Origin of the sequence: Streptomyces cynarae (assembly GCF_025642135.1) — a bacterium.
In the GTDB taxonomy this organism is placed as follows: Bacteria; Actinomycetota; Actinomycetes; order Streptomycetales; family Streptomycetaceae; genus Streptomyces; species Streptomyces cynarae.
In genome coordinates this window covers 5329946-5386492 of sequence record NZ_CP106793.1, presented here as the reverse complement: position 1 = coordinate 5386492, position 56547 = coordinate 5329946, and the positions used below count along the sequence as shown (strand labels likewise).

Annotated in this window: 50 protein-coding genes, 4 pseudogenes and 1 riboswitch (1 of these 55 running past the window's edge); of the genes and pseudogenes, 19 read left to right on the top strand and 35 right to left on the bottom strand. The window is 70.8% G+C overall.

Going from position 1 to position 56547, the window contains the following annotated elements:
- The first annotated feature begins 50 nt into the window (after positions 1–50).
- Together N8I84_RS24755 and N8I84_RS24750 are read left to right on the top strand one after the other, a co-directional pair.
- A complete protein-coding gene (locus tag N8I84_RS24755; RefSeq protein ID WP_263231587.1) occupies positions 51–1349 on the top strand; it encodes a phage major capsid protein in 1299 nt (432 codons plus the stop codon).
- Between the two features lie 231 nt (positions 1350–1580).
- Positions 1581–1988: an HNH endonuclease signature motif containing protein gene (locus N8I84_RS24750; protein WP_263231585.1), complete on the top strand. Its 408-nt coding sequence runs from the start codon at positions 1581–1583 to the stop codon at positions 1986–1988.
- A 1411-nt stretch (positions 1989–3399) separates the two neighbouring features.
- Here N8I84_RS24750 and leuE read toward each other — a convergent pair.
- A complete protein-coding gene (gene leuE / locus N8I84_RS24745; RefSeq protein WP_263231584.1) occupies positions 3400–4053 on the bottom strand; it encodes a leucine efflux protein LeuE in 654 nt (217 codons plus the stop codon).
- 51 nt (positions 4054–4104) lie between these two features.
- Positions 4105–5685, bottom strand: coding sequence for an acyl-CoA mutase large subunit family protein (locus N8I84_RS24740; protein WP_263231583.1), 1581 nt, complete (start codon positions 5683–5685; stop codon positions 4105–4107).
- A gap of 240 nt (positions 5686–5925) precedes the next feature.
- On the opposite strand from N8I84_RS24740, the gene N8I84_RS24735 reads away from it, so the two are divergent.
- The gene (locus N8I84_RS24735; RefSeq protein ID WP_263231582.1) at positions 5926–6774 is read left to right on the top strand and encodes a L,D-transpeptidase family protein; all 849 of its coding nucleotides are present in this window, start codon (positions 5926–5928) and stop codon (positions 6772–6774) included.
- Positions 6775–6994: 220 nt separating this feature from the next.
- Here the strand turns inward: N8I84_RS24735 and N8I84_RS24730 are convergent, their stop codons facing one another.
- From N8I84_RS24730 to N8I84_RS24715, 4 genes are all read right to left on the bottom strand, one after another.
- Positions 6995–8092, bottom strand: coding sequence for a hypothetical protein (locus tag N8I84_RS24730; protein ID WP_263231581.1), 1098 nt, complete (start codon positions 8090–8092; stop codon positions 6995–6997).
- Positions 8092–8766, bottom strand: a complete 675-nt coding sequence (locus N8I84_RS24725; protein ID WP_263231580.1) for an RNA polymerase sigma factor — start codon at positions 8764–8766, stop codon at positions 8092–8094. The genes N8I84_RS24730 and N8I84_RS24725 overlap by 1 nt, the downstream gene beginning before the upstream one ends.
- A gap of 415 nt (positions 8767–9181) precedes the next feature.
- Positions 9182–9946, bottom strand: coding sequence for a hypothetical protein (locus N8I84_RS24720; protein WP_263231579.1), 765 nt, complete (start codon positions 9944–9946; stop codon positions 9182–9184).
- 59 nt (positions 9947–10005) lie between these two features.
- A complete protein-coding gene (locus N8I84_RS24715; protein ID WP_263231578.1) occupies positions 10006–10638 on the bottom strand; it encodes an RNA polymerase sigma factor in 633 nt (210 codons plus the stop codon).
- Between the two features lie 296 nt (positions 10639–10934).
- On the opposite strand from N8I84_RS24715, the gene N8I84_RS24710 reads away from it, so the two are divergent.
- Entirely contained in the window at positions 10935–11819 is an 885-nt protein-coding gene (locus tag N8I84_RS24710; protein WP_263231577.1) for a hypothetical protein, read from the top strand.
- A 34-nt stretch (positions 11820–11853) separates the two neighbouring features.
- Here N8I84_RS24710 and N8I84_RS24705 read toward each other — a convergent pair whose 3' ends face one another.
- From N8I84_RS24705 to N8I84_RS24695, 3 genes are all read right to left on the bottom strand, one after another.
- Entirely contained in the window at positions 11854–12168 is a 315-nt protein-coding gene (locus tag N8I84_RS24705) for a hypothetical protein (protein WP_263234876.1), read from the bottom strand.
- A 220-nt stretch (positions 12169–12388) separates the two neighbouring features.
- Positions 12389–12958 carry a hypothetical protein gene (locus tag N8I84_RS24700; RefSeq protein ID WP_263231576.1) on the bottom strand — a complete coding sequence of 190 codons (570 nt, stop codon included), beginning with the start codon at positions 12956–12958 and terminating at the stop codon, positions 12389–12391.
- A 162-nt stretch (positions 12959–13120) separates the two neighbouring features.
- Complete coding sequence (locus N8I84_RS24695; RefSeq protein WP_263231575.1) at positions 13121–14749, bottom strand: beta-N-acetylhexosaminidase; 1629 nt, start codon at positions 14747–14749, stop codon at positions 13121–13123.
- Positions 14750–15032: 283 nt separating this feature from the next.
- Here N8I84_RS24695 and N8I84_RS24690 point away from each other — a divergent pair, with 283 nt between their 5' ends.
- The 6 genes from N8I84_RS24690 to N8I84_RS24665 all read left to right on the top strand — a co-directional run bounded on the left by N8I84_RS24690 (position 15033) and on the right by N8I84_RS24665 (position 20085).
- On the top strand, positions 15033–15635 hold the full coding sequence (locus tag N8I84_RS24690) for a 2-oxo-4-hydroxy-4-carboxy-5-ureidoimidazoline decarboxylase (RefSeq protein WP_263231573.1): 603 nt from the start codon (positions 15033–15035) through the stop codon (positions 15633–15635).
- Between the two features lie 281 nt (positions 15636–15916).
- A complete protein-coding gene (gene sdhC, locus N8I84_RS24685) occupies positions 15917–16297 on the top strand; it encodes a succinate dehydrogenase, cytochrome b556 subunit (RefSeq protein ID WP_103837432.1) in 381 nt (126 codons plus the stop codon).
- Positions 16298–16305: 8 nt separating this feature from the next.
- On the top strand, positions 16306–16800 hold the full coding sequence (locus tag N8I84_RS24680) for a succinate dehydrogenase hydrophobic membrane anchor subunit (RefSeq protein WP_263231571.1): 495 nt from the start codon (positions 16306–16308) through the stop codon (positions 16798–16800).
- A gap of 19 nt (positions 16801–16819) precedes the next feature.
- Complete coding sequence (sdhA, locus tag N8I84_RS24675) at positions 16820–18574, top strand: succinate dehydrogenase flavoprotein subunit (RefSeq protein WP_263231570.1); 1755 nt, start codon at positions 16820–16822, stop codon at positions 18572–18574.
- Positions 18574–19344 (top strand): succinate dehydrogenase iron-sulfur subunit, encoded by a 771-nt coding sequence (locus N8I84_RS24670; protein WP_263231569.1) that lies wholly within the window; start codon positions 18574–18576, stop codon positions 19342–19344. Before sdhA ends, N8I84_RS24670 begins: the two co-directional genes overlap by 1 nt.
- 153 nt (positions 19345–19497) lie before the next feature.
- A complete protein-coding gene (locus N8I84_RS24665; RefSeq protein ID WP_263231567.1) occupies positions 19498–20085 on the top strand; it encodes a Uma2 family endonuclease in 588 nt (195 codons plus the stop codon).
- 21 nt (positions 20086–20106) lie between these two features.
- Here N8I84_RS24665 and N8I84_RS24660 read toward each other — a convergent pair whose 3' ends face one another.
- From N8I84_RS24660 to N8I84_RS24635, 6 genes are all read right to left on the bottom strand, one after another.
- Positions 20107–20370 carry a TM2 domain-containing protein gene (locus tag N8I84_RS24660; protein ID WP_103837437.1) on the bottom strand — a complete coding sequence of 88 codons (264 nt, stop codon included), beginning with the start codon at positions 20368–20370 and terminating at the stop codon, positions 20107–20109.
- A gap of 270 nt (positions 20371–20640) precedes the next feature.
- Positions 20641–21033 (bottom strand): DUF2752 domain-containing protein, encoded by a 393-nt coding sequence (locus tag N8I84_RS24655; protein WP_263231566.1) that lies wholly within the window; start codon positions 21031–21033, stop codon positions 20641–20643.
- 7 nt (positions 21034–21040) lie between these two features.
- Positions 21041–21427 carry a TM2 domain-containing protein gene (locus N8I84_RS24650; RefSeq protein ID WP_263231565.1) on the bottom strand — a complete coding sequence of 129 codons (387 nt, stop codon included), beginning with the start codon at positions 21425–21427 and terminating at the stop codon, positions 21041–21043.
- A gap of 156 nt (positions 21428–21583) precedes the next feature.
- Positions 21584–23140, bottom strand: a complete 1557-nt coding sequence (locus tag N8I84_RS24645) for an ABC transporter substrate-binding protein (RefSeq protein WP_263231564.1) — start codon at positions 23138–23140, stop codon at positions 21584–21586.
- 148 nt (positions 23141–23288) lie between these two features.
- Positions 23289–24530 carry a metallophosphoesterase gene (locus N8I84_RS24640; protein WP_263231562.1) on the bottom strand — a complete coding sequence of 414 codons (1242 nt, stop codon included), beginning with the start codon at positions 24528–24530 and terminating at the stop codon, positions 23289–23291.
- A gap of 18 nt (positions 24531–24548) precedes the next feature.
- A complete protein-coding gene (locus tag N8I84_RS24635) occupies positions 24549–24791 on the bottom strand; it encodes an SCO4848 family membrane protein (protein ID WP_263231560.1) in 243 nt (80 codons plus the stop codon).
- Here N8I84_RS24635 and N8I84_RS24630 point away from each other — a divergent pair.
- Positions 24730–26161 (top strand): annotated as a pseudogene (locus N8I84_RS24630) (D-alanyl-D-alanine carboxypeptidase). The gene N8I84_RS24635 and the pseudogene N8I84_RS24630 sit on opposite strands and share 62 nt — an antisense overlap.
- On the opposite strand, the gene N8I84_RS24625 reads toward N8I84_RS24630, so the two are convergent.
- The 3 genes from N8I84_RS24625 to trpS all read right to left on the bottom strand — a co-directional run bounded on the left by N8I84_RS24625 (position 26064) and on the right by trpS (position 28937).
- Positions 26064–27026: a YihY/virulence factor BrkB family protein gene (locus N8I84_RS24625; protein ID WP_263231559.1), complete on the bottom strand. Its 963-nt coding sequence runs from the start codon at positions 27024–27026 to the stop codon at positions 26064–26066. The pseudogene N8I84_RS24630 and the gene N8I84_RS24625 sit on opposite strands and share 98 nt — an antisense overlap.
- A 151-nt stretch (positions 27027–27177) precedes the next feature.
- Complete coding sequence (locus N8I84_RS24620) at positions 27178–27759, bottom strand: 2'-5' RNA ligase family protein (RefSeq protein WP_263231558.1); 582 nt, start codon at positions 27757–27759, stop codon at positions 27178–27180.
- 164 nt (positions 27760–27923) lie between these two features.
- Positions 27924–28937, bottom strand: a complete 1014-nt coding sequence (gene trpS / locus N8I84_RS24615) for a tryptophan--tRNA ligase (RefSeq protein ID WP_263231556.1) — start codon at positions 28935–28937, stop codon at positions 27924–27926.
- Positions 28938–29047: 110 nt separating this feature from the next.
- Between trpS and N8I84_RS24610 the strand changes: the two genes are divergently transcribed.
- Positions 29048–29722 (top strand): hypothetical protein, encoded by a 675-nt coding sequence (locus tag N8I84_RS24610; protein WP_263231555.1) that lies wholly within the window; start codon positions 29048–29050, stop codon positions 29720–29722.
- Positions 29723–29732: 10 nt separating this feature from the next.
- On the opposite strand, the gene N8I84_RS24605 is transcribed toward N8I84_RS24610, so the two are convergent.
- From N8I84_RS24605 to N8I84_RS24595, 3 genes are all read right to left on the bottom strand, one after another.
- Positions 29733–31184, bottom strand: coding sequence for a glycine hydroxymethyltransferase (locus tag N8I84_RS24605; RefSeq protein ID WP_263231554.1), 1452 nt, complete (start codon positions 31182–31184; stop codon positions 29733–29735).
- Between the two features lie 40 nt (positions 31185–31224).
- A riboswitch (ZMP/ZTP riboswitch) is annotated at positions 31225–31314 on the bottom strand.
- 138 nt (positions 31315–31452) lie between these two features.
- Positions 31453–32637, bottom strand: coding sequence for a glutathionylspermidine synthase family protein (locus tag N8I84_RS24600; RefSeq protein ID WP_263231553.1), 1185 nt, complete (start codon positions 32635–32637; stop codon positions 31453–31455).
- Positions 32638–32643: 6 nt separating this feature from the next.
- Positions 32644–32985, bottom strand: a complete 342-nt coding sequence (locus N8I84_RS24595) for a hypothetical protein (protein WP_263231552.1) — start codon at positions 32983–32985, stop codon at positions 32644–32646.
- 141 nt (positions 32986–33126) lie between these two features.
- On the opposite strand from N8I84_RS24595, the gene N8I84_RS24590 reads away from it, so the two are divergent.
- On the top strand, positions 33127–33957 hold the full coding sequence (locus N8I84_RS24590; protein WP_263234875.1) for a DMT family protein: 831 nt from the start codon (positions 33127–33129) through the stop codon (positions 33955–33957).
- Positions 33958–33971: 14 nt separating this feature from the next.
- Here N8I84_RS24590 and pdxR read toward each other — a convergent pair whose 3' ends face one another.
- Complete coding sequence (gene pdxR, locus N8I84_RS24585) at positions 33972–35363, bottom strand: MocR-like pyridoxine biosynthesis transcription factor PdxR (protein ID WP_263231551.1); 1392 nt, start codon at positions 35361–35363, stop codon at positions 33972–33974.
- Between the two features lie 47 nt (positions 35364–35410).
- On the opposite strand from pdxR, the gene N8I84_RS24580 reads away from it, so the two are divergent.
- From N8I84_RS24580 to N8I84_RS24570, 3 genes are read left to right on the top strand one after another with little or no spacing between them, the layout of a single operon-like run.
- Positions 35411–35917, top strand: coding sequence for a carboxymuconolactone decarboxylase family protein (locus N8I84_RS24580; RefSeq protein ID WP_263231550.1), 507 nt, complete (start codon positions 35411–35413; stop codon positions 35915–35917).
- Positions 35914–36360 carry a carboxymuconolactone decarboxylase family protein gene (locus tag N8I84_RS24575; RefSeq protein ID WP_263231549.1) on the top strand — a complete coding sequence of 149 codons (447 nt, stop codon included), beginning with the start codon at positions 35914–35916 and terminating at the stop codon, positions 36358–36360. Before N8I84_RS24580 ends, N8I84_RS24575 begins: the two co-directional genes overlap by 4 nt.
- The gene (locus N8I84_RS24570; protein ID WP_263231548.1) at positions 36357–37073 is read left to right on the top strand and encodes an isocitrate lyase/PEP mutase family protein; all 717 of its coding nucleotides are present in this window, start codon (positions 36357–36359) and stop codon (positions 37071–37073) included. The genes N8I84_RS24575 and N8I84_RS24570 overlap by 4 nt, the downstream gene beginning before the upstream one ends.
- Before the next feature lie 15 nt (positions 37074–37088).
- Here the strand turns inward: N8I84_RS24570 and N8I84_RS24565 are convergent, their stop codons facing one another.
- The 5 genes and pseudogenes from N8I84_RS24565 to N8I84_RS24545 all read right to left on the bottom strand — a co-directional run bounded on the left by N8I84_RS24565 (position 37089) and on the right by N8I84_RS24545 (position 44424).
- Positions 37089–38051: an ABC transporter substrate-binding protein gene (locus N8I84_RS24565; protein WP_263231546.1), complete on the bottom strand. Its 963-nt coding sequence runs from the start codon at positions 38049–38051 to the stop codon at positions 37089–37091.
- Position 38052: 1 nt separating this feature from the next.
- Positions 38053–39995, bottom strand: a pseudogene (locus tag N8I84_RS24560) (ABC transporter permease).
- Positions 39995–41272 carry a quaternary amine ABC transporter ATP-binding protein gene (locus tag N8I84_RS24555; RefSeq protein ID WP_263231545.1) on the bottom strand — a complete coding sequence of 426 codons (1278 nt, stop codon included), beginning with the start codon at positions 41270–41272 and terminating at the stop codon, positions 39995–39997. Before N8I84_RS24555 ends, N8I84_RS24560 begins: the two are co-directional and overlap by 1 nt.
- Positions 41272–42801, bottom strand: a complete 1530-nt coding sequence (locus N8I84_RS24550; RefSeq protein ID WP_263231543.1) for a GMC family oxidoreductase — start codon at positions 42799–42801, stop codon at positions 41272–41274. Before N8I84_RS24550 ends, N8I84_RS24555 begins: the two co-directional genes overlap by 1 nt.
- 102 nt (positions 42802–42903) lie before the next feature.
- Positions 42904–44424, bottom strand: coding sequence for an aldehyde dehydrogenase family protein (locus N8I84_RS24545; RefSeq protein WP_263231541.1), 1521 nt, complete (start codon positions 44422–44424; stop codon positions 42904–42906).
- Between the two features lie 183 nt (positions 44425–44607).
- Here N8I84_RS24545 and N8I84_RS24540 point away from each other — a divergent pair, with 183 nt between their 5' ends.
- A complete protein-coding gene (locus tag N8I84_RS24540; protein ID WP_263231540.1) occupies positions 44608–45384 on the top strand; it encodes a hypothetical protein in 777 nt (258 codons plus the stop codon).
- Positions 45385–45472: 88 nt separating this feature from the next.
- Here the strand turns inward: N8I84_RS24540 and N8I84_RS24535 are convergent, their stop codons facing one another.
- The 5 genes and pseudogenes from N8I84_RS24535 to N8I84_RS24515 all read right to left on the bottom strand — a co-directional run bounded on the left by N8I84_RS24535 (position 45473) and on the right by N8I84_RS24515 (position 50989).
- The gene (locus N8I84_RS24535) at positions 45473–46462 is read right to left on the bottom strand and encodes a malate dehydrogenase (RefSeq protein WP_263231538.1); all 990 of its coding nucleotides are present in this window, start codon (positions 46460–46462) and stop codon (positions 45473–45475) included.
- Between the two features lie 431 nt (positions 46463–46893).
- Positions 46894–48119 (bottom strand): annotated as a pseudogene (locus N8I84_RS24530) (DUF2690 domain-containing protein).
- A gap of 676 nt (positions 48120–48795) precedes the next feature.
- Positions 48796–49158 carry a helix-turn-helix domain-containing protein gene (locus N8I84_RS24525; RefSeq protein ID WP_390898941.1) on the bottom strand — a complete coding sequence of 121 codons (363 nt, stop codon included), beginning with the start codon at positions 49156–49158 and terminating at the stop codon, positions 48796–48798.
- 474 nt (positions 49159–49632) lie between these two features.
- Positions 49633–50145: a DUF3017 domain-containing protein gene (locus tag N8I84_RS24520; protein WP_263231537.1), complete on the bottom strand. Its 513-nt coding sequence runs from the start codon at positions 50143–50145 to the stop codon at positions 49633–49635.
- Positions 50135–50989 (bottom strand): bifunctional methylenetetrahydrofolate dehydrogenase/methenyltetrahydrofolate cyclohydrolase, encoded by an 855-nt coding sequence (locus tag N8I84_RS24515; protein WP_263231536.1) that lies wholly within the window; start codon positions 50987–50989, stop codon positions 50135–50137. Before N8I84_RS24515 ends, N8I84_RS24520 begins: the two co-directional genes overlap by 11 nt.
- A gap of 269 nt (positions 50990–51258) precedes the next feature.
- On the opposite strand from N8I84_RS24515, the gene N8I84_RS24510 reads away from it, so the two are divergent.
- Positions 51259–51942: an RDD family protein gene (locus tag N8I84_RS24510; protein WP_263231535.1), complete on the top strand. Its 684-nt coding sequence runs from the start codon at positions 51259–51261 to the stop codon at positions 51940–51942.
- A 155-nt stretch (positions 51943–52097) separates the two neighbouring features.
- On the opposite strand, the gene purH is transcribed toward N8I84_RS24510, so the two are convergent.
- Together purH and purN are read right to left on the bottom strand one after the other, a co-directional pair.
- Positions 52098–53660 (bottom strand): bifunctional phosphoribosylaminoimidazolecarboxamide formyltransferase/IMP cyclohydrolase, encoded by a 1563-nt coding sequence (gene purH / locus N8I84_RS24505; protein WP_200418905.1) that lies wholly within the window; start codon positions 53658–53660, stop codon positions 52098–52100.
- Positions 53657–54307, bottom strand: a complete 651-nt coding sequence (purN, locus tag N8I84_RS24500; protein ID WP_263231534.1) for a phosphoribosylglycinamide formyltransferase — start codon at positions 54305–54307, stop codon at positions 53657–53659. The genes purH and purN overlap by 4 nt, the downstream gene beginning before the upstream one ends.
- Positions 54308–54672: 365 nt before the next feature.
- On the opposite strand from purN, the pseudogene N8I84_RS24495 reads away from it, so the two are divergent.
- A pseudogene (locus N8I84_RS24495) lies at positions 54673–55448 on the top strand (hypothetical protein).
- A 130-nt stretch (positions 55449–55578) separates the two neighbouring features.
- Here N8I84_RS24495 and N8I84_RS24490 read toward each other — a convergent pair.
- Positions 55579–56547 carry the 3' portion of a cell division protein PerM gene (locus tag N8I84_RS24490; protein WP_263231533.1) on the bottom strand. The gene runs 630 nt beyond the window's last position, so only the last 969 of its 1599 coding nucleotides appear in the window; the start codon falls outside the window, past its right edge; its stop codon occupies positions 55579–55581.

The following is a 56547-nucleotide window of genomic DNA, read 5'->3' as shown; positions in this document are numbered from 1 at the left end:
CGGTTACTTAGACCGCCCTGAATTCCAGGCGCCCCACCCATATCCGGGTGATGGGCGCCTTTTTCATGCCCGCTTACCTGGGCCCTACCGAAGAGGAACAGACATTGAAGCCTGAGCTTCGAAAGATTTTTGATGCTGCCGAGGCCGAGGACCGCGGGCTTACTGCGCGGGAGGTCGCGGCGGTGATTAACTCGATTCCGGCCGAAGAGCGCATGGCGCGTACTGAGATTCTGGCCGCCGTTAACAGTGAGGGCGGGGCGGACTCTCCGGAGACTCGCGACGCAATCGCCGAGACGCTGAAGTACATGGAGATGCGGGCCGTCGACGCTGCCGAGGAACGGGCTAAGGCCGAACGTGATGCTGAAGTTCGCGCCCTGGTTGCCCGAATGGGGCCTGCGGCTTCTGTGGTCACCCCTGGTAGCACCCCCGAGGGCCGCTCTGGCGAGTCTGGCGAGTGGCGCTCTCTCCTGCCGTCCGCCAGTGAATACCGCGCCCTGGTGGCCGAGGGCACCCCCGGTGCCGGTGGCTACGCGGTTCCGACCGTAGTTGCGGATAGGGCCGTTGAATTCCTTCGCGCACAGTCCGTCTTTATGCGTGTTCCGGGTATCAACATTCACCGCTTCGAGGGCGGCTCGTTTGTTCTGCCGAGCCTCAACAGCACCACGACCCCGGGTGTGGTCGCGGAAGGTGCCGCGATTACGGAGGCTACTCCCGTTTTCGGGGGCACGACCTTTACCCCTATCAAGTACGCGGATCTTTACAGGGCGTCGAATGAGATTCTGGAAGACGCCGCTTTCTCGCTGCGTGACCTGATCGCTGGTGTGATGCTTCGGAACATCGCTACGCAGGTTGATAAGGACGCCTTCCAAGGAACTGGAACGGCTTCCCTTTCCGGCCTGACGAAGGCCGGCATGGGCACTGCCGTAAACCTGACTACGGGCAACACCGTGATTAAGTGGGACCACATCATCGACGCCTTCTCGGACATTGAGGCGGCTGGTGCGACCCCGGCTGTCATCTGGGCTTCGCCTGACATGGGTAAGGCTCTCCGTAAGGAACGCGAGAACGGCACGAATGGCGGATACCTGGCTGGCCAGGTTACCGATCCGGTGATTCAGAAGGGCCTCGGCCTTCCGATCTACGTTTCGGCGAACCTTCCCGCTAAGACGGTGATTGTCGCTGACCCAACGCGCATTCACCTTGGCCTGCGCTCGGATGTCCGGTTTGCCATGTCCGAGGACTACGCGTTTAACCAGGACGTTACGGGTTTCCGTACGACTTACCGAATCGCTGGTCTTGCGGTTGACGCTTCTGCGGCCGTGCAGGTTATCAAGGCTTCCGCTAACTAGTAGCTGAGCGCCGGGCTTCTTTCTTGTCTGGCGTCTTTCACTTCCTCCGGCCTGAGCCACCGAGGGTTGGCAGTCTCTACGGAGGCTGTGTCGAACAGGTTCGGGGACAGGGTTTTGACGGGCCCTGTCCCCGGCCCTTTTTCGCCTTCTTCAATGTCGCGGAAAGTGACCAAAACTCTTCCGCGTTACCGCCTTAAGCCTCAAGCCCTGCACTTAACCGAAGGAAAGCCGATGAAACCCATTCTCGATATGGTCGACAAGGCCGCCGTTCTCGCGTATCTCCGTTCCCGTTCCCTGATCTGGCCCGATTCTGAAGGTGGTTGCTGGACCTGGGAACAGTACCGAACCCCGGACGGTTACGGCCGTTTCACTGCCCAAGGGAAGCAGTATTACGCTCACCGTGAAGGCTTCATCGCTTCCGGTGGCTATATACCGTTCGGTTGGACAGTTGATCACGTAGTCTGCGGCAATCGGGCGTGCTGGAATCCCGACCACCTGGAAGCAGTCTCCAATGAGGAGAACGTTCGAAGGGCGCGAAACAAACGTTGGGCTCGCTTCCTGAAAGAGCACCGCGCTGCTTTGAACGTTTCCAAGAAGTTGAACGGTTCCGTTATCGAGCCTGCCGGGGCGAACCAGTGAAGGTGAACGCGCCTGTTTCCTGGTTCGCCAGGAAACGTTTCGAAACGGAACGGAAGAACGCCGAAAGGGCCTGGCTTAAGGCCGAGGGCTTGAAGGCGCGGGCCGAACGTCTAGCGGCCGAGAAGAGCGATGCTCCGATAGTGGTGAAGCTGTGACCGACGAAGAATTTCGACGTTTCCTGATCGAGGACATGTGCCGTCTTGACGAGGGAACGGGCTGTTGGGTTTGGGACGGAAGCTTGGGACGCAGCGGCTATCCGACATGGATCGCGCGCGGCCGGGGGGCGCTCAACGTACGACAGTGTCTTTGGGCACCGTTCGAAACCGATCGGCCTGAGCCGATACCTGCGGCCGAGGGCGGAACACTGGAGCCGTACCCGGTCTACTTCAATACCCGCGATTGCGGGGATTGGAAGCGTTGCGTGAACCGTGATCACTTGCGTGTTCACCGCTGGGGCCGAAAGCACGTCGCGCAGTAGCCAGAAGAAAGGGGGCCCCGGTTCGGGGCCCTCGGGGCTTACTCGTCTTGCTCGGCCTCTTTCCGCCAGGGCGCGCACTCTCCGGTGCGTTGCTCCCAACGGCAATCCTGACAGTTCCCTGCGTGTCCGCCTTTGCGGCGCGGGTCTTTCCGGAACATCGATACGGGCAATGTCCGCTTGCAGCGCGGGCATACGCGCGTCTCGACTTCCTCGGGCACTGTCTGTCTCTCCAAAAGCGAAAGGGGCCGACCGGAGTACCCGACCGACCCCCGCGCCCCCGCAGGGGGCGTCTGGGAACGCTCTTTCGCCTACTCCTCCGGGTAGGGCCAGAGAAGGCACAGAACGTCACACAGGGTGAAAGCGTTCAGGACGTGTAGTTCCGTCCATCCCGCATCATCGGCGGCTTTCCTGAGCGTTCCAGGGGCGTAGCCCAATCCTTCTTCCGCCTCGGCGAAAGTCAGGGTCGGGCCGGTGTTCTGTTCGGGGGCATCCGCCGGTACTCGCGCAGTCATGCCACCCTCCCTTCGCATCGGTCGGGTACTACGGGCCAGGGTAGCGAGCGGGGCGGGGCCCCGGCAGGCCGTCAGGACAGCTCAGGGGGAGCGCAACGCCCCCGCCAACCGAGGGGCCGACGGGGGCGCGAGAGCGGCAGGGGCAAGCGGTCAGGCCAGGCCGGGGCCTAGGGGGTTGGCAAAGTCCCTGAGGACCTCAGGACGTCTCAGGGCTACTCACAGCCTTCACAGTGAGTGGCTGCCGCTTCCGCCTGCTGGGTGTGCTGACAAGGGCAGAGAACGGGGTGACCTTGGAGGGCTCCTGGGACTCTTTCGGGAGCCTCTTGGGCAAGCCGAGGGCTCCTAGTGCCACCTGCTGCTCCTGGAGGCTCATGCGGGCGAACAGGGCCGCAGCATCGTCAAGGTGAGACATGCCAGCCCCCTACACGCTTGCCAGAGACAGCTTGACGGCGAACCCCAGGAAGAGCACCCCGGCGGCCGAGGTGGCCCCTGCGCTGAGCGTCCTCCGACGACGGAACGCAGCAGCTAGACGAGCCCCGCCGAAGATGAGCGCAGACAGGTACAACACGCTTGCCAACTGGGCGAGTACGCCTAGGGTCACGAACCCCATGACCGGGTTGGACTCTGACACGAACTGCACGAAGAAGGCGACGAAGAACAGGATCGCCTTCGGGTTGAACAGGCTGATGACGAGGGCGCGGCGGTAGGGCCGCTCCTCGGCGGGGGCGGCGGGGACGGCGGCCGGCGTGGCCTCGACGGCCTTCTCCCGCCGCGCACGCCACATCCCGACGGCGGCGCGCAGCATGCCGACCGCCAGCCAGCTGAGATATCCGGCGCCGGCGTACTTCACGATTCCGAACAGCACGGCGTTCGCCTGGAGCAGCGAGGCGACCCCCGCGGCCGACAGCGTCATCAGCACGGTGTCCCCGCACCACACGCCCGCCGCGGCGGTGTACCCGGCGCGCACCCCGCGCCGGGCGGCGACGGACAGCACGTACAGGGAGTTGGGCCCGGGCAGCAGGACGATGAGGACGAGCCCTGCCAGGTAGGTGGGGAGATCGATGACGCCGAACATGGCAAGGAGTGTCGCACGGGGGTACGACACTCCACCCTGCCGGTACGACGCTCAGAAGACGTCCGACGGCACGTACGTCCCCCACACCTCCCGCAGCGCGTTGCACACCTCGCCCACCGTCGCTCGGGCCTTCAGGGCGTCCTTCATCGGGTACAGGACGTTGTCCGTGCCCTCGGCCGCCTTCTTCAGCTCCTTCAGGGCCGCGTCCACCGCCGGCTGGTCGCGTTCCGCGCGGAGCTTGGCGAGGCGTTCGGCCTGCTGGGCCTCGATCGCGGGGTCGACGCGCAGCGGCTCGTACGGCTCCTCCTCGTCGAGCTGGAAGCGGTTGACGCCGACCACGACCCGCTCGGCGGAGTCGGTCTCCTGGGCGATGCGGTAGGCGTTGCGCTCGATCTCGTTCTTCTGGAAGCCCCGTTCGATCGCCGCGACGGCGCCGCCGAGGTCCTCGACCTTCTCCATCAGCTCCAGTGCCGCCGTCTCGACCTCGTCGGTCATCTTCTCGATGACGTACGAGCCCGCGAAGGGGTCGACCGTCGCCGTCACGTCCGTCTCGTAGGCCAGCACCTGCTGGGTGCGCAGTGCCAGACGCGCGCTCTTGTCCGTCGGCAGGGCGATCGCCTCGTCGAAGGAGTTGGTGTGCAGCGACTGGGTGCCGCCGAGCACGGCCGCGAGGCCCTGGACGGCGACCCGGACGAGGTTCACCTCGGGCTGCTGGGCCGTCAGCTGCACGCCCGCCGTCTGGGTGTGGAAGCGCAGCATCATCGACTTCGGGTTCTTCGCGCCGAACTCGTCCTTCATCACCCGCGCCCAGATCCGGCGGGCCGCGCGGAACTTGGCTACCTCCTCCAGGATCGTCGTCCGCGCCACGAAGAAGAACGACAGGCGCGGCGCGAAGTCGTCCACGTCCATCCCGGCCGCGACGGCCGTGCGCACGTACTCGATGCCGTCGGCGAGCGTGAACGCGATCTCCTGGGCGGGAGACGCGCCCGCCTCCGCCATGTGGTAGCCGGAGATCGAGATCGTGTTCCACTTGGGGATCTCGGCCTTGCAGTACTTGAAGATGTCCGCGATCAGCCGCAGGGACGGCTTCGGCGGGAAGATGTACGTCCCGCGGGCGATGTACTCCTTCAGGACGTCGTTCTGGATCGTGCCCGTCAGCTGGTCGGCGGACACGCCCTGCTCCTCCGCCACCAGCTGGTACAGGAGCAGCAGCAGCGCGGCCGGGGCGTTGATCGTCATCGACGTGGACACCTTGTCCAGCGGGATCCCGCCGAACAGCACCCGCATGTCGTCGACCGAGTCGATCGCCACGCCCACCTTGCCGACCTCGCCGTGCGCGATCGGGGCGTCGGAGTCGTGGCCCATCTGGGTGGGCAGGTCGAACGCGACCGACAGGCCCATGGTGCCGTTCGCGATCAGCTGCTTGTACCGGGCGTTCGACTCGGTCGCCGTGCCGAAGCCCGCGTACTGGCGCATCGTCCACGGACGGCCGGTGTACATCGTCGGGTACACGCCGCGCGTGAAGGGGTACGCCCCCGGCTCGCCCAGCTTCTCCGCCGGATCCCAGCCCTCGAGGGCGCCCGGCCCGTACACCGGCTCGATGGGCAGTCCGGACTCCGACTCGCGCGCCATGGTGTGTGCCTCCGCGTTGCTTCGTTGCTTCGTACTCGGCTTGGTGGCCTGGCTTCGTTACTCGCCAGTACAGACGACCCTCGCGACGGACTGTAGCGGCGGCCCTGCGCGCGGTGGAATCGCCGCACGCTGGGACCTTGCTCACAACCATGCCCCCTGGTTCGCCGTCGGTCACGCGCGGGGAACATCTGAGGAGATGCGATCGGACAGAGGCGTCCGGTGAGACGGCGGGGGGTCGGTATGCGTACCAGGGGCATGGGGAAGTCGCTCGTCGCCGGGGCCGCCGTGCTCCTCGCGGCCGCCGGCTGCACGGCGCAGCCGAGGGACGCGGGCGGCGGGGACGGCGGGAACCGCCCACCGGTGCACATCGAGGTCCCGCGCACCCCGTCCGGCGCCGGGGGCACAGCGTCCGGGGACGGCGCGCCGAGCACCGCCGCCCCCGCCCCGAAGCCCTCGCCCGCCGCCCTGTGGCGGCGCGGCGACTCGGGTCGAGGGGTGCGCGAGCTCCAGGCCCGGCTGCGCCAGGTCGACTGGCTGTTCGACGGCCCGACGGGGACGTACGACGACCTGACCGAGAACGCCGTCAGGGGTTTTCAGGGCAAGCGCGGTTTGCCCCGAACGGGTGAGGTCGACTCGGCCACCTGGCAGCGGTTGCTGGCCATGACGCACGAGCCCGGCACATGGGAGCTGTACCTGATGGGCGGGCAGCCGGCCGGGGCCCCGGACCGGCGCTGTATGACGGGCCGGGTGCTGTGCGTCGACAAGACGAGCCGCACGTTGCGCTGGATGGTGGACGGACGGACGCTCTCGACGATGGCGGTGCGCTTCGGCACGGAGTACACCCCCACCCGCGAGGGTGTGTTCCGCGTCTACTGGAAGTCACGCGACCACGTGTCCACGCTGTACCACTCGCCGATGCCGTACGCGATGTTCTTCAGCGGCGGTCAGGCGGTGCACTACTCGTACGACTTCGCGGCGCGCGGCTATGCCGGGGGCTCGCACGGATGCGTGAACGTACGGGACGAGTCGGCGATCGCGGCGCTGTTCGCCCAGGTGCGGGTCGGCGACAAGCTCGTCGTCCACTGGTAGGCGCCGGAAGGAGGATGTGGGGCGCGGGCGGGACCGGGGAACGTGTCCCGCCCGCGCCGGTGCACGAGCCGTGGGTACGGGGGGAACCCCGGCTCCGTGCGACGGCCGATGACCAGTCGGCTCACTCAGTACTGCGCCACGGCGGCCGAAAGTGTCACACCTCCGGCGAAGAATTTTTCAGGAGAAGCGAAAGCGCAGGTCGGCGCGGCACGGCGACGGCTCAGTAGTTCTCGGCGGAGCCCAGCGCGCTGTACGTCGGGCTCGGGGCCGCCGTGTGCGTCGGGACGGGCCCGACCAGGCCGCGGGGTGCGGTCGGCGCAGGGGCGACCGGCGCTATGTGGCCTTCGCCGTCACCGCTGTTGCCGCCCTGGTCGCCGTCGCCGCCGGTGTTCCCGTTCCCTTTCCCGTCACCGCTGCCGTTCCCGCCGCCGCTGCCGTTTCCGTCGCGGCCCTTGCCGCTCCCGTCGCGGCCGGAACCCTCGTCGCCGCCGCCGAGGACGCCCTTGCAGTACGCCTTCACCCGGCCGCTGCCGCCCGCCGCGTCCGCCAGGTCGCGCAGCCGCTCGGGGCCGAGGAGCTTGCCGCCGGCCATGTCACGGCAGGACGAGCGCACCTCGGTCCACCGGTCACCGGTCCGGCCCGCGGCGCGGTTGCCGGCGTCGCCGAGCCGCCCGGTAGCGGTGGAGCCGTCGAGTGCCTCGTCGCTCGGGGAGCCGTCCCGTCCGGGCGCACCGGTCGTGCCGCCCGGCGTCGCGGACGAGAGGCCTCCGGTTCCTGTCGCGCCAGGCGTCCCAGTCGCCGAGGGATGAGGGGACGTCAGGGCGGGCGACACGGACGCGGCGGGTCCCGGATCGTCGCGGAACGGTGTCGGCAGCACTCCCGTTCCCGCCGCCACCGCGACCCCGCCGATCATCCCGGCGGCCACCGTGGCGGCAAGTCCGAAGCGGACCGTGCGCCACCGGCGGGCCCGCCGCCCGCCCGCCTCGGGACGGCCGAGACGGACGAGTCCGGCGTCGGCGGTGGGGGTCCCCCCGACCCGAGCGAAGTCGAGAGCCTGGGGCAGGGCCGCCGGCTGCGGCTGGAGCACCGTCCCGTTGTCGTTCCGGGCCGCGCGGACGGCCCGGAACGCGGCCACCGCGGCCTCCTCGCCCGGCAGTTCCTCGCTGGTCGAAGAGGGTGTGGCGGTCAGAGCGGCGAGTGCTTCGGCGAGCCGTTCGGCGCGGGCACGCGCATCGGCGTCGACGGGGGCCGGGGGCTCTCCGCGCAGCAGACGCTCCGCCGCGTCCCTGTCCAGCCACCTGTCCTGCTCGTCGGCCATCACATGTCCTTCTGCGTCCGCGAACGCGTATGCGTCACACCGGCGGACGACACCGCACGTCTGTGCGCGTCTCGCTGGGGAGGCATGGCGCCGAGCGCGCCAGCCGATTCCGGATCCGTGTCAGGGTTCACATCGAGCAGCTCCGCGAGCCGCTTCAGACCGCGGTGTGCCGCCGTGCGGACGGCTCCCGGGCGCTTGCCGAGGGTCTCGGCGGCGGTCTTGGCGTCGAGACCCACGACCACCCGCAGCACCACGGCCTCCGCCTGGTCCTGCGGAAGCTGGGCGATGAGGGACAGTGTGCGGTCGGTCGCCAGGGCCTCGATGGCCTCCCCGGCCGTGTCCGACTCGGCGGGCTTGCCGGTCAGTTCCGTCTCGTCGCCGCCGATCGCGGGGCGGCGGCCGCGCATCCGTATGTGGTCGAGGGCGCGGTTGCGGGCGATACGGGCCGCCCAGCCGCGGAACCGGTCGGCGTCGCCGCTGAACCGGTCCAGGTCACGGGCGATCTGCAGCCACGCCTCGGACGTGACGTCCTCCGCGTCCGGGTCTCCGACCAGCGTGCGCACATAGCCGAGCAGCCGCGGATGCACCGCGCGGTACACGGTACGGAAAGCGGTCTCGTCCCCCTCCTGTGCCGCAAGTACCGCGGCCGTCAGCTCCGCGTCGTCCCCCAGCACCCGAACTGCCCCTCTGTGCGCCTGATCCGGCACCGCTCGCGCGCGCCGGGCTCTCGCCGTCGTGATTCCTCGTCCTGCCTGTGGTCTTCAGGCCGCTCGTGGTCTGCGGCGGTTGCATCACCCGTTATTGCTGATCGTCGCGGTCGGCGCGAAAGGCACGTTACGGCGTGAAACCGCTCTTCGTCCACGTCCGCACAACGCGCAACCAACCCGTGACGCGGTGAGGTGTGACAGAAAACGCATCCACGGCGCTGTAGAGAGTGACGGGCCGCCGCGCGGCCCGTACCGCGCGACGGCCGGGGCCTCTCCTGTGGGGGGTGGCGGCCCCGGCCGTTGCTTCGCGGCTCCGCCCGCCGCCCGGGCAACGCGCGCAGGGGCCACCGGAGCGCCGGGGAGCCGAGGTGGGGACGCCTGACTACTTGGTCTTCCCGCGGCCCTTGTCGGCCTTTTCGGTCTGTTCCCCAGGCTCGGGAGTGCGGGAAGCCGCAGGAGCCCTGCCCGCCTTCTCCGCCTTGCCGGATTGATCTGACTTGCCCGAATTTCCGTCGTCCTGTGCCAACTGCTCGGCGCAGTAGACGGCGACGTTCTGCTCACCGCCGGCGGCCTCGACGAGCCGCTGCCATGCCGTCGAGCCGATGGCGTTGCCACGGTTCTTCACCTGCTCGTAGGCGCGGCAATGGGCCTCGGTGTCCTGGGCGGTGTCCGGGCGGTCCGGGGAGACGGAGGCGTTCGGCACATGGGACGTCGCCGAATCCGGCGCCCCGCTCCACCGGTCCGAAGCGCCCGGCGACGGCTGTCGCCGCCCGTGACCGCCACTGTCCCCGCCGCCGAAGGAGCCGCCCGGGCCGATCGCCGCGAACGCGACTCCGCTCAGGGTCAGTCCGGCGAGAAACAGGCAGACCGTGGCCTTCACCGACGACCGCACACGCCGGTGCCCGAGCGGCCGCCAGTCGTCACGGCGCCGGGTCCGCGCCTGGGGCGCGCCGGCGTCCCGGACGGCTCGGAACGCGGCCACCGCCCGTTGTTCGGCCTCGGCGTCAAGGGCGCCCTCGCGCAGCGCGGCGGCGAGCAGAGCCTCCAGCGCTGCGCTCCCGGCGGCGTCCGCGGGGACGGACGCGGTACCGCGGGGGTGCACGCGCCGACGGCCGAAGACCTGGCCGTCGTTGTGCCGTTCACCCATGTCCGCACCCATCTCTGCCCGGCGGCCGGCCCGGTCGTCGTGTCCGCCGCCGCTACCGCTCACTTCGACTCACCCAGCGTCCCGGGGCCGTCATCCGTCACACCCCGGTCTCCCGCGCCTTCGACGCGAAGCCTGCGGGCCAGACGCTTCAACCCCCGATGGGCCGCGGTACGCACCGCACCGGGCCGCTTGCCGAGGACGCGGGCGGCGGCGGGGCCGTCCAGGCCGACGACCACACGCAACAGCACGGCCTCGGCCTGGTCGCGCGGCAGCCCGCGGACGAGTTCCAGGGCGTGCTCGGTGGAGATGGACTCCAACGCCTGGTCATGGGTGCTGTGGGCGCCCGGCAGTTCGAGTGCCTCCTCTTCCAGCCCCGACGATCGGGGCCGTACCCGCCGGCGGCGCAGGTGGTCGAGCGCGCGGTGCCGGGCGATGGTCGCCGTCCAGCCGCGGAAGCCCGCCCCGTCGCCCTTGAACCGGCCCAGGTCCCGGGCGATCTCCAGCCAGGCGTCGGACGCCACGTCCTCCGCCTCGTCCGCGACGAGACCACGCAGATACCCGACCAGCCCCGGCTGCACGATCCGGTACGCCACCGCGAAGGCGGCTTCGTCCCCCTGCTGAGCCCGCACGACCGCAGCGCCCAGCTCCGCGTCGTACGGGTGTACGCGGCGCGGTTCCCCTCCCTGACCCAAGACTGTCCTCGCCCCATGCCGAGTTCGCGGCGGGTTTGTGTGTAACACCCACGATCATCAGCGTCAGGGCTCACAGAAGTGTCACAGCCCGTCAGACGGCAGCCGACCGCCGGATCCGCCCGTGCGGCGTCAGCCGGCGCGTACAACATCTTCCCGTTCCACGCAGCCATGCCGTGCCGAACGCCGAACTCCCGCACGCGCCCGGCGCGACCTTTGTCCCGCTTGTCCGTGCGGTGGCGTCGACGGTCCCACCTCCTGTACAACCGGGCGCCTTCCGATCCTGAAGGAGTGCGCGCGTGAGACCCCGTTCCGCCGTTGCCGCGCTGACGGTTCCCGCTGTGTCCCTGCTCTCGTTGTCCCTGGCCGGGTGCGCCGAGAGCGGCGGAACCGGAGCCCCGGCGGAGTCGCCCGCCGCAAACGTCGGCGCCAGGCCGAAGGCGGCACCCGCCGCACCACGGACACCCGAGGAGTTCCTCGCCCGGGCGAGGGAAGCGATGTCCGGGCAGAAGGGCTGGACGTTCGCCGTGAAGGGGAACGAGGGCCTGGCGTCGCAGGGACAGCAGAGCACGGCCACGTACACGGCCACGCTGCGGCGCACACAGAGCCCCGTGGCGCTGCACTCCACGGGAACGACGTACGCCAAGGGCCTCGCCAAGCCGGAAGAGGTCTACGTCGTCGACGGGACGGGGTACGTCAGGAAGGGCGCGGCCGGGGCACCGTGGAAGAGCGGCCCCCTGTCGGATCCGAAGATCGCGAACGTGGTGGAGGACCCGGTCGCCGCGCTCACGGCGTTCGGGAGCTACGCCCGGGAGGAGTCGGGCGGCGGCGTCTCGGTCGTGAAGTCGGGCGGTGCGGTCGAACTGCGGGCCGAGGTGTCGTCGGTGAAACTCCCCGCCGTACGGGACCGGGGCGTCGTGAAGCAGGCGGTACGCGAACTCACGCCGACCCTTGAACAGGTGCGCGCGGCCGGCGTCAGCGCGCCCGAGAGTCAGATCCTGGTGGAGCGTGTCGAGGAGGTGCTCTCCCTCGACTCCGCCACGTACCGCATCAGGTCCCACCGTTTCCGGTGCACCTTCCTCATCCCCTACGGCGGACGGACGATGCGTTACAGCCAGGACGTGACCGAGCGCACGGAAGGCGTGTTCACGCGGACCATCACCCTCCCGACGGGCCTCGGGTGAAACCTCGGCCGGCCGTGGCGGCCGCGGCGAACCCTCAAGCCGTCCCGCTCGTCGCGTCCCGGCACAGCAGTCGTAGCGAGCCGTCGCCGTGGTAGCAGCGGCGGGCCTCGTCGATGGGGTCCCAAAGGCTGCCGTCGGGTGTGCGCACCCAGTGGTCGCCGCCGGACGACCACCACTCCCCGCCGGTCAGCCGGACCACCACCTCGCCCGCGTACGCCCCGAACCCGCGCAGCGCGGTCTCCACGGCGGCGTACGGCGCACCCTGACGGCTTATCTCCTCGATCGTCCGGTCAACCCGCCACAGGCTCTGCGCCGAGTAGTCGAGTCGCATCCGGGCGCCCTCGCGCATGGCCGAGACGGCGTCGGCGGCCCAGCGGACGGGCTTCGTGGCGGCGTGGGGCCTGGTCACCTCAGTTGCGTTCACACCCGGAAGAGCGCCCTTGACCGCCGTGGCGTCACGCCGTCCGGAGGGGGTCCCCGACACCGGCGCAGGACCGCCCCACCGCACCACAGGACGGTCACAGGATCCTTGCAGCGGAAGGGGTTTACGGGGGTGTGCTCCTCTGGGGCTACGAGCGGCCCCGTGCACGCCGGGACACCACGGCACGCAGCACCCGGCGCCCCTCGGTCGACACGTCGAGGGCCCGGCGCAGTCCGCCCGCCCCGTGGTCCGTGACCAGCTCCAGCACGGTGACCTGGCGCCGAAGTTCGGCGGCGACGAGCGGCGGCATGCGGTCCGTACGGCCCTCGCGGCAGGCCGCGACCGGGGCGTCGCCGTCGGCGGGGTCCAGCAAGCGGTGGATCTGCAGCGCGGCCACCGAGCAGGCGTCGGCCCACCGGCGCAGGGCGTCGGCGGACGGCTCGGCGGGGACCGCCTCGAGCATGCGGCGGGCGAGCCGTGCGGCCTCGGTCTCGGAGGCGCAGTCGGCGTCCGCCGCGGAGTCCTGCCCGGCCGCCAGCTCTGAGCGCGCCTTGGTCAGTCGCTGCTCCCAGTCGTGCCCCTCGACGAGGCTCGCCCACAGCGGCCGCAGGACCTCGTCGTCGCCTCCGAGGAGCGGCACACACCGGTCCAAACAAGCCAGTCCGCTCGCCGCGAGTGCCCGCTCGTCGGCCTGCGCGATCAGGTCCACCAGGCTCATCAAGCCTCCTCGAAACGCCTCGTGGGGGCGCCTCTTCCGTACGGAGCCCGCATCTTCCCTTACTGCGTGCGACGGACCGGGAGTGTCACAGTCACACCTGGGGAGCTGTCGAGGCGTTCGAGGAGGGTATTTTCGGCCATCGAACCTGCCCGAGGGGGCGTTTCAGCCCAGCCGGCCCGCCAGCGCCTTGAACTGCGTCCAGGACAGCGACGGGGTCCGCGAGTCCCACAGCTTCTGCGCCGTCGCCCGCAGCGGCATCCGGATCCCGGCCGCCACCTGGTCCTGCGTCTGGGCGGTCGGGCGGTCGCTCCAGACGGCGAAGACGCCGCCGAGGATCTGCCCGTCGTAGCGCGCGGGCACCGCCGTCGTGCCCCGCAGCACGCGCGGGGTCCACTGTTCGTAGATCCGCTGCCCGGTGGGGTAGACGAAGGTCTGCGGCTGACCGAGCACGTAGTAGAGGTACTCGTCGTTGTAGTTGATCACCTTGCGGCCCGCGCCCAGGTAGTCGGTCGGCGGCCGGGCGCCCAGCTCCTTGCCGGTCCAGTACGCGGCCTCGAGATCCCCGGCCGGCTGCACGGAACTCGCCCGGTAGAAGCCGTCGTTCCAGGCCCGCATGGTCCTGCCGTGCCCGCGCATCACGTTCGCGCGGTCGTTCAGCCAGCCCGTCGCGAGGTCGGCGACGCCCGCCTTCGGCCCGAACCGGGCCCGCGCGGCGGCGGCGAGCTGCGGGTAGGAGGCGGCCGGGTTGCGCGCCATCAGCGCCAGGTACTCGTCGCCGCCGAGATGCCAGTACGCGCCGGGAAACACGCCCGAGAACTCGTTGAGCAGATCGTCGACGATCTTCGCCGCCGCGGGCTTGGAGATGTCGACCGCCCCGCGCGTGGCGACGCCGGAGGCGTTGCGCAGCTGGATGTCGGGGTGGGCGGCGATGACGGCGCCCAGGTGGCCGGGCGAGTCGATCTCGGGCACCACGGTGATGTGCCGACTCGCCGCGAGATCGACGATCCTCTTCACATCGGCCTTGCTGAGGTGCTGCTTGGAGACGATCTCCGGGTGCGAGGAGGACTCGATGCGGAAGCCCTGGTCGTCGGAGAAGTGCAGACCCAGTTCGTTGTACTTCAGGTCGCCCAGCTCACGTATGCGGTCCTCGATCCAGCCGGCCGTGTAGTACTTGCGGGCGATGTCGAGCATGAACCCGCGCCGCGGCTTGGCGGGCGCGTCGTTCACGACGCCCTCGGGCGCGGTGCCGCCGCCGTGCACTTCCTGCTTCAGGGTGCGGGTGCCGTAGAAGACGCCGGCCTCGCCGGGCCCAGTGATCTTCACCCGCCCGTTCGTGACGGTCAGCGTGTACGACTCCTGGTTGCCGCTGCCCGTCAGGCCCAGCTCCACGTCGCCGGCGCCGGCACGGGTCCGCCCGCCGTACGCCATGCCCAGCTCCCCGGCCAGCAGCCGCCCCTCGTCGGCGAGCTGAGCGTTGTCGACCACCACCCGGTGCCCGGAGGCGGGCCGCCAGCCCGGTCCCCGCGCCGCGGTGAACCGGCTGACGGCGGGGATGGTGCGGGGCGGTTGCGACACGGGGTAGGAGCGGGACGGGACGGAGCGGGCGGAGCCCGTGGACGCCGCCGACGTGCCCACGGAGGCCCCGGCCCCGTTCGGCGAGCCGCCACCGGAGGGCCACAGCGTCACGGCCGCCGCCACACCGCCCGCCACCACGATCCCGGTGGTCGCCAAGAGCAACCTGGTGCGCCGTACGTGCGTCTTCCCCTCGGGGACCTGCCTGCGGCCGGTCACCAGGTCACATCCGTTTCGACTCCGGGGCACGGCCGCACCGTGTTCCTCTGCATGCATATGCGTTTTGGTATTCGCCCGACCTTGGACCGCACGCGACTCACCTCCACACTCTGCCCCCCTGTCGTTCCTCTCCGAAGCTACGACCCCCGTCCGGCCGACGTGTCCACGAGAGGCCCCGAAACTCTCCCATCCGGGTGAAATCCGGGCAGCGACTGGACGCCGACCCGACCGCCGTCGCTAACGTGGCGGCGCATTTCTCACACGATCCCCTGCCGACCCGCACGTGACGCGCACGAGCCGTCACGCCAGCCGCCGAGGACCCACGCTGCCCGCGCACCGTCTCCCGCACCTCCCCGGCCACACCGCCCTCCCGGCGCAACACCGCACCGAGGCCGCGACGGGCCTGGAGCGGTTCAACCGCGCACCCGCCGACGACGTCCGGCGCGCCCTGCTCACCTGCTGCCGCAGCCTGCGCTGGGCCCACCGGGTCGCCGAGCACCGCCCCTACCCGGACCTCGACTCCCTGCTCGCCGCGGCCGACGAGGCGACGTACGACCTCACCCCCGCGGACCTCGCCGAGGCCCTGGCCGGGGAATCCCTCGCCCCGCTCCCCGACGGCACGTACTCCGCCGCCCACACCGCGCTGAGCGCGGCACACGCGGCATACGAGAGCAAATTCGGACACGTGTTCATCATCTGCCTGGACGAGGTGGCGCCGGACGAGCTGCTGGACCAGCTCCTCGCGGCCATCCGATCACGATTGGCCAACGATCCCGAGGAGGAGCGGGTCCTGGCGACAGAGGAACTGCGCCGCTTGGCGAGGGGGAGGCTGACGCGCCTGGCACGGGACTTCTCCGAGCGAACTGCGGTGGAACGCGCCGTTTAGGGGCGCGGGGCTGTGACACGGGCGGCTCCGCCGCGTGGTCGCAAGCACCCGCAAACCACCCGCACCCGGCAGAAAAACAACAGCCCTCACCCCGGTAGCCGCCCGGTCGATGAGCCATCCGTGCTCGTTTGAGTGCCTGATTGATCACACCGGCAGGCCCCCCGTAAGCGCCGCAGGCAAGCGTCGCTACCATGCTGGGGGCCGGTGGACCGTACCCGGCCGGGCCCGACCGACACAGAAAGCCGGCGCGGCCCTAGTCCCCGCTCCCGGAGGGTTCTTCCGTGCCGGCTGGAACGCTGTACCGCGGCCGGGAAGGAATGTGGTCCTGGGTGGCTCACCGAGTCACCGGCGTCCTCATCTTCTTCTTCCTGTTCGTACACGTGCTGGACACCGCTCTCGTCCGTGTCTCCCCCGAGGCCTACGACAAGGTCGTGGCCACGTACAAGACACCGATCGTCGCGATTCTCGAGTACGGCCTCGTCGCCGCCATCCTCTTCCACGCGCTCAACGGCCTCCGCGTCATCGCGGTCGACTTCTGGTCGAAGGGCCCGCGCTACCAGAAGCAGATGCTCTGGACCGTCGTCGGAGTCTGGGTCGTGCTGATGCTCGGGGCGATCTACCCCGTCCTCGGCCACGCCGCTCGTGAACTCTTCGGGAGCTGAGGCGCACGATGTCGAACAACACAGTCACCACTGAAACCACCACCTCCGGCATCGGCCCCGTCGAGGGTGCCTCGCTGTACGACGTCGACAACCCGGCGCCGGTCATCGAGCCGCCCCGCAAGCGGACGAGGAAGACCCCGAAGTCGACCCGCGGCAACTTCGAGATGTACGGCTGGCTGTTCATGCGCCTGTCCGGCATCGTGCTGGTCGTCCTGGTCATCGGCCACCTGCTGATCCAGCTCGTGCTGGACGGCGGTGTCTCCAAGATCGGCTTCGCCTTCGTGGCCGGCCGCTGGGCCTCCCCGTGGTGGCAGGTCTGGGACCTGACCATGCTGTGGCTCGCGATGCTGCACGGCGCCAACGGCCTGCGCACGGTCATCAACGACTACGCCGAGCGGACGAACACGCGGCTGTGGCTGAAGGGCCTGCTGTACACCGCCACGGTGTTCACCATCCTGCTGGGCACGCTGGTGATCTTCACCTTCGACCCGAACATCCGCTAGGCACGGGGCTGCGAGAATCATGAAGATCCACAAGTACGACACCGTCATCGTCGGCGCCGGTGGCGCCGGTATGCGCGCCGCCATCGAGTCGACGAAGCGCAGCCGCACCGCCGTGCTGACCAAGCTCTACCCCACCCGCTCCCACACGGGCGCCGCGCAGGGCGGTATGGCCGCCGCGCTCGCGAACGTGGAGGAGGACAACTGGGAGTGGCACACCTTCGACACGGTCAAGGGCGGTGACTACCTGGTCGACCAGGACGCCGCCGAGATCCTGGCGAAGGAGGCCATCGACTCCGTCCTCGACCTGGAGAAGATGGGCCTGCCGTTCAACCGGACGCCCAACGGGACGATCGACCAGCGCCGTTTCGGCGGTCACTCCCGCAACCACGGTGAGGCCCCGGTCCGGCGCTCCTGCTACGCGGCCGACCGCACCGGCCACATGATCCTCCAGACGCTGTACCAGAACTGCGTGAAGGAGGGCGTGGAGTTCTTCAACGAGTTCTACGTCCTCGACCAGCTGATCACCGAGGTCGACGGCGTCAAGCGCTCGGCCGGTGTCGTGGCGTACGAGCTGGCGACCGGTGAGATCCACATCTTCCAGGCGAAGGCCGTGATCTACGCCTCCGGCGGCTGCGGCAAGTTCTTCAAGGTGACGTCGAACGCGCACACGCTGACCGGTGACGGCCAGGCGGCGGTGTACCGGCGGGGCATCCCGCTGGAGGACATGGAGTTCTTCCAGTTCCACCCGACCGGCATCTGGCGCATGGGCATCCTCCTGACCGAGGGTGCGCGCGGTGAGGGCGGCATCCTCCGCAACAAGGACGGCGAGCGCTTCATGGAGAAGTACGCGCCGGTCATGAAGGACCTCGCCTCCCGTGACGTCGTCTCCCGCTCGATCTACACGGAGATCCGCGAGGGCCGCGGCTGCGGTCCCGAGGGCGACCACGTCTACCTGGACCTCACCCACCTACCGCCGGAGCAGCTGGACGCCAAGCTGCCCGACATCACCGAGTTCGCCCGTACGTACCTCGGCATCGAGCCCTACACGGACCCGATCCCGATCCAGCCGACCGCGCACTACGCGATGGGCGGCATCCCGACGAACGTCCAGGGCGAGGTCCTCGCGGACAACACCACGGTCGTCCCCGGCCTGTACGCGGCCGGCGAGGTCGCCTGCGTGTCCGTGCACGGCGCCAACCGCCTCGGCACCAACTCGCTGCTGGACATCAACGTGTTCGGCCGCCGTGCGGGCATCGCCGCCGCCGAGTACTCCCAGACGGCGGACTTCGTCGAGCTGCCGGAGAACCCGGAGGAGCTCGTCGTCGGGCAGATCGAGCAGCTGCGCAACTCCACGGGCAACGAGCGCGTGGCGGAGCTGCGTCGTGAGCTGCAGGAGACCATGGACGCGAACGTCATGGTGTTCCGCACCGAGCAGACGATCAAGACGGCGGTCGAGAAGATCGCCGAGCTCAGGGAGCGCTACAAGAACGTGGCGATCCAGGACAAGGGCAAGCGGTTCAACACGGACCTGCTGGAGGCCGTCGAGCTGGGCAACCTGCTCGACCTCGCCGAGGTGATGGCGGTCTCCGCGCTGGCCCGCAAGGAGTCCCGCGGCGGTCACTACCGCGAGGACTACCCGAACCGCGACGACGTCAACTTCATGCGCCACACCATGGCGTACCGCGAGGTGGGCGACGACGGCACCGAGTCCATCCGTCTCGACTACAAGCCGGTCGTCCAGACCCGCTACCAGCCGATGGAGCGTAAGTACTGATGGCTACCCCTGTTCTGGACAAGGCCGAGGCGAGCGCTTCGGGCTCGGCAGCGTCCCCCTACATCACGGTCACCTTCCGCGTCCGCCGCTTCAACCCCGAGGTCTCGGCCGAGGCGGCCTGGGAAGACTTCCAGCTGGAGATCGACCCCAAGGAGCGCGTCCTCGACGGTCTGCACAAGATCAAGTGGGACCTGGACGGGTCGCTGACCTTCCGCCGCTCCTGCGCGCACGGCATCTGCGGCTCGGACGCCATGCGGATCAACGGCAAGAACCGCCTCGCGTGCAAGACGCTGATCAAGGACATCAACCCCGAGAAGCCGATCACGATCGAACCCATAAAGGGCCTGACGGTCCTGAAGGACCTGGTCGTGGACATGGATCCGTTCTTCCAGGCGTACCGGGACGTGATGCCGTTCCTGATCACCAAGGAGACGAACGAGCCGACGCGCGAGCGTCTGCAGTCGGCCGAGGACCGGGAGCGCTTCGACGACACGACGAAGTGCATCCTGTGCGCGGCCTGCACGACCTCCTGCCCGGTGTTCTGGAACGACGGCCAGTACTTCGGCCCGGCGGCCATCGTCAACGCGCACCGCTTCATCTTCGACTCGCGTGACGAGGCCGGCGAGCAGCGGCTGGAGATCCTGAACGACAAGGACGGCGTGTGGCGCTGCCGTACGACGTTCAACTGCACGGACGCGTGCCCGCGCGGCATCGAGGTCACGAAGGCGATCCAGGAGGTGAAGCGGGCACTGATCACCCGCCGCCTCTGAGGTTCGTCCCGCACGACGCCTGAGGGCCCCGTCCGCTGGGAACGGGGCCCTCAGGCGTGTGGGGACACGATCGAGTGAACGTGATCATCAGGGACGTGCGGGCACGTTCCGGCCTACGATGATGCTCTCGACACAGCCCACGGGAGGCACCTGATGTCCGCAGCAGCCGTCGAGCGGCCACACGAGGAACGGCCGCTGATCGCCGAAGCGAATCTCATCATGGAGAGTCTTCCGGGTCGCCGCGTCGAGATCATCGGAGGACAGCTTCTCTTGAGTCCGGCACCAGACGGCCCGCACTCCGAGGCCCTCATGCTCTTCGCGGCACCGTTCCTGCAGTTGGGCTTGGTGCGAGCGCTACCGAACATCGGCCTCTGGCTGCCGACCGGGGCGGAGGACTACGTGATCCCCGACCTGTCGGTGGTCGACGACGACTATCGCGATCACCTGGTCGAGAACAGCTGCTACGACCCGACTTGCTTCCGCCTCGTCATGGAAGTCACGTCCAGCAACTGGAAGACCGATCTGCGTACCAAGGTCGCCTACTACGCCGAGGCGAAGATCCCGGTCTACGTCATCATCGACCGCCAGCACCAACGCCTCCACGTCCTCACCGATCCGGTCCGCGGTAACTACGCCACGCACCACATTCACATCGCCGGCGAGCTGGTCACACTCCCCGACTCTATCGGCGGAAAGGTCACCCTGGACGTCACCAAGCTCCTCATGGCCGGGCAGCGGTAACCCCGGTAAGGCCCCGCCGCCTCAGCCCCGCAGTACGCGCCCCTGCTTGTCCGTGCGGTCGTTGCTCGTCAGGAACAGGATGCCGTCGATCAGCGCCCAGATGCCGAGGCCGCCGCAGGTGAACAGCTGGGCGATGCCCACGCCGACCGAGCCGACGTAGAAGCGGCCGATGCCGAGGCTGCCCAGGAAGATCTGGAGGATGCCCGCGACGATCTTGGACTTGTCGGAGTACGGACGGCCCTGCGGGTCGACGCCGTAGGGAGCCTCGGGGGTGGGGACGGTCATGGAACTACTCCTGGAAGTGCCGTAGCGGATCACGGAGAACCGGAATGGTTGACTCCGGAATGAGGCGAGGAGGGATCCCGCCACGAAGATGGAATGAGAGTTCCGACCGGGATCCGGCCGGAGATCTTCTGTCGTCGTCCCCCTGCGAGCTGGGAGCTTAGGTAAAGGAAGCGCAAGGGCGGGAGAGGGTGTGAATGATTGTTCCTGTTCCGTGATCAAGTCCGGACAGGCGGCGTTCACATCAAGGCGACATCGCTCAACTCTCGCCCGCTAGAAGGCGTTACGGACCACCGTCCACGCCACCGCCAGCGCCAGGACCAGCACCTGTGCCCGCGTGCTCAGTTGTGGCTGCCAGCGACGGCCACGCAGCCCTTCGACCGCCCAACGGCCCAGAAGGGCGAGGGCGTACGGCGAGGCGAGCAGCAGCGCCCTGTTGTCCAGCCACGCCTCGGTGAAGTGACCGTGCATCAGGTCGTACACCATGCGGGTGCCGCCGCAGGCGGGGCAGAGCAGGCCCGTCAGGAGCCGGAACGGGCACTGGGGCAGCACGTGCCCGGGTTCGTGCGGATCGGTGACGTACAGATAGCCGGCCCCGGCCGCCCCGGCGGCGAGTACCGCCAGGGGAGCCGCCGCCGGATGCCGCAGTACGGACTGGGGGGACACCGGTTCCTCAGCCGCGCAGGACGCGGCCCTGGGAGTCGGTCTGGTTGCTGCCCGTCAGCAGGATGATGCCGTCGATCAGCGCCCAGATGCCGAGGCCACCGCAGGTGAACAGCTGGGCCAGGCCCAGCCCGACGTTGCCGATGTAGAAGCGTCCGACGCCGAAGGTGCCGAGGACGAACTGCAGCACACCGGCGACGATCTTCGACTTGTCGGAGTAGGGGCGGCCGTAGGGGTCGTAGCCGTACGGCGCGTTGGGGTCGCCGGTGTACATCCCTGGCGGCACGGCGCCGGGCGCGTACCCGTACTGCGGATACCCGTACCCCGGCGGCGGGCCCGGGGGCTGGTTCGGGTACCCGTAACCGTAGGGACCGGGCTGCTGCGGCTGTTCGCTCAAGGACTGCTCCTGGGACCGGTTGCGGGGAGCCCCGCGAAGATACGACAAGACGAAAAATGAGCCCGGTCATCATGCCCGAGACGCCCCCGAGCGCAGAAGCCGGGGGCGTCTCGGGCGATCACATGTGATGGCAGGAAGTTCACATGTGGCGGTGGCTCAGATCCAGTTCAGCCGCCAGAGGCGGAAGACGCCCGTGCCGTCCGACAGGTACTGGCCGCCGCCGACGTCCTCGCTGCTCACCACGTACTCCTTGCGCTGCCACAGCGGGATCAGCGGGACGTCCTGCGCCACGATCTGCTGGATGCGCTGGAAGTCGTCGGCGGTCCGGCTGCGGTCGGAGTAGCGCTGGCTGTCCAGGATCAGACCGTCGACCTGCTTGTTGCTGTAGCCGTTCTTCATGCTGTTGCCGGTGCCGACGAGCGGCGCGGTGAAGTTGTCAGGGTCGGGGAAGTCGGCGACCCAGCCGACGGCCCACGCGTCGAGCTTGCCGCTCGCGTACCGCTTCTGGAAGTCGGTCCACTCGTAGCCCTTGACGTCCACCGTGAACAGTCCGGTCGCCTCCAGTTGCCGCTTGAGGTCGGCGGCCTCCTCGGCGGCGGCGCCGCTGCCCTGCGCGTAGCCGTAGGTGAAGTGGACGGGCGCGCTCACACCGGCGGCGGTGAGCAGGGCGCGGGCCTTCTTGGCGTCGGGCTTGGGGTAGGCGTCGAAGAACGACGTGGTGTGCCCCGTGATACCCGCCGGAATCAGCGAGTACAGCGGGTCCGTCGTGCCCTCGTAGACGGTGCTGACCAGTTCCTCGCGGTTGATGACCGAGGCGATGGCCTGGCGGACACGGCGGTCGTGCAACGGTGAGCCGGCGGAGGTGTTCAGGACGATGTTGCGGATCTCCGCGCTGTCGGCCTCGGCGACGCGCTGGCCGGGGTCGCTCGGCGAGAGGTTGGCCAGCACGGAGGGCGGCAGCTGGCGGGTGGCGACATCGACGTCCTTCGCCTTCCACGCCTTCTCCAGGGCGGCGGGGTCGGCGTAGTACCACAGCTCGATGGGCCGGCCGGTTTCCTTGATGTCGCCCTTGTAGTGCTTGTTCGGGGCGAGGTGGGCCGTCTTGTCCTTCGTGTACGACGTCAGGGTGTACGGCCCGGTCCCGTCGACACCGTTGTCGGTGCGCAGCTTGTCCTGCGGGTACTCGGTGCGGTCGACGATGGAGCCGGCGCCGGTGGCCACCTTGAACGGGAAGGTCGCGTCCGGCGTGGACAGATGGAAGGTCACGGTCAGCCCGCTCGCGTCCACCGAGTGCAAGGTGTCGAGCAGGGTCGCGGGACCGACGTCGGAGTTGATGCGCTTGACCCGGTCGAAGGAGTACTTGACGTCTTCGGCTGTCATGGCGCGCCCGCTGGGGAACGTGACGTCCTTGCGCAGCGTGCAGCGGTAGGTCTTCAGGTCCGTGCCCACGAATGCGCAGCTCTGGGCGGCGTCCGGCACCGGTTCCACGCCGTCGGGTTCGAAGGTCAGCAGTGACTGGAAAACGCTGCTGAACAAGGCCCACGATCCGGCGTCATAGGCCCCCGCCGGATCGAGCGAGGTGACGGCGTCCGTCGTCCCGACCGTGATGGTCCTGTTGGTGTTCTCCTTGGCCGGCAGCAACTGCCACCCACCCACTCCCGCGCCTGCCAACACCAGCACAGCCGCGAGAATCCGTATGCGAACCGATCGCATCGGCGCCCCTCCCCAGGCCCTCAGCGCATACCACTCCCCTGTGGCGATGATCACCCAATCACAGTGTTTCAAGTGGAGGAAGAGGCATTAGTTGAAGATGAGAGAGAACTTACCCAGAGGATGTTTCCGTCAGGTTTCGGCCAAGGCATCAGGCCTGGCGGGAGGCCAGTTCGATGACCGTGATGTCCGACGGGGCACCCACCCGCGTCGGCGGTCCCCACGCTCCCGCTCCGCGGGACACGTACAGCTGGGTGTCGCCGTAGCGGTCCAGGCCGGCGACCGTGGGGTTGGCGGCGGCCGCGACGAAGTTGCCCGGCCAGAGCTGGCCGCCGTGGGTGTGGCCGGAGAGCTGGAGGTCCACGTGGTGCCTGACCGCTTCGTGGATCTGCAGCGGCTGGTGGGCCAGGAGGACCACCGTGCGTGAGGTGTCGCGGTCGCCGAGCGCCTTGGTGAAGTCGGGGCCCTCGCCCTCGCTCTCGCCCGCCAGGTCGTTGACGCCGGCCAGGTCGAACGCGGGCAGTTCCGTGCGGGCGTTCTCCAGGGGGTGCAGGCCCAGTCGGCGTACCTCCTCCACCCACTGGTCCGCGCCCGAGAAGTACTCGTGGTTGCCCGTGACGAAGTAGCTGCCGTGACGGGCTTTCAGCCGGGACAGCGGGGCCGCCGCCGGGCCCAGGTCCTTGACGCTGCCGTCGACCAGGTCGCCGACGACCGCGATCAGGTCGGGCTGGGTCGAGTTGATCGTGTCCACGACCTTCTGCGCGAAGCCCCTGCCCAGCACGGGACCCAGGTGGATGTCGCTCACCACCGCGATCCGGAAGCCGTGCGCCGCGCGCGGGAGTTTGGCCAGCGGCACCGTGACCCGCTTCACGGCGGGGCCGCGCAGGACTCCGTAGGTGCCGTAGCCCACCGTGCCGACCGCGGCCGCGGCCACCGCGCCGCCGACGACCCGGGAGACGAACAGCCGCCGGGACGGGGCGGACTGCACCTGTGACGGCGCGGGCTCCGGGTCCGCGGGTGCCGGTCCCACCGGCACCGTTGCCGGCAGCGGTGCCCTCTCCTCCGCTCGCGCCCCGCGCTCCACCAGGCGCCGCACCAGCGGTCGTACCAACTCCCCCGCCACCAGCGCCAGCAGCAGGTACAGCGTCAGCGCCATCCACAGGAAACCGGGCCAGCCGAGGACGCGTTGCAGCCAGAACGGGGCGCCGGCGCGCTCGGCGACCAGGGCCGCGACCATCAGCACCGGCCCGGCGACGAGCACCGCCGTGCCGGTGCGGCGGGCGAGGCCCGGACCGCGGGTCGTGTCGCGGACCAGCCGGCGCCACGCGTACCAGTGCAGGGCGACGAGCGCCGCGAGGACGGCGAGGGCGACCAGCACGAAGACGACGACCACGGTGTTGTCCCCGTCCCGCTATGACGTTCGCCGCAGTGCGCGCAGTCCGCGCAACCCGATGACCCCGATGACAGTCCCAAGGACAAAGGAGACGACGGCGAGCGTCAGGTGCACCCAGAAGTACGCCGTCGGATTCCCCGCGTGGTCGAACGCGAGTCCGCTGCCGTCCTTCCAGAGGTTCTTGACGAAAGTGATCCAGATGACCCAGCTCCACACCCCGAAGGCGAGCAGGAACCAGGAGACGGGGCGGCTGAGCTTCATACCTTCAGTATCGCGGGTCGCGGGCGGCCACTCGCCCGGGGGTGCGCGGCAACGGCCGGGACGGGTCGGGACTTCACCGTCGGCGCCCGGTACCTTCGCGGTCGTGTCCGCCTTGAAGAAGATCGTCGGGCGCCGCCTGCCGGTCGCCTCCGCCGTCGTGCTGTCCCTCTCGCTCGCCGCACCCGCGACCGCGTTCGCGGCCCCGAAGACCCCGGCAGCGTCGCCCTCGGCCACCCCTCCGGCCGTGATGTCGACCGTCGGCGGCGAGCAGCTCGGCAGGCCCGGTACCCAGGCGAACCTGGGCAGCGGTGCCCCGGTGCTGCCGAAGGACGTCACCGCGCGCTCCTGGATCGTCGCCGACGCCGAGTCCGGTGACGTCCTCGCCGCCCACAACGCGCACTGGCGGCTGCCCCCGGCGAGCACCCTGAAGATGCTGTTCGCGGACACCGTGCTGCCGAAGTTCCCGGCGAGCGAGACGCACAAGGTGCTCCCCTCCGATCTGGCCGGCATGGGCGCCGGATCCAGCCTGGTCGGCATAAAGGAGGGCGAGACCTACACCGTCCACGACCTGTGGCTCGGCGTGTTCCTGCGCTCCGGCAACGACGCCGTGCACGCGCTGTCCGCGATGAACGGCGGCGTCCCGCAGACCGTGAAGGACATGCAGGCGCACGCCGAGGAGCTGCAGGCGCTCGACACGCACGTGGTCAGCCCGGACGGCTACGACGCCCAGGGGCAGGTGTCCTCGGCGTACGACCTCACCCTGATCGCCCGCTCCGGACTTCAGAAGAAGGACTTCCGCGACTACTGCTCGACGGTGCGGGCCAAGTTCCCGGGCGAGACCACGGAGAAGGGCGGCAAGAAAACCCGCGGGTCGTTCGAGATCCAGAACACCAACCGGTTGCTGGCCGGCGACTACGACATGACCCCGTACCGGGGCATCGCGGGCGTGAAGAACGGCAACACCACCAACGCGGGAGCGACCTTCACGGGGGTCGCCGAGCGCAACGGCAAGGTGCTGCTGGTGACGGTCATGAACCCGGAGAAGCACGACCACAACGAGGTCTACAAGGAGGCCGCCCGGCTGCTCGACTGGGGCTTCGGCGCCGCCGGCAAGGTGACGCCGGTGGGCGAGCTGGTCGCGCCGAAGAGCGCGGCCACGGGCACGGCCTCCAGCGGGACGCCGTCCCCGCCGCCGCGGCCGGGGGCCCGGCAAGCCGGTGGCGGCCTCGGTGCGGGAGGGCGGCTCCAGCGGGATGGGCGTGGCGCTCGCCATCACGGCCGGCCTTCTGGTGCTGCTGGGCGCGGGGGCGTTCCTGGTGAACCGCCGCTGGCCGCTGCCCGATCTGGTACGTCGCCGGACGCGTCCCTGACCTGTTCCGCCTCCTCCTCCTTGCTCTGCGTCGCCGTCCAGGCGGCGCAGAACAGCACGAGCTTGGAGGTGAAGTTGATCCACAGCAGCAGCGCGACGGGCACGCCGAAGGCGCCGTACATGCTTTTCCCGGCGACGCCCTGGATGTAGCCGCTGAGCAGCAGTTTGAGCAGTTCGAAGCCGACCGCGCCGATCAGGGCGGCGACGAGGAGGCGGCGCCGCCGCGGCTCCACGCCGGGCAGCAGGGTGAGGACGTAGAGCAGGACGAGGAAGTCGGCGAGGACGGAGACGGCGAAGGCGGCGATCCGCAGCAGGACGCTGCCCCAGCCGCCCCGGTCGAGGCCGAGCTGCCCGGCCATCCAGTCGACCAGCGCGGTGGCGACGGTGGACGTGGCGAGGGTGACGACCACCGCGCCGCCGAGGCCGACCAGCACCAGGCCGTCCTTGAGCGTGCGCACCAGGGGGTTCCCGTTGTCGTCCGGCAGCTCCCACACCGCGCGCAGACAGTCCCGCATCTGGCCCACCCAGCCGATGCCGGTGAACAGCAGCACGGCCCCGGCGATCACACCGACGGTACCGGCGTTCTGCACCAGGCCGTGGATGTCGAGCTGGCTGGAGATGCCCGGGAACTGCTCGGCGACCTTCTTCTGCACGGTGTTCTGCTGGGCCTGGCTGAGCGTCGCGGCGCCGATCGCGGCGGCGACGGTGAGCAGCGGGAAGAGCGCCACGAAGCTGACGAACGTCATCGCGGCGGCGAGCCGGGTCCACTTCACGCGGTCCAGGCGTTCGTAGGAGCGCCAGGCGTGCGTGGTCATCAGGCGCGTGACCAGTGGCCCGATGCCGGGGAGTCTCTTCAGCCAGTCCATGATCCGTCCCTCCCCTCGGGAACCCGGTCTTCACCCCGGTATTCCGGTCTGTATCCGGCTTCCCCGCATCGCCCGTTTCAGTGAGAGGCCGCACAGAGGAGAGATATAGAGATATGGAGAGGTTATGCCCGTTTCGTCGCGATACGGAGGCCTAGAGGCTCGGCAGGGTGGCGTTCTCGGCCGGGGCGGCGGCCTGCGGCGGTACGACCGCGCTGCCGAAGGGGAACTCCCGCAGCTTGCGCCAGACGCCGTCCGCGCCCTGCTCGTACAGTGCGAAGCCCGTGCAGGGCCACTCGGCCGCGTAGTCCGCAAGCTCCTCGTACGCGTGGTCCATCGACGCGTCGTCGATGCCGTGCGCCACCGTCACATGCGGGTGGTACGGGAACAGCAGCTCGCGCGCCACCGGCCCGGAGGGGTCCCGGACCTGCCGCTGCAACCGGGAGCACGCCTCGGCGCCCTCGGCGACCTTCACGTACACCACCGGCGACAGAGGCCGGAACGTGCCCGTGCCGGCCAGCCGCATCGGGAAGGGCCGCCCGGCCGCCGCGACGGAGACGAGGTGCGCCTCGATCGCGGGCAGATCCGCGGAGTCCACCTCCGTCGGCGGCAGCAGGGTGACATGGGTGGGAATGCAACGCGCCGCGGCGTCGCCGAAGCCCGCGCGCAGCTCTTGGAGCTCGCTGCCGTGTGGCTCCGGGACCGCGATCGACACACCGATCGTTACGGTCCCCACGTCGTCTCCCTGTCGTCGTGTCGGTCGTCGTGTCGGATTCGTGCACAGCCGTCCGGCTATCGACTGTACGGCCACGACCGCCCGTCGGGCAGGCGCAACCGCAGTGATGTACAGCGCTCTTGGCCGTGGCGCGTCCCTGCGCCGGTACGCGCCGCTCCCGGACGTCAGTGCTTGGCGGGCAGGAAGCCCACCTTGTCGTAGGCCTGCGCCAGCGTCTCCGCGGCGACGACGCGGGCCTTCTCCGCGCCCTTGGCGAGAATCGAGTCGAGGGACTCGGGGTCGTCCAGGTACTGCTGGGTGCGCTCCCTGAACGGCGTCACGAACTCGACCATGACCTCGGCGAGGTCCGTCTTGAGCGCGCCGTAGCCCTTGCCCTCGTACTGCCGCTCCAGGTCCGCGATCGGGGTCCCGGTGAGGGTCGAGTAGATCGTCAGCAGGTTGCTGACGCCCGGCTTCTGCTCCACGTCGTAGCGGATCACGGTGTCCGTGTCCGTGACCGCGCTCTTGACCTTCTTCGCGGTGGTCTTCGGCTCGTCCAGCAGGTTGATCAGGCCCTTCGGCGTGGACGCCGACTTGCTCATCTTGATGGACGGGTCCTGGAGGTCGTAGATCTTCGCCGTCTCCTTGAGGATGTACGGCCGCGGGATCGTGAACGTCTCGCCGAAGCGACCGTTGAACCGCTCGGCGAGGTCGCGGGTCAGCTCGATGTGCTGCCGCTGGTCCTCACCGACCGGGACCTCGTTCGCCTGGTACAGCAAGATGTCGGCGACCTGGAGGATCGGGTAGGTGAACAGGCCGACGCTCGCGCGGTCGGCGCCCTGCTTTGCGGACTTGTCCTTGAACTGGGTCATGCGGCTTGCCTCGCCGAAGCCGGTGAGGCAGTTCATGATCCAGGCGAGCTGGGCGTGCTCGGGGACGTGGCTCTGGACGAAGAGCGTGCACCGCTCCGGGTCGAGCCCGGCCGCCAGCAGCTGGGCGGCGGCCAGGCGGGTGTTGGCGCGCAGGTCCTTCGGGTCCTGCGGAACGGTGATCGCGTGCAGGTCGACGACCATGTAGAACGCGTCGTGGGTCTCCTGCAGGGCAACCCACTGGCGGACGGCGCCGAGGTAGTTGCCGAGGTGGAACGAGCCCGCGGTGGGCTGGATACCGGAGAGCACGCGAGGACTGTCAGAGGCCATGTTCACCATTCTCTCAGGTCCGGGGGGCCGGGCTGGAACTGGCCGGGAACAGCTGTGATCCGATCTTTCTGCGACGGTGTAACAAGGAGCATGACAACTGAGGGGGTCGCATGCGCGGGCTCGGCGGGCTGGTGGGGGCGCTGGTCACGACGGCGGTGGCCACGGTGGTGGCGCTGGGCGGGGCTGCCGTGCCGGCGCGGGCCATGAGCAGGGACATACCCGATCTGGCACTGGTCGTGACGGGCGATTCGGGCCGCACGACGACCTTACGCTCGGGTGACCGGCGGTTCGCGCTGCTGTGGCAGTTGCTGGCGCCGACGGAGACACGGACGGAGCGGGTGCCCGAGACGTGGCAGCGGGGTCGGTATCCGCGGGCGCGGGCCACGGTGGTGTGGGCGCTGACCGGGATCGGGGGGTGGCCGTACACGCGCCGGGCACCCGGGGGCGACGTGGCCATCGAGCGGCAGGACCAGGTGTTCCTGGCGGCGGACGGGACGCCCTGGGTGCGGTCGGACCCGGCGCCGGACGTGGCCGACGACGACATCCGGTGGCGGCGGGTGCCGAAGGACGTCTTCGAGCGGTTGGAGCGGGACGGCCTCTTCGGGGCCGCGCCCGCCGCGCCCGGGGTGGTCTTCCGGACGACCTGCGCTGGGCGGCCGTGGGGCTCGGGGCGGGGCTGGCGCTGGGTGCCGGTGGCACGTTGGTCGTACGACGGCGCGCGCGCGGCTCAGCGGGTGGCCGAGCCGCCGCGTCAGGAGCTCATCGATCTCGGAGAGCTCGGGTGACCGGCAGTGGTCAGCCCAGGTCGACCTCCGGGTACAGAGGGAAGCCCGCCACCAGGTCGGTCGCCCGCTCGGCGATCTCCTGGGCGACCTTCTCGTCCAGGACGTGGGCCGCCTTGGACGGGGCGCCGGACTTGGTGGTGCCCGGCTCGGTGGTGGTGAGGACCCGGTCGATCAGGCCCGCCACCTCGTCCATCTCCGCCGTGCCCAGGCCACGGGTGGTGAGCGCGGGCGTGCCGATGCGGATGCCCGAGGTGTACCAGGCGCCGTTCGGGTCGGCCGGGATGGCGTTGCGGTTGGTGACGATGCCGGACTCCAGCAGGGCGGACTCGGCCTGGCGGCCGGTGAGGCCGTAGGAGGTGGCCACGTCGATCAGGTTCAGGTGGTTGTCGGTGCCGCCGGTCACCAGCGTGGCGCCGCGGCGCATCAGGCCCTCCGCCAGCGCACGGGAGTTGTCCACGATCCGCTGGGCGTAGTCCTGGAAGGCGGGCTGCCGGGCCTCCGCGAGCGCCACCGCCTTCGCGGCCATCACGTGCGGGAGCGGACCGCCGAGGACCATCGGGCAGCCGCGGTCGACCTGGTCCTTGAGGGAGTCGTCGCACAGGACCATGCCGCCGCGCGGGCCGCGCAGCGACTTGTGGGTGGTGGTGGTCACGATCTGGGCGTGCGGGACCGGGTCGAAGTCGCCGGTGAGCACCTTGCCCGCCACCAGGCCCGCGAAGTGCGCCATGTCGACCATGAGCGTGGCGCCGACCTCGTCGGCGATCTCGCGCATGATCCGGAAGTTGACCAGGCGCGGGTAGGCGGAGTAGCCGGCGACGATGATCAGCGGCTTGAACTCGCGGGCCTGGGTGCGCAGGGCGTCGTAGTCGATGAGGCCCGTGGCCGGGTCGGTGCCGTAGGAGCGCTGGTCGAACATCTTGCCGGAGATGTTCGGGCGGAAGCCGTGGGTGAGGTGGCCGCCCGCGTCCAGGGACATGCCGAGCATGCGCTGGTTGCCGAAGGCGCGGCGCAGCTCGGCCCAGTCCTCCTCGGAGAGCTCGTTGACCTGGCGGACGCCCGCCTTCTCCAGGGCCGGGGTCTCGACGCGCTGGGCGAGAACGGCCCAGAAGGCGACGAGGTTGGCGTCGATGCCGGAGTGCGGCTGCACGTAGGCGTGGCGGGCGCCGAACAGCTCGCGCGCGTGCTCGGCGGCCAGCGACTCGACGGTGTCCACATTGCGGCAGCCCGCGTAGAAGCGGCGGCCGACGGTGCCCTCGGCGTACTTGTCGCTGAACCAGTTGCCCATCGCCAGCAGGGTGGCCGGGGAGGCGTAGTTCTCGGAGGCGATCAGCTTGAGCATCTCGCGCTGGTCGGCGACCTCCTGGCCGATGGCGTCGGCGACCCGGGGCTCGACCGCGCGGATCACGTCGAGGGCGGCGCGGAAGGCGGTGGACTCGGTGGAGAGGGGCTGCTGCTCTGTCATGTCGGCCTCCGGGCGGCGTGGCTTGAAGCGTTCACGGTTCACGGTTGGCCCAGGCGCACGGCACTCGCTCGCATCCGGGCCGCTCCCCGATGGTCGGTCCCATCCCAGCGCGCCAGTCACGGCCCGTCGATCAGCCTACCGGGCGTCGCGGCGCGGTCCGTTCCCGTGTCCATCATGCGAGCGACGGGGAAAGGGCACACGTTCGTCTGCGGCCGGAAGCGGGGCCGGACCGGCTGCGGGCGGTACTTCGGCGTCGCGCGGACCGTGTCTAGAGGATCACGTGCGGCAGGAAACGCGCGTACTCGTCCGTGACCAGGCCCGACGACTCGCGGATGCCGAGGCCCGCCGACTCGTCCTCGACGACCCAGGCGCCGAGGACGACGTGGTTGCCGTCGAAGGAGGGCAGGGGCGCCAGCTCCTGGTAGCAGCAGGGCTCCTCCCGCACGACGGGCGCGGCGCCCGGCGCGTGGACCGTGACGCCCTCGCCCTCGCGGCCGAGGAGCGGCTTGGCGACGTAGCCCGTGGTGCGGGCCGGCTCCCGGGGGCCGTCCAGGTGGGCCGGGAGCAGGTTCGGGTGGCCGGGGTACAGCTCCCAGAGGATCGCGAGCAGGGCCTTGTTGCTGAGCAGCATCTTCCAGGCGGGCTCGATCCACAGGGTGCTGCCGGTGCCGCCGCCGTTGTCGAGGGTGTCGAGGACGTGGCCGCCGAAGCGGTCGGTGGTGAGCCATTCCCAGGGGTACAGCTTGAAGCAGCTGCGGATGAAGCGGAGCCGGTTGTCGACGAAGCGCTCCGAGAGCGGGTCCCAGCCGATCTCCTCCATGGAGATCCAGTCGGTGTCGAGGCCGGCCTGCTCGGCGGTCTCCTTCAGGTAGGCGACCGTCATCAGGTCCTCGCCGAGTTCGTCGTCGGCGGAGTGCGCGAAGTACAGCGGGCCCCCGGGCGGGAGCAGCGTGGCCTGCCTCTTCCAGGCGGCGACGAGGCGTTCGTGGAGGGAGTTCCACTGGTCGGCGCCGGGGAAGCGGTCCTCCATCCAGAACCACTGGGCGCTCGCCGCCTCCACGAGCGAGGTGGGCGTGTCGGCGTTGTACTCCAGGAGCTTCGCCGGGCCCGTGCCGTCGTAGCGCAGGTCGAACCGGCCGTACACGGAGGGGAGTTCGGCGCGGCGGTGCCAGGCCTCGGCGACCGCGGCGGCCACGCGCGGGTCGGTGATGCCGAGGTCGGCGAAGCGGTCCGTGGCGACGATGTGCCCGGCGGCGGCCAGACACATGGCGTGCAGCTCCTCGACGACCTCTTCGAGGGCCTCCACCTCGTCGAGCGTGAAGACGTAGTAGGCGCTCTCGTCCCAGTAGGGGCGCAGGGAGTCGTCCGGGTAGCGGGTGAGGGGATAGATCAGGCCCTGTGCCTCGACGGTCTGCTGCCAGCCGGGGCGGGGCTCGGTCGTACGGCGTTCCACCGCGGCTCAGCCGCCGGACTTGCCGTGACCGCTGCCGAAGCCGCCGCGGTCGACGCCGCCGTGGCTCCCGGAGCCTCCGGATCCCTTGCGGGGCTTGGTGAAGGAACCGCCGTTGACGAAGCCGCCCTTCTTCTTGCCGCCGTAGTACCAGCCGCCGTTCACGGACGTCTTGGTGGACGTGCAGTTCTTGTCGGAGACGACCTTGTAGCCCTTGCCGAGGGTGTAGCTGTCGCGGTCGACGCAGCGCTTGTCCGGGTCCGAGGAGCAGGCGGTGAGGGCGGCGGCGAGGAGTCCCACGCCGCCGAGGACGACGGTGCCCGAGCGCAGTTGCCGACGTGTGTCCGCCATGTTCGTTGATCCCCCGTCGAGTGAGAATTCGTTGAGTCTTCGGTGAGACTGTGCGGCAATCAGACTAGAGACCGCCGCCGTCGCGTTCACCCCTGCCCCTGTCCTCGGGATGTCTCCTACAGTCGCTCTGTGCTTGTGGGAATGGTGTGTGCGCTGGGCGCGGCGGTCTGTTTCGGTACGGCGACGGTGTTGCAGGCGGTCGCGGCGCGGGCGGCGGGCGGGGGCGGTGGCGGGGACGCGGCGCTGCTGCTGCGGGCCGTGCGGCAATGGCGGTATCTCGCGGGGCTCGCGCTGGACGGGCTCGGGTTCCTGTTCCAGATCGCGGCGCTGCGGTCGATCCCGATCTACGCGGTGGGCGCGGCGCTCGCGTCCAGCCTGGCGGTGACGGCGGTGGTCGCGGCGCGGCTGCTGCGGGTGCGGCTGACCGGGAGCGAGTGGGGCGCGGTGGCGGTGGTGTGCGCGGGTCTCGCCATGCTGGGGCTGGCGTCCGGGGCCGAGGGCGACCGGGGCGGTTCGGCGGGGCTCCGGTACGCGATGCTGGCGGCGGCGGTGTGCGTGCTGGTGCTCGGGCTGGCCGGGGGGCGGTTGCCGGGGCGGGGGCGTTCGCTGGTGCTGGGGCTGGGTGCCGGGTTCGGGTTCGGGGTGGTCGAGGTGGCGGTGCGGCTGATCGACTCGCTGGCGCCGTGGGGGCTGCTCGCCAATCCGGCGACGTATGCGCTGGTGGTGGGCGGCGGGGCGGCGTTCGTACTGCTGACGACGGCGCTGGAGCGGGGGTCGGTGACGGTCGCGACGGCCGGCATGGTGGTCGGCGAGACGGTGGGCCCGGCGGCGGTGGGCGTCGTGTGGCTGGGCGACCGTACGCGGGAGGGGCTGAGCTGGCTGGCGGTCCTGGGGTTCGCGGTGGCGGTGGCGGGTGCGCTGGCGCTCGCCCGGTTCGGGGAGGCACCTGCCCAGGCCGCGGAGGCTGCCTGATCCGGTCAGCACACCTAGGGCAACACACGGCACAGCGCTTCCAGCGCCCCCGACCACGCGTGGTCCGGTGGTGTTCCGTAACCCACGACCAGGGCGTCCAGTGGGCGTGTGGTCGCCGACGGGTGGCGGTAGGCCGACAGACCCTGCAGTGACAGGCCCTGCCAGGTGGCCGCCCTGATCACCGACGCCTCCGTGTCCGGGGGCAGTTGCAGCACCGCGTGCAGGCCTGCCGCGATGCCCCGGACCCGTACCTTCGGGGCGCGGGACGCGAGCGCGGCGACCAGGGCGTCACGGCGGCGGCGGTAGCGCAGGCGGGCGGCGCGGACGTGGCGGTCGTAGGCGCCCGAGGTGAGGAACTCCGCGAGGGTGAGCTGTTCCAGGACACCGGTGGCCCAGCCGCCGGCCCGCTGGGCGGCCAGCACCTCCGGGAGCAGGGACGCGGGCAGGACCATCCAGCCCAGGCGCAGCCCGGGGGCGAGGGACTTGCTGGCGGTGCCCAGGTACACCACGTGGTCCGGGTCGAGGTCCTGCAGCGCGCCCACGGGCTGGCGGTCGTATCGGAACTCGCCGTCGTAGTCGTCCTCCAGGACGAGGCCGCCCGTGCGACGGGCCCAGTCGACCACCGCGGACCGGCGCTCCGGGCGCAGGGCGCCGCCGAGGGGGAACTGGTGTGCGGGGTTCAGCAGCACCGCGGGTATGCCGGTCAGGTCCTCCGTCCGCGTGCCGAGGTCGTCGAAGGGCAGCGGTACCGTGCGCAGCCCGGCCCGCTGAAGGATGTTCCAGTGCACGAACAGGCCGTACGACTCCACGGCCACCGAGCCCGCCCCGCGGTCCCGCAGCACCTCGCCGAGGACCTTCAGGCCCTGCGCGAAGCCGGAGCACACCACGATCCGCTCCGGGTCGGCCCGCACACCCCGGACCCGGGAGAGGTAGCCGGCGAGCGCGGTGCGCAGTTCGACACGGCCGCGGGGGTCGCCGTAGCCGAGGGCGTCGTGCGGGGCGGCGGCGAGGGCATGGCGGGCGGCCTTGAGCCATGCGGTGCGCGGGAACGAGGCGAGATCCGGGGTGCCCGGCGTCAGGTCGTAGGGGAGGCGGCCGCGCTCGGGCGGATGCGGGGCGGGCCGTTCGGGCGGCCCGGCCACCGGATGCTCGGCCACCCGGGTGCCCGAGCCCTGGCGCGCGGTGAGCCAGCCCTCGGCGACGAGATCGGCGTAGGCGTCGGCGACCGTGTTGCGGGCGATGCCCAGGTCGGCGGCGAGCGAGCGGGAGGACGGCAGCCGAGTGCCGGGCGCCAGGCGGCCGGTGCGGACCGCTTCGCGCAGGGCGTCGGTCAGGCCCCGGCGCAGGCCCGGGCCGGTCGGCTCCAGATGCAGGTCGATGCCCAGAGTGGCCCACGTTTTCCCCATGGAACTGGACCATACCCCTGGGCTGCTTCGCTCATAGGGTCGAAGACATGACGACGAACGAGAACACCACCACCGTTGAGTACGCCCCCGAGCACACCCCCCGCATGGACTGGGGCAAGCACGCCCCCGAGGTCTTCAGGACGATGGTCCGGCTCGACGCGGCCGCCGGGCAGGGTCTGGACCCGAAGCTGCGCGAGCTGGTGAAGATCCGCGCCTCGCAGCTCAACCACTGCGCGTTCTGCCTGGACATGCACACCAAGGACGCGCTCGCGGCGGGCGAGAGCGTCGAGCGGATCATCCAGCTCAGCGCCTGGGAGGAGTCGCGGCACTTCTACACCGAGAAGGAGGTGGCCGCGCTGGAGCTGACCGATGCGGTGACCGTGCTGACGGACGGGTTCGTGCCGGACGAGGTGTACGAGAAAGCCGCCAAGCACTTCGAGGAGGCCGAGCTGGCGCAGCTGATCGCCGCGATCACGGTGATCAACGCGTGGAACCGGTTCGGCGTGACGACGCGTGCGGTGCCGGGGCACTACCAGCCCGGCCAGTACAAGTGACGGCTCGGACCACCCACCTGGACCCCGCGGTCCGGGCCTCGATGCAGGCCCTGAGCGCGGCCGCGAAGAAGGGGCTCGGCGACCCCGCCCTCGCCGAGCTGGTCCAGATCCGTGCCTCGCAGCTCAACCACTGCGCGTTCTGCCTGGACATGCACCTGGCGATCGCCCGGAAGCAGGGGGTCGACGAGTCGCGGCTGGACCTGCTGAACGCCTGGGAGGAGGCCGGGGAGGTCTTCGACGAGCGGGAGCGGGCCGCGCTGGCGCTGACGGAGGCGGTGACCGTACTGACAGAGGGCTTCGTGCCGGACGAGGTGTGGGAGCGGGCCGCCCGGCACTTCGACGAAGCCCGGCTCGCCCACCTGCTCGCCCTCATCACCGTCATCAACAGCTGGAACCGGCTGATGGTGTCCCGACGCATTCCGGCGGGGAGCATGGAGTGGTGAGCAAAGTCGACACGTTCCGCGCCCTGCACCACGGACGCCTCCCCGGCGATCCGCTCGTCCTGCCCGGGCCCTGGGACGCGGCGAGCGCGCGGGCCCTGGTGGACGCCGGGTTCCCGGCGCTCGCAACGCCCAGCGCCGGAATCGCCGCCTCCCTGGGGTACGCGGACGGGTCCACCCCCGCCGACGAGATGTTCTCGGTGGTCGCACGGATCACCCGTGCGGTCGATGTGCCGGTCTCGGCCGACGTGGAGGACGGGTACGGACTCGCCCCGAAGGAGCTGGTGGAACGGCTTCTGGAGGCGGGCGCCGTCGGGTGCAACCTCGAGGACTCCGGCGGAGGTGCCCTCAAGGACCCGCGGCAGCACGCCGAGCGGCTCGCCGAGGTGCGGGCCGCGGCAGGCGACCGGCTGTTCCTCAACGCCCGCGTCGACACGTTCACATGCGGGGACGGGGACCCGGAACGCGCCATCGAGCGGGCGGCCTTGTACGTCGCCGCGGGCGCCGACTGCGTCTATCCGATCGGCGCCCCGGCGAACGTACTGCCGCTGCTGCGGGCCGGCATCCAGGGGCCGCTCAACGCCTACGCCAAGCTCGACGGCGAGAGCCCCTCGCCCGCCGAGCTGGGCGAACTCGGCGCCACCCGGGTCACGTTCGGACCCTGGCTGCAGCGGCGGGCGACAGCGGCGCTGGGCGAGATCGCCCAAGGGCTGTAGGCGGGTTCGGCGGGATCAGGACAGCCACGACCTCCAGGTGGACTCGTGGCTGTCCACCCACTTCTTCGCCGCCTCGTCGGGGGTCGTCTTCTGGTCGGCGATCATCAGGGCGACCTCGTTCTGGTCCTCCGTCGTCCACCTGAACTTCTGCAGGAACCGGGCCGCCTTGCCGCCCTTCTTCGCGAAGTCGGCGTTGAGGTACTTCTGCAGCGGCGTGTGCGGGTAGGCGCAGGCGACCTTCGCCGGGTCCGCGTCGCAGCCCTCCTTGTACGGCGGCAGCTTCACCTCCGTCATGGGGACCTTCTTGAACAGCCACTGCGGCGCGTACCAGTACGTCAGGAAGGGCTTCTTCTCCTTCGCGAACTGCCTCATCTGCGTGATCTGCGCCGCCTCGGAACCCGCGAAGACCACCTGGTAGTTCAGCTTCAGGTTCTGCACCAGCGCCTTGTCGTTGGTGACGTACGACGGCGAGCCGTCCATCAGCTGGCCCTTGCCGCCGCTCTCCGCCGTGCGGAACAGGGAGGCGTACTTGTTCAGGTTCTTCCAGTCGGTGATGTCCGGGTGCTGCTTGGCCAGGTACGTCGGCACGAACCAGCCGATGTGACCGGTGACCCCCAGGCCGCCGCCACGGGTGATCGTCTTCTTGTCCTCGACGTACCGCTTCTCCTGGTCCGGGTGGCCCCAGTCCTCCAGGATCGCGTCGACCCGGCCCTGGCTCAGCGCGTCCCAGGCGGGCACCTCGTCGACCTGGACGGTGTCGACGCGGTAGCCGAGCTTGTGCTCCAGGATGTACTGCGCCACGGCCACGTTGGCCTGGGCGCCCACCCAGGACTGCACGGACAGGGTCACGGACTTCGAGCCCCCGGCGTTCGCGAAGGGAGAGGCCTGCTTGGTCATGTCGGCGGCGCCGCACCCGGCGAGCAGCGAGCATGCGGCCGCCGTCGCGGCGATCAGCGCCGTCCTGCGGTGCAGTGTCATGTCACGCTCCCTTCGTCGAGCGTCGCTCGGTCGGCTGGGTCACCCGGTCGAGCATCAGACCGAGGCAGACGATCGCGATCCCGGCCACCAGACCGGTCGCCAGGTCGCCCTGGGCGAGGCCGAAGACGACGTTGTAACCGAGCGCGCCGCCGCCGACCAGGCCGCCGATGATGACGACGGCGAGCACCAGGACCACGCCCTGGTTGACCGCGAGCAGCAGGGCCGGGCGGGCCAGCGGAAGCTGCACCTGGCGCAGCTGCTGTCCACTGGTCGCGCCGAGCGAGCGGGCGGACTCCAGCGCCGCCGGGTCCACCTTTCGCACGCCCTGCGCGGTGATCCGGACGACCGCCGGAAGGGCGTACACGATGGCGGCGGCGACGGCCGGGGCGCGGCCGACGCCGAACAGCGCGACGACCGGGATCAGGTACACGAACTGCGGCATCGTCTGGAAGACGTCGAGGACGGGGCGCAGCAGCCGCTCGAAGCGGTCGCTGCGGGCGGCCGCGATGCCGGTCGCGAAGCCGACGACGAGGGTGACGGCGACGGCGGCGAGCACCTGCGACAGCGTGTCGAGGGACGGCTTCCACACACCGAGCACGCCGATCGCGGCCATCGCGAGGACGGCGGTCAGCGCGGTGCGCCAGGTGCCGATCAGCCAGGCCAGGGCGGCGACGATCAGCAGCACCGACCACCAGGGCAGCCACTGCAGACCGGAGCGGACCGGGTCCAGGACCCAGGTGGTGAAGTGGCCCGCCCAGTCGGCGGTGCCGCCGACGACCGGGACGCCGGAGTACAGGTGGGCGGTCATCCAGTCGACGGCGCGGTTGACGGGCTCGGCGATGTTGACCGTCCAGCCCGTGGGCCAGTCGAGGCGGCCCGCCAGGCGCGCGGCCAGGGCCACGGCGACGGCGGCGAGGGCCGCGTAGGCCCAGGGCGCGCGCTGCGCTGCTCCTGCCCGATCCGGTTGCCCGCCGCTGAGGTCACCCGGTCCAGGACGACGGCCAGCAGCACGATGGGGATGCCCGCGGCCAGCGCGGCGCCCACGTCGACCGACGCCAGCGCCTGGTAGACGCGGTCGCCGAGGCCGCCGGCGCCGATCACCGAGGCGATGACCGCCATGGACAGCGCCATCATGATCGTCTGGTTGAGGCCGAGGAGGAGCTCCTTGCGGGCGAGCGGGATACGGGCGGTCAGCAGGCGCTGCCGTGCGGTGGCGCCGAGGGAGTCGACCGCCTCCAGCACCTCCTTGTCGGCGCCGCGCAGCCCGAGGGCGGTCAGACGGGCCATCGGCGGGGCGGCGTAGACGACCGTGGCGAGGACGGCGGCGGGCACACCGATGCCGAAGACCAGGACCACGGGCAGGAGGTAGGCGAACGCCGGGAGCACCTGCATGGTGTCCAGGACCGGGCGCAGGGCGCGGTCCACCCGGTCGGACAGACCGGCGCCCAGGCCGAGCAGTGCGCCGACGAGAACCGAGGCGAGGACCGCGACCACCATGAGGGCGAGGGTCTGCATGGTCGCCACCCACATGCCGAGCAGACCGCAGGCGAGGAACGCCGCTGCGGTGCCGAGGGCGAGGCGCACACCGGAAGCACGCCAGGCGACCACGGCGGCCGCGACCGTCACGCCCGGCCAGCCCGCGGCGAGCAGGACCAGGTAGACGGCGCGCACGGAGACGACGACGGCGTTGCTGACGTAGCCGAAGAAGTACAGGAACAGGGGGTGGCTGTCCCGATTGTCGATGATCCAGTTGCTGGCCGTGGTGAGGGGCTTGGAGAGGTCGACGGTGAGCGCGCCGGGCCAGCCGGCGCCCGGCCAGCGGGAGTTCACCAGCGGTGCGAGGACCGCGGCGATGACCGCGAGCACCAGGAGTTTGCGGGCGGCGCGGGTTTTGACGAAGCCGGGCAGCAGTGTGCGTGGGGCGCTTGCGGTGACCGTGGCCATCAAGCGTCCTCCTTGCTCGTGCCGACCGGCGGGCGGTGCGCCGGGCCTTGCTTGCCGGGTGCTTCCGTCACACCCGGCTTGGCTCGCGCGGGAGTGACCCCGTCGCCCAGCTGCGCCGCCACGGCGGCACGCTTGCCGGCGGCCACGGCGGCCATCCCGGCCGCGGACTTCCTGGCCCGAGCCGTTGCGGCCGACGTCTCCTCGTCCGTGGTGTCCCCGGTCGGCGCCTCGTTGCTCGCCGCGACCCCGGCGACCACCCCGAGCAGGGCCTCCGGGTCCACCAGGCCCAGGCAGCGGCCGTCGTCCACCACCCGCGCCGGGGCACCCGCCCGGGCCACCGCCTCGATCGCCTCGGAGACCGTGGCGTCCGGCGGTACCGCCGGGCCGCTGCCCGCCTCCTCCAGGGACGCGGCGCGCATGGCGCTGCGGACCGTGATGACCTGTTCGCGCGGGACATCGCGGACGAACTCGCGGACGTAGTCGTCGGCCGGGGAGCCCACGATCTCCTCGGGAGTGCCCAGCTGGACCACGCGGCCGTCGCGCATCAGGGCGATGCGGTCGCCGAGTTTGAGGGCCTCGTTGAGGTCGTGCGTGATGAAGACCATCGTGCGGCCCTCCTCGCGGTGCAGCCGGACGACCTCCTCCTGCATGTCACGCCGGATCAGCGGGTCGAGCGCGCTGAACGGCTCGTCGAACAGCAGCACTTCGGGATCGACGGCGAGCGCGCGGGCGAGCCCGACGCGCTGCCGCTGACCGCCCGAGAGCTGGGCGGGCCGCCGGTGCTCCATGCCCTCCAGGCCGACCTTCGCGACGACCTCGGCGGCCTTCTCGCGGCGTTCGGACCTGCCCAGGCCCTGGATCTCCAGACCGTAGGCCACGTTGTCGAGGACCGTGCGGTGCGGCAGCAGGCCGAAGTGCTGGAAGACCATCGCGGCCCGGTGGCGGCGCAGTTCGCGCAGCCGGGACCTGTCCATGGCGCGGACGTCCTCGCCGTCGATGACGATCGTGCCCGCGGTCGGTTCGATGAGGCGGGTCAGACAACGCACCAGCGTGGACTTGCCGGAGCCGGACAGACCCATGACGACGAAGACCTCGCCCTTGCGGACGTCGAAGCTCACATCGCGCACGGCAGCCGTGCAGCCGGTGCGTTCGCGCAGCTCTGCGGGGCTCAGCGCACCGAGCTCCGGGTCGCAGGGGACGCGGTCCGCCTTGGGTCCGAAGACCTTCCACAGGCCGTCCACGGAGAAGACCGGTGTGCTCGAGACGGGAGTGCTCATCACAGACCACCTCCGATCAGGTCGACGGCCTTCTCCCCGACCATCAGCACCCCGATCATCGGGTTGACGGCGGTCATGGTCGGGAAGACGGAGGCGTCGGCGATGCGGATGCCGTCCAGGCCGCGGATGCGCAGCTCGGGGTCGACGACGGCGAGGTCGTCGGTCTCGGCGCCCATGCGGCAGGTGCCCGCCGGGTGGTACACGGTGTGGGCGACCTTGCGGGCGTACTCGCTCAGCTCCTCGTCACCGGTGATGTCCGGGCCGGGGCACACCTCCCGCTTCAGCCAGCCCGCCAGCGGCTCGGTCTTCGCGATCTCGCGGGCGATGCGGATGCCGTCGACGAGGGTGCGGCCGTCGTAGTCGTCCTCGTCGGTGAAGTAGCGGAAGTCGAGAGCGGGCTTGACGGACGGGTCCGGGCTGGTGAGGTACAGCCGGCCGCGGCTCTTCGGCTTGGGGATGTTCGGGGTCATCGAGACGCCGAACTCCGGCCGCTCGTAGCCGAGGCGCTCCGGGTTGTCGGTGAACGGGACCTGGTAGAAGTGGAACATCAGGTCGGGGCCCGCGTGTTCAGGGTCGCGGCGCACGAACAGTCCGGCGTCGGAGTCCATCGCGGAGTTCTCGGGGATCGGGCCGTGCGTCTCCCAGACGATGACCGACTCCGGGTGGTCGAGCAGGTTCTCACCGACGCCCGGCAGGTCGTGCACCACGGGTATGCCGAGCTGCTCCAGGTCCGCCTTGGGGCCGATCCCGGAGTGCAGCAGCAGCCGCGGGGAGTCGACGGCGCCGGCGCACAGCACGACCTCTCGCCGGGCCCGTACGAGGATCTCCTCGCCCTCCTTGGTCCGCACGTGCACACCGCGGGCGCGCGTGCCGTCCAGCTCCAGCCTGTAGGCCCACGTCTCAAGCAGCAGCGCGAGGTTGGCGCGTTCGTCCATCACGGGGTGCAGATACGCCACCGACGCGCTGGAGCGCTTGTTGTTCTCCGGGTGGTAGGCGAGGTCGAAGAAGCCGACGCCCTCGGTGAACGGCTTCTTGTTGAAGCCTTCGACGCGCGGCACGCCGAGCGCCGCCTGGGCCGCGTCCACGAAGTCGCGGGCGATGGCGTTCCGGTCGTTCTCGTCGACGGGGACGATGTTGTTCTTCAGACGGGCGTAGTACGCCTCCATCGGTACGGCGCCCCAGCCCTCGGCGCCGGCCGCCTCCCACTCGTCCCAGTCGGACGGCAGCGGCTTGAAGGCGATGAGGGTGTTGTGCGAGGAGCAGCCGCCGAGGACGCGGGCGCGGCTGTGCCGGATGTGGGAGTTGCCGCGCGGCTGTTCGGTGGTCGGGTAGTCGTAGTCGAGTTCGCCGCCGAGCAGGCCCATCCAGCGGCGCAGCGTGAGGACGTCGTCGCGGCCGACGTCGCTCGGGCCGCCCTCGATGACGGCGACGGTGACGTCCGGGTTCTCGGTCAGGCGGGAGGCGATGACGGAGCCTGCGGTTCCGCCACCGATGACGACATAGTCGTACTCGTGGGTGGTCTCGGGCATGGGCGTCGTGCTCCAGGGATACAGAGAGGTCGGGGAAGTGCGGGATCGGGGGAAGGTGGGGACGAAGACGGAGGTCGGGGGAGATCGGTCGCGGGGCGGGGCTCAGCCCGCGAACCACCGCACCGGCTTGGGGGCGAGGTTCTGGTAGACGTGCTTGGTCTCGCGGTACTCGGCGAGGCCGGCGGGGCCGAGTTCGCGGCCGATGCCGCTCTTGCCGAAGCCTCCCCACTCCGCCTGCGGGAGGTAGGGGTGGAAGTCGTTGATCCAGACGGTGCCGTGGCGCAGCCGGCCGGCGACGCGGCGGGCACGGCCTGCGTCGGCGGTCCACACGGCGCCGGCGAGGCCGTACTCGGTGTCGTTGGCGAGGGCGACCGCCTCGTCCTCGGTGCGGAAGGTCTCGACGGTGAGGACGGGGCCGAAGACCTCCTCCCGGACGACCTTCATCTCCCGGTGGCAGTGGTCGAGGACGGTCGGCTCGTAGAACCAGCCGGTGGCGGGCCGGGTCTCGTCGGGCTCGGGACGCTTGCCGCCGCAGCGCAGCACCGCGCCCTCGGCGAGCGCTGAGGCGACGTACGCCTCGGTCTTCGCGCGCTGTTGTTCCGAGACGAGCGGGCCGCACTCGACGCCCTTCTCGGTGCCGCGGCCGAGCTTGATCCTTTCGGCGCGCCGGGCGAGTTCGGCGACGAAGCGGTCGCGGACGGACTCCTCGATGATGAGGCGGGCTCCCGCCGAGCAGACCTGGCCGCTGTGGATGAACGCGGCGTTGAGGGCCTGGTCGACGGCGGTGTCGAAGCCCTCCTCGGTGGCGCAGGCGTCGGCGAAGACGACGTTGGGGTTCTTGCCGCCGAGCTCCAGGGCGATCTTCTTGACGCCCGCGGCGGCGGCCTGCGCGACCTTGGTGCCGCTGACCAGGCCGCCGGTGAAGGAGACGAGGTCGACGCCGGGGTGCTCGGCGAGCCGGGCGCCGGCGGAGTGCCCGGGCCCGGTGACGATGTTCGCGACCCCGTCGGGCAGCCCCGCCTCGACCAGCAGGTCGATCAGCGCGATCGTGGTCATCGGGGTGATCTCGCTCGGCTTGACCACGAAGGTGTTGCCGGCCGCGAGAGCCGGCGCGATCTTCCAGCTGGCCTGGAGGAGCGGGTAGTTCCAGGGGGTGATCAACGTGCACACGCCGACGGGTTCGTGTACGACGACGCTGTGGACGTCCGGTGAGCCGGCGTCCACGACCCGGCCGGCGCCCTCCCCGGCGACCAGGTTCGCGAAGTAGCGGAAGGCGTCGGCGACGCAGTCGATGTCGACCCGGCCCTCCTCGACGGTCTTGCCTGCGTCCCGGCTCTCCAGGAGGCCCAGCTCTTCGCGATCGCGTACGAGAAGATCGGCGACGCGGTGCAGCAGCGCGGCGCGTTCCGCGACGGGCGTGTGCGGCCACGACCCCTCGTCGAAGGCGCGGCGCGCGGCCTCCACCGCGGCGTCGGCGTCCCGCTCGTCACCCTCCGCGACCACCGCGAACGGCGTGGCATCCGCCGGGTCGAGGACCTCGCGCGTGGCACCGGAGAGGGCCGCGCGCCACTCCCCTGCCACGTGGATCGTCTGCTCTGCCTGCCGTGCCTGCTGTCCGGCCATGATCGGTACTGCCTTCCGTTCCTGTGCGGTACCCCTGTGTCACACCGGTGCCACTTCGGGGCCGGATGCGCGCATGCCCCCGGCTCGTCGATGCATGCGGGCCCTGCGGCCGAAAGTGCGGAGCGTCACTAAAAATGCGGTCGAAAAGGGTGAAAAGTACGCTGAGCCACTGGAGGTGACGTGATGTCCCGAACCCAAGGCTTCGCGATCGCTACGAGCGCCGTGTCGATGGCGCTGCTGTTGCCCCCGATGTTGTTCTCTCCGCCGACGAGCGCTGCCGTCCCCGCCCGGACCGCAGGCAACCAGAGCCCACAGGACCTGGCCGCGCAGGCGGAGCGGGGACTGCGGAACGCCAGCTCCGTCCGGCTCGTCTATGCGGACCGCAGCGCCACGGCGAGGTCGAGCAAGCGTCTGCCGACGGCGATGGACCTCGCCCTCGACCGGGCCGGCAACTGCGCCGGCACCATGACGCTCGGCGGGCACGGCGGCACCGTCCAGATCGTCAAACGGGGCAACGACGTGTGGATGAAGCCGGACGCGGCGTTCTGGAAGGCGGAATACCCCGGAAAGCGGGGGGCCGGCCTGGCCACGACGTTCAGCAAGCGCTACATCCACGGCTCCACGTCCAGCAACCTGCTGGCCGGCATCGCGAGCACCTGTGACCTCCGTGAAATCCAGGACGTCGCGAAGGTCTCCGCACCCTCCTCCCTGAAGGAGGGCCTCGCGACGACCCTGGACGGCACCCGGGTGGTCCCGCTGTCCTTCCAGGTGAACGGCTTCACCTCGACGCTGTACGTCACCACGGGCAAGGACCACCGTCTGTACCGGGCGGTCCAGAAGGGCCCGGACACGGATCTGAGCCTGACCTTCACGGCCTACAACGTGCCGGTGCCGAAGACGACGCCGCCCGCCGGCCAGACGGTGGACATCTCACGGGTTCCGCAGCCGCCGCGGAGCTGACGGAGAGGAAAGGCGCCCCGGGCACGAAGAACGGGCCCCGCTCCGGACGCAACCGGAACGGGGCCCGTGGCGCAGGGGCGCCGACGTGTCAGATGAGGCCGAGGCCGCGGACCGCCTCGCGCTCCTCCTCGAGCTCCTTGACGGAGGCGTCGATGCGGGCGCGGGAGAACTCGTTGATGTCCAGGCCCTGCACGATCTCGTACTTGCCGTCCTTGGTGGTGACCGGGAAGGAGGAGATCAGACCCTCGGGAACGCCGTAGGAGCCGTCCGACGGGATGGCCATGGAGGTCCAGTCGCCCTCGGCGGTGCCGTTGACCCAGGTGTACACGTGGTCGATGGCGGCGTTGGCGGCGGAGGCGGCCGACGAGGCGCCGCGGGCCTCGATGATGGCGGCGCCGCGCTTGGCGACGGTCGGGATGAAGTCCTCGGCCAGCCACTTCTCGTCGTTCACGACCTCGGCGGCGTTCTTGCCGGCGACCGTGGCGTGGAAGATGTCCGGGTACTGGGTCGCGGAGTGGTTGCCCCAGATCGTCAGGCGCTTGATGTCGGCGACCGTGCTGCCCGTCTTCTTCGCGAGCTGGGTCAGCGCGCGGTTGTGGTCCAGACGGGTCATCGCGGTGAAGCGCTCCGCCGGTACGTCCGGCGCGGCGGCCTGGGCGATCAGCGCGTTGGTGTTGGCCGGGTTGCCGACGACCAGGACCTTCACGTCGTCCGCGGCGTGGTCGTTGATGGCCTGGCCCTGCGGCTTGAAGATGCCGCCGTTGGCCTCGAGGAGGTCACCGCGCTCCATGCCCTTCGTCCGCGGGCGGGCACCCACGAGGAGGGCCACGTTGGTCCCGTCGAAGGCCACGTTCGGGTCGTCCGTGATGTCGATGCCCTGCAGGAGCGGGAACGCGCAGTCGTCGAGCTCCATGGCCGTGCCCTCGGCGGCCTTGAGGGCCGGGGTGATCTCCAGGAGGCGCAGCTTGACCGGCACGTCCGCGCCGAGCAGCTGGCCGGAGGCGATGCGGAAGAGCAGTGCGTAGCCGATCTGGCCGGCCGCGCCGGTGACGGTGACGTTCACGGGAGTGCGGGTCATGGCGTTCTCCGTATGACAGCTGGCGGTGGGGCGTCGTCGCCCCGGGGTGAGGGATCCCCGTCACCGGCTCGTGGCCGGCGCCCGCCGCGATGATCGATCACGGGTACGAATGATCGATCTCTTGGCGTCAAGAGAGATCCAGCCGTCAGGCTATCGCGCATCCGGGATCCCGGACGGCCGGGTCCCTGTGGCCCGGCCCACAACCCTCATGGGGCGGCGGCCGCCTGCTCGATGAGGGGGGACTGAGCGGCGGCCGCCGTGGGGGGATGTCCTACCGGAAGGGGGCTTCGGCCCTCCGGCGCTGCCGGACTCCCGTGGGGGTGTACGGTCCGCTTGCCCCGCGACGCGAGGCTCATGCGTGTCGTGGCGTGATTCTTTTGCGCGAGAGACGCACGGCACCCGTCCGCGCGCCCCTCGCTGTCGCCGCCGTGCTACTTCGTGCACCCCGTCTGCCCCGACGCCAGCGTCACGCAGGCCTTCGCCCCGGCCCCGCCCTTCACCGCCACCATCGGCGTGTACGCGTCGGTGTCCCCTGCCGCCGTGACCGAGCCGGTCTGCTTCGTCGCCCCGGCCGCGGACACCTCGACCGTGTCGCCCAGCGCCGCCCGGGTGATACGGGCCCACGCGGCGCCGCACGTCCTGCTGTAGCGGACCTCGACGAGGGTGGTGCCGACGGTGACGCTGGTGCTGGTCGTGGCCTGTGTGCCGCCACAGCCCATGGTCTCCGGGTCCTTGCCGGTGCAGCCGGCGCCGGCGCACTTGACGCCGGGCGGCAGGTCGGCGTCCGGGCTCGGCGAGGCCGCGGACGGCTTGGGCGCGGCGGCCTTCTCGTCGTTGCCGCCGGTGAGGTGGAAGGCCGTCGCGATCACCAGCAGCGCTCCGACGAGGCCCGCCACGAACATGGTCAGCCGGCGCTTGCGGCGCGCGGTGCCGGATCCGCCGCCGCCGTCCGGCCGGGCGTCGGAGGCCGCCGGTCCGTGCGGGCCGGGCACGTCCGGTGCGGGGGCCGGAGCGGGGGCGGGTACGGGGGCCGGTGCACCGGACTTGGGCGCCGTGGCCGGGCTGCGGCCGCCCCCGACGGCCCCGTGAGCCCGGCGAGCCCCCAGGAGTTGCCACCCGTCGAACCGGCTCGCGTCGAGCCCGTGCCCGCCGGACCGCCGCGCACGGCACCGGAGTCGCCCGCCGCGTCCGGGGTCTGCTCGGGCGTCGGCTGCGGCGGCACCGTCGGGGACACGCCCGCAGGACCCGCGATTCCCGGTGCCACCGTGGCGCTGCGGGCCGCCCTGCCGCCGCGGCCCTGGTTCTCGGTGGCCGCCCCGAACTCACCGAGCGCGGCGCGCGCCTGGGAGATCCGGATGGCCTCCATGGTTCTGTCGTGGCGCATCTCCGCCCGGCTCCAGGACCGTTCGGCCAGCTCCCACATGGTGGTCAGATGGACGGGATGGGTGCCGGTCACCTCGGCCAGGGCGACGATCGCGCCCTTCGGCGCGAGCAGCCGGCCGTTGAGGTACCGCTCCCAGGACGTCTTGCTGTAGCCGGTGCGGTCGGCCACGGCGGAGACGCTGAGGCCGCTGCGGTCCACGAGCCGCCGCAACTGTGCCGCGAACTCCTTGACCTGCGGATCGAGTTCATCGGGCAAGGCCTTCCAGCGAGGCATTGCTTCCCCCCTCTTCCCCCGGTACATCCTGTTGTTCCCCCGTGCGTGGCGCCCGCTCCCGGCCCCCGTTGTGGCTACCCACGCCGGACGCGCCCGGCGGGGCTTCCGTGCCCGGAGCAGGGGCGCACGGGGGCAGTCGGACGGGAGCGAGCGCCGTCGCACGCCCCCGTGGGTCTCCGGACCAGTGCCCACCGCCTGTTCGTACGACCGAACAGAACGCCCGGTTCGTCGCGCGGGACGCCCCGGACCGTCCCGATTGGACACGTTAGCGGCCATGTGCGAACGGTTCGCGGTCCATGCGCGAACTTGTCAACACATCGACACAACGGGGACACGGCGGCGACCTCAACGGACCCACTTGACTCACGATTAACGAGGACCCCGGTCACCTCACCGGAAGGTCACGACCCGAAGGTCACGGCGCCGACGACGGCGACGACGAGCAACGCCATCAGCCCGAGAACCGCGGCGAGCAGAAGACGGCGGCCGGCGGGCCGCGGCCCGGGCTCCTCCTCGAGCCGGTCCCACCACGGAAGCGTCGGATCCTCCTCGTACTCCCCCGGGAGGGGAGCGGGCGCCGGAGCTCCTGCGGGGGCGGGAGCGGTGGCCGGACTTCCTGCGGGGGCGGGAACAGCGGCCGAGCCTCCCGCCGAGGCAGGAGCGGTGGCCGGACGTCCTACCGAGGCGGGCGCTGTGGCCGAGCCTCCCGCCGGGACGGAAGCAGTGGCCGGACCTCCCCCGGCGCGGGCGCCGGGGCCGGCTGCCGGGGCCAGGCGCGCACCGCCAGTTCCCAGCGCACACCGAAACGTTCGGTCTCCTCCGCTTCGAGACCGGCGACCCGGCACAGCGCCGTGACCGCCTGGCGGGGCGGCGGCTGGGTGGCGTTGAGGTAGCGCTGCCAGGAGGACTTGCTGTACGCGGTGCGGGCGCCGAGCGCGACGAGGCTGAGCCCGGTGCGGTCCTTCAGGAGCCGCAGCTGTTCCACGAAGTGCCGTACCTCCGGCGGCAGATCGTCCGGCAGCGGCTGCCAGGCGCCCATCCCTCACCCCTCCGCGTCACCCGGTCAAAAAGCGTGTTTCCGTTCGATTGACGACGTCAGGGAGAAGGCCGGTTCCGTTGCGGGGCGCGGACACCGTAGCGGAATGGTCACTTCCGTGCCACAGCGAACCGTCAGGTGTTGAACAGCTCCGGCATGTACATGAAGGTGTTTCCGGCGCCCGGTTCCGGACGGGGGTGGGGACCGGGCGCCGCCCGAGGCGGGACACGGACTGCTCGTTACGGACCGTTCGCCACGGCCCGCTTGTCACGACCCGTTCGATACGGCCCATTCGTTACGGCCAGTTCGTTACGGCCCATTCGTTACGGCCCATTCGTTACGGCCCACTCGTTACGGCCCATTCGTTACGGCCCGTTCGTTACGGCCAGTTCGATACGGCCAGTTCGATACGGCCAGTTCGATACGGACCGTTCCTGTACGACCTGTTCCTGTACGACCTGTTCCTGTACGACCCGTTCAGGCACGGACCGTGAAGTGCAGCGTGTCGTCCAGGAACGGTATCTCCAGCCACGGGTGGGGCTGCGCCATCATCGCGAGCAGCACGATGGCGAGGCCCAGGACGCCGTACGTGATCATGTCCGTGAAGCGGGACCGCACCGCGAGCATGCCCACGTCGGGCAGTGCCCAGCGCATCACGGCGCCGCCCAGCAGCGCGACGCCGATCAGGATCGTGCCGAAGCGGAACGCGTCCAGCGCGGTCAGCAGCAGCCCGAGGCCGACGACGGCCAGCACGGCGAGGATCGGCCACTGCCGGGCCGGCGCGGGAGCGTCACGGGGCGCGGCCCTGCCGCCACCCTCGGGTCGCGCCGTGTCCCGCGTGACCCGCGGAAACCGCCGGGTCACGCGCCGCGGCACACCGTCCGTGTCGGGGGCGCTGACCGCGTCCGTCACCACCGGCTCGGTTTCGGCTTCCCGCCCCTGTGCGGCCCCCTTCTCGGGGTCGCCCGCGGGCCTGGCCTCAGCCGACACTGCGCTCCGCCGCCTCGACCACGTTGACGAGGAGCTGGGCGCGGGTCATCGGGCCGACACCGCCCGGGTTCGGGGAGATCCAGCCGGCCACCTCGGCCACGTCCGGGTGGACATCGCCGACGATCTTCCCCTCGGCGCTGCGCGAGACACCGACGTCGAGGACGGCGGCGCCCGGCTTCACGTCCTCGGCCCGGACCAGGTGGGCGGAGCCCGCCGCGGCGACGATGATGTCGGCGCGCTTGAGGTGGGCGGAGAGGTCGCGGGTGCCGGTGTGGCACTGGGTGACCGTGGCGTTCTCGCTGCGCCGCGTCAGCAGCAGCGGCATCGGGCGTCCGATGGTCACGCCCCGGCCGACGACCACGACCTCGGCGCCCTTGATCTCGACGCCGTAGCGGCGCAGCAGGGTGAGGATGCCGTTGGGGGTGCAGGGCAGCGGGGCCGGCTCGTTCAGCACGAGTCGGCCGAGGTTCATCGGGTGCAGGCCGTCCGCGTCCTTGGCCGGGTCCATCAGCTCCAGGATCCGGTTCTCGTCGATGCCCCTGGGCAGCGGCAGCTGCACGATGTAGCCGGTGCAGGCCGGGTCCTCGTTCAGCTCGCGGACGACCGCCTCGATCTCCTCCTGGGTGGCCGTCGCGGGCAGCTCGCGCTGGATCGACGCGATGCCGACCTCGGCGCAGTCGCGGTGCTTGCCCGCGACGTACTTGCGGCTGCCGGGGTCGTCCCCGACGAGGATCGTGCCGAGGCCGGGCGTGACGCCCTTCTCCTTCAGCGCCGCCACGCGGGCGGTCAGATCGGACTTGATCGCGGCTGCGGTGGCCTTGCCATCGAGAATCTGGGCGGTCATGGTCCCATCCTCGCGGATGACCCGGCCCCGGTTCCAATCCGGGTGGGAACCGATTCCTACGGTCGTCGGCGGGCGCGCCCGGACCGGGAGGATCGCGCACATTGCGACTGCACAACACATGTTTCCGCCGACTGGACAAATTGTCACCGCTGCTAGAACGATGAACGGCGCAGTTCTGCGGTTCGTGTTCGGGGGGCAACCGCTCGGTTCGTGACGTTCCTCCGCGCAATCCGCACCGTCCCCGCTTGCGTCAACGGAGGAAACCGGCCATGAGTTTCGGCTCGCCCAACAATCCCTACGGACAGCCGCAGAACCCCCAGGAGGGGTACGGCTACCCCCAGGGCCAGCAGTACCCCCAGCAGGGCCAGCAGCCCGGCTACGGCTACCCGCAGGCGCCGGGCGTTCCGCCGCAGGGGGGCTACGGCTACCCGCAGCAGCCGGGATACGCGGGCGGCGGCGCCCCCGCTCCCCGGGTCGCGTCGATGGGCCGCCGGTTCGGCGCCCGCCTGATCGACGGCGTCGTCTTCGGCGTCATCTACATCATCCTCGCCGTCGCGGGCGCCGCCGGGGCCGTCGGCGCGGCCAAGGACTGCGACCCGAACGCCGCCGACTACAGCACCTGCATCAACAACGCGAGCTCGGACTTCGTGGCCAAGTTCGGCGCCGTGATCGGCATCCTCGCGATCATCGGACTGCTCTACGAGTGGCTGATGGTCGGCCTGGTGGGCCGCACCCTGGGCAAGATGGCCCTCGGCCTGCACGTGGTGAACGCCGAGACGGGCCAGAAGCCGGGGCTGGGCAAGTCCTTCATCCGCTGGATCATCCCGATGGTCGGCTCCATCGCCTGCGGCATCGGCCAGCTCCTGGTCTACCTGTCCCCGTTCTGGGACAAGTCCGGCCGCCAGCAGGGCTGGCACGACAAGGCCGCGGGCACGATGGTCGTCCAGAACTGACCTGACCGCAGGCATCACACCAAGGGCCGTACCTCGCCCCGGACAGGGGGAGGCACGGCCCTTGCGCGTCGTGTGCAGCCCGCGTCAGCGGGTGAAGTGCCGCGGCGGGGCCAGGCGTTCGCCCGATGGCTCACGCCGCCCCCGCACCGCCGGTGTCAGTGGAAGAAGTGGCGCGTGCCCGTGAAGTACATCGTCACGCCCGCCTTCTGCGCGGCCTCCACGACCTGCTCGTCGCGGATCGAACCGCCGGGCTGCACGATCGCCTTGACGCCCGCGGCGATCAGGATCTCCGGGCCGTCGGGGAAGGGGAAGAAGGCGTCCGAGGCGGCGTACGAGCCGCGCGCCCGCTCCTCGCCCGCCCGCTCGACGGCGAGCTTGCAGGAGTCCACCCGGTTGACCTGGCCCATGCCCACGCCGACGGAGGCACCGTCCTTGGCGAGCAGGATGGCGTTGGACTTGACGGCGCGACAGGCCTTCCAGGCGAAGGCGAGTTCCTTCAGCTCCTCGGCGCTCAGCGCCTCACCCGACGCCAGGGTCCAGTTGGCGGGGTCGTCGCCGTCGGCCTGGAGGCGGTCGGTGACCTGGAGCAGCGCACCGCCGTCGATCTGCTTGATCTCGGCGGGGTTCTCGGGAGCGTTCGGGGCCTTCAGCACCCGGATGTTCTTCTTCTTGGCGAGCGCCTCGAGCGCGCCCTCCTCGTAGTCGGGCGCGACGATGACCTCGGTGAAGATGTCGGCGACCTGCTCGGCCATCTCCCGGCTCACCGGGCGGTTCACGGCGATGACGCCGCCGTAGGCGGAGACCGGGTCGCAGGCGTGCGCCTTGCGGTGCGCCTCGGCGACGTCCGCGCCGATCGCGATGCCGCACGGGTTGGCGTGCTTGATGATGGCGACGCACGGCTCGGCGTGGTCGTACGCGGCACGGCGCGCGGCGTCCGTGTCCGTGTAGTTGTTGTACGACATCTCCTTGCCGTGCAGTTGCTCGGCCTCGGCCAGGCCACCGGTGCCGTCCACGTACAGGGCGGCGGGCTGGTGGGGGTTCTCGCCGTAGCGCAGGGTGTTGCGGCGCTCGTAGGTGGCACCGACGAAGTCGGGGAAGACCGAGTCGTCGACGGGCGCGTACGAGGACGCGAACCAGGACGCGACGGCGACGTCGTAGGCGGCGGTGTGCTGGAAGGCCTCGGCGGCCAGCCGCTTGCGGGCGGTGAGGTCGAAGCCGCCGTCGCGGACGGCGGCGAGGACGTCGGCGTACCGGTCGGGGCTGGTCACCACGGCCACCGACGGGTGGTTCTTGGCGGCGGCGCGGACCATGGAGGGGCCGCCGATGTCGATCTGCTCGACGCACTCGTCGGGGGAGGCGCCCGAGGCGACGGTCTCGCGGAACGGGTAGAGGTTGACGACGACGAGGTCGAACGGCTCGACGCCCAGCTCGGCGAGCTGCTGCCGGTGGGTCTCGAGGCGCAGGTCGGCGAGGATGCCCGCGTGGACCTTGGGGTGCAGGGTCTTGACCCGGCCGTCCAGGCACTCGGGGAAGCCGGTCAGCTCCTCGACCTTGGTCACGGGGACGCCGGCGGCGGCGATTCGGCCGGCGGTGGAGCCGGTCGAGACGAGCTCCACGCCCGCCTCGTGCAGGCCACGGGCGAGCTCTTCGAGCCCGGTCTTGTCGTAGACGCTGACGAGCGCGCGCCGGATGGGCCGCTTGGTGCTCTCGGCGGTCACTGGATAACTACCTTTCGTCCCTCAATGCGATAGCCGTTGCGGGCGATCCGCCCCACGACCTCGACGAGCAGTCTTCGCTCGACTTCCTTGATGCGCTCGTGCAGAGCGCTCTCGTCGTCCTCGTCCCGGACCTCCACCACGCCCTGCGCGATGATCGGCCCGGTGTCGACGCCGTCGTCGACGAAGTGGACGGTGCAACCGGTGACCTTGGCGCCGTACGCGAGCGCGTCACGCACACCGTGGGCTCCGGGAAAGCTGGGCAGGAGAGCGGGGTGGGTGTTGACGAACCGCCCGCCGAACCGGGCGAGGAACTCCTTGCCCACGATCTTCATGAACCCGGCGGAGACGACGAGGTCGGGTTCATGGGAGGCGACGGCCTCGGTGAGGGCCGCGTCCCACGCGTCCCGGCTCTCGAAGTCCTTCACCCGGCACACGAAGGTGGGCAGCCCGGCGCGCTCGGCGCGGGCGAGGCCCTCGATCCCGTCGCGGTCGGCGCCGACGGCCACGACCTGGGCCCCGTAGGCGGCGGGGCCGGCCTCGGCGATGGCGTCGAGAAGCGCCTGCAGGTTGGTGCCGGAACCGGAGACCAGGACGACCAGGCGCTTGGCCGCGGACTCGGTGACGGTCTCGGCCACGGACTCGGGCACGGCGGGGCCCTTTCTCGGCGAAGTGTGCGTGTGGTCGCTCGGAAGAGCGTTTGTACGGTCGTACGAATGCTTCGCGCCCCGGGATACGGGGAAGTCTACGAAGCGGCCGACCGTCAGCAACGATACCGGCACACCGGCAGGCCCCCGGGCGACGGGGGCGTGGCCGGAAGGTAGCGTCTGGGGAGGAGCCACCCGAAGAAGCAGCCCGGAAAGCGGTCGGAGGCGGGGGAACGCCGCACCTGCGCGGGACGTTGACCGGGTGAGGGGGACGCCCGCGGCACCGCCTGTGCGGGGCGCGCCCACCGCACGGCGAGCTCCGTGGACGAACCGCCCGCCCGTACCACCAAGGGGAAGACGCACACCTGATGCCGGACCGCAGTCTCCGACTCCTTCCGCTGCTGCTGCGCGAGCGGCACCCTTCGCCTGTGCCGCCGCAGGAGAGCGACGGGGCACCGTCCGCGGGCGGCGGATCCGTCGGGGACGGCCGGGGGCCCGAGGAGGCACCGGCGGACGACAATCCGTTCGCGCCACCGCCGGAGGGGGCACCGACCGGCCCTGGCAGCCGCGCCGCCCCGGCCGGGGGCAGGACGGCTCCGGCGAAGGCGGACGTTCGCCCTGGGGCAGCCAGTGGAGCGACCGGCAGCCGGGCCCCGCGACGGGCGGCCGCTTCGGCGAACGTCCGGGCGGCCCCGGCGGACAGGGCGGTCCTGAGGGCCCGGGCTCCCCCGGCCCCGGTGCGGGACCGCGCTGGGACCCCAGGGACCCGGTCCAGCGCCGTGCGCGGTACGCACTGCTGGGCGGTATGTGGGCGTTCTTCTTCGCGCTGTTCAGCTGGCAGTACGTGGCGCTGCTGCTCGGCGCGCTGTCGCTGTACTGGGGGGTGAGCGCCCTGCGCGCGAAGACCGGCACCACCGCCCCGGACAGCCCCACGCCTCCGGCCCGCCCCCAGACCACGGCAGCGATCAGCGGCCTGGTCACGGCGTCGCTGGCGCTGGCGCTGGTGGCGACCACCTTCGCGGCCCAGTTGGTCTACCGGGACTACTACACGTGCGTCAACGACGCCTTGACGGCGGCGTCCAAGCAGTCCTGCAACGACCTTCTGCCGAAGGACCTGCGGGGGATTCTGGGGACGAACGGCTGACATTCCCACCCGGCCGTATCGCATCCGCGCCCTTGGGCGGAAGCTTCTCCGGTGCTGTGAATCTTGTGGACGCGATCCCCTCCGGTGGGGTGAGCAGACCCTCCTCCGGTCCCGTGGGCGGACCGCGCCGTCACGGCTTTTTCTGTGGGATGGGCGTCAGGTCCGGCCCGTCCGACCCGTCCGGCGCGTCCGGCCCGTCCGGCGCGTCCGGTCCGTCCGGTCCGTCCGGTCCGTCCGGCAGAAACGGATCCACGTCCGCTGCCAGCACCTCGTACGCGAACAGGTCCTGATCCTCCCAGACCCCGTCCGCCCGCGCCCCCACCGGTTCGGACGCCACCTTTGCCGGCACGGACGTCACCGCGGAGGCGACCGGAACCTCGACCCGCCGCTCCCCCACCTCCCGGGCCTCCATCCCCCGGACCTCGACCCGCCGCTCCTCCACCTGCCGCAGAGACCACCACCGCACGACCACCGCGACCGGCACCCCCACCCCCGCGACCCATCCCGCAGCAGCGCCCCCGACCTGCCACCCCACCGGCCCGAACCGCGCCAACGCCGCGACCCCGAGCGGCCCCCCGGACACTTCCGCGAGCCCTCCGAGCAGCAGGCCGCACATCACCGCCGCGCCCAGGACACCCGCCACCGTCCGCCCGACGGACCACCCCGCACCGCGCCCTCGCTCGGCGCGAGCGCCCCGTGCCATGAACCACCCCACCACCAGTCCCGCCGCGACCGGCACCACGCCCACCGCCCAGCCCAGCAGCCCGCCCCCGCTCCCGGGCACAGCCGCCAGCAGCGGAAACGCCGGCATCAGCGACGGCGCCGTCGCCGGCGACCACGGCCCCATGCCATGCCCCGCCCCCAGCAGGAACCCGGGCCCCAGCGCGTACGCCGCCGCCCACACCGCCGCGTTCGGCACCAGGGCGACCGCCAGCAGCAGCACCGCTCCCCGCCCTGCCCAACCCTGCGTGACCTGGAGGAACGACTCCCGCACCACGTCGCCGTGCCACACCAGCGACAGCCCCACGAGCAGCGCGCCCCCGCCGACCAGCACGGCCGTCCCGGCCAGGGCACCCCGTCCGGCGTTCGAGAGCAACTC

Bases quoted from the DNA above. Each gene is read 5' to 3' on its own strand.
- N8I84_RS24605 (WP_263231554.1), bottom strand. From the start codon at position 31,184: ATGACAGAGCAGCAGCCCCTCTCCACCGAGTCCACCGCCTTCCGCGCC.
- trpS (WP_263231556.1), bottom strand. From the start codon at position 28,937: ATGGCCTCTGACAGTCCTCGCGTGCTCTCCGGTATCCAGCCCACCGCG.
- N8I84_RS24590 (WP_263234875.1), top strand. From the start codon at position 33,127: ATGGTGTGTGCGCTGGGCGCGGCGGTCTGTTTCGGTACGGCGACGGTG.
- N8I84_RS24540 (WP_263231540.1), top strand. From the start codon at position 44,608: ATGTCCCGAACCCAAGGCTTCGCGATCGCTACGAGCGCCGTGTCGATG.
- N8I84_RS24635 (WP_263231560.1), bottom strand. From the start codon at position 24,791: ATGAAGCTCAGCCGCCCCGTCTCCTGGTTCCTGCTCGCCTTCGGGGTG.
- N8I84_RS24670 (WP_263231569.1), top strand. From the start codon at position 18,574: ATGGCTACCCCTGTTCTGGACAAGGCCGAGGCGAGCGCTTCGGGCTCG.
- N8I84_RS24750 (WP_263231585.1), top strand. From the start codon at position 1,581: ATGAAACCCATTCTCGATATGGTCGACAAGGCCGCCGTTCTCGCGTAT.
- N8I84_RS24740 (WP_263231583.1), bottom strand. From the start codon at position 5,685: ATGGCGCGCGAGTCGGAGTCCGGACTGCCCATCGAGCCGGTGTACGGG.
- N8I84_RS24720 (WP_263231579.1), bottom strand. From the start codon at position 9,946: ATGGGTGAACGGCACAACGACGGCCAGGTCTTCGGCCGTCGGCGCGTG.
- N8I84_RS24545 (WP_263231541.1), bottom strand. From the start codon at position 44,424: ATGGCCGGACAGCAGGCACGGCAGGCAGAGCAGACGATCCACGTGGCA.
- N8I84_RS24645 (WP_263231564.1), bottom strand. From the start codon at position 23,140: ATGCGATCGGTTCGCATACGGATTCTCGCGGCTGTGCTGGTGTTGGCA.
- N8I84_RS24535 (WP_263231538.1), bottom strand. From the start codon at position 46,462: ATGACCCGCACTCCCGTGAACGTCACCGTCACCGGCGCGGCCGGCCAG.
- pdxR (WP_263231551.1), bottom strand. From the start codon at position 35,363: ATGGGGAAAACGTGGGCCACTCTGGGCATCGACCTGCATCTGGAGCCG.
- N8I84_RS24665 (WP_263231567.1), top strand. From the start codon at position 19,498: ATGTCCGCAGCAGCCGTCGAGCGGCCACACGAGGAACGGCCGCTGATC.
- N8I84_RS24755 (WP_263231587.1), top strand. From the start codon at position 51: ATGGGCGCCTTTTTCATGCCCGCTTACCTGGGCCCTACCGAAGAGGAA.
- N8I84_RS24660 (WP_103837437.1), bottom strand. From the start codon at position 20,370: ATGACCGTCCCCACCCCCGAGGCTCCCTACGGCGTCGACCCGCAGGGC.
- N8I84_RS24595 (WP_263231552.1), bottom strand. From the start codon at position 32,985: ATGGCGGACACACGTCGGCAACTGCGCTCGGGCACCGTCGTCCTCGGC.
- N8I84_RS24610 (WP_263231555.1), top strand. From the start codon at position 29,048: ATGCGCGGGCTCGGCGGGCTGGTGGGGGCGCTGGTCACGACGGCGGTG.
- N8I84_RS24565 (WP_263231546.1), bottom strand. From the start codon at position 38,051: ATGACACTGCACCGCAGGACGGCGCTGATCGCCGCGACGGCGGCCGCA.
- N8I84_RS24705 (WP_263234876.1), bottom strand. From the start codon at position 12,168: ATGCGCGAGGGCGCCCGGATGCGACTCGACTACTCGGCGCAGAGCCTG.
- N8I84_RS24625 (WP_263231559.1), bottom strand. From the start codon at position 27,026: ATGGACTGGCTGAAGAGACTCCCCGGCATCGGGCCACTGGTCACGCGC.
- N8I84_RS24515 (WP_263231536.1), bottom strand. From the start codon at position 50,989: ATGACCGCCCAGATTCTCGATGGCAAGGCCACCGCAGCCGCGATCAAG.
- N8I84_RS24735 (WP_263231582.1), top strand. From the start codon at position 5,926: ATGCGTACCAGGGGCATGGGGAAGTCGCTCGTCGCCGGGGCCGCCGTG.
- N8I84_RS24525 (WP_390898941.1), bottom strand. From the start codon at position 49,158: ATGGGCGCCTGGCAGCCGCTGCCGGACGATCTGCCGCCGGAGGTACGG.
- sdhA (WP_263231570.1), top strand. From the start codon at position 16,820: ATGAAGATCCACAAGTACGACACCGTCATCGTCGGCGCCGGTGGCGCC.
- N8I84_RS24680 (WP_263231571.1), top strand. From the start codon at position 16,306: ATGTCGAACAACACAGTCACCACTGAAACCACCACCTCCGGCATCGGC.
- leuE (WP_263231584.1), bottom strand. From the start codon at position 4,053: ATGTTCGGCGTCATCGATCTCCCCACCTACCTGGCAGGGCTCGTCCTC.
- N8I84_RS24730 (WP_263231581.1), bottom strand. From the start codon at position 8,092: ATGGCCGACGAGCAGGACAGGTGGCTGGACAGGGACGCGGCGGAGCGT.
- N8I84_RS24510 (WP_263231535.1), top strand. From the start codon at position 51,259: ATGAGTTTCGGCTCGCCCAACAATCCCTACGGACAGCCGCAGAACCCC.
- N8I84_RS24550 (WP_263231543.1), bottom strand. From the start codon at position 42,801: ATGCCCGAGACCACCCACGAGTACGACTATGTCGTCATCGGTGGCGGA.
- N8I84_RS24580 (WP_263231550.1), top strand. From the start codon at position 35,411: ATGACGACGAACGAGAACACCACCACCGTTGAGTACGCCCCCGAGCAC.
- N8I84_RS24555 (WP_263231545.1), bottom strand. From the start codon at position 41,272: ATGAGCACTCCCGTCTCGAGCACACCGGTCTTCTCCGTGGACGGCCTG.
- N8I84_RS24700 (WP_263231576.1), bottom strand. From the start codon at position 12,958: ATGAGCCTGGTGGACCTGATCGCGCAGGCCGACGAGCGGGCACTCGCG.